This window comes from uncultured Kriegella sp. (genome assembly GCF_963975415.1).
In the GTDB taxonomy this organism is placed as follows: domain Bacteria; phylum Bacteroidota; class Bacteroidia; order Flavobacteriales; family Flavobacteriaceae; genus Kriegella.
Window position 1 is genome coordinate 115343 of the sequence record NZ_CAXBGN010000010.1, and the last position, 57671, is coordinate 173013.

Genomic DNA, 57671 nt, shown 5'->3' on the forward strand with positions numbered 1-57671 from the left:
TCCAAGACCGGTTCTTTTACGTCCAAACGATATTCTAAGTTGCCTTTTGTCTTTAAGATATACGTTTTAAAGACTTTCTGCCGACTTTTTATTTGGGGCACATCAAAATCCTCTGGATATTTGGAAGTTTCCAATAGTTTTTGGTTCTCAATAAGATTTTCGATAACCAATTTCACATCTTCAGAATTTTCCACCGAGTAAAGTGCGTCGAAAGCGGTATCCAACGCCGAAAACTCCGGCCAATCTTTTATTATGTCAGTTGCCTTTGCATTGATCACAGTTTTCTTCGGCCATTGTTCCGTCACAATCGTTGAATCAGCTGTATCTTCGACCACCACAGGCCGCTTGTTCTCTTTACAAGAGAAAAACAAAAGCAAAATGGAGCATGAAATAAATAATTTACCCATAGGGCGAATGTACAAATTTTAATAAACGGTATCTTTGAAGGCTAACGGATTTAACTAGATTTTAATGCAAAAGAATATTCTTATTTTGGGTGCTTGCGGACAAATAGGTACCGAATTGACTTTAGCCTTGCGGCAAGAATATGGTAATGAACAAGTTATTGCCAGTGATATTCGTGAAGGAGGTGAGAACTTAATGAATTCAGGCCCCTTTGAAATTTTAGATGCCACCGATTACGATGCTCTTGAGGAAATTGTGGCCTATTATGAAATAGACGAAGTATATCTTATGGCGGCCATGTTAAGTGCGACTGCTGAAAAGTTTCCTATGAGGGCCTGGAATTTAAATATGAATTCTCTTTTTAATGTATTGAACTTGGCCAAAGACAAGAAGATAAGTTCTATTTTCTGGCCCTCTAGCATCGCTGTGTTTGGTCCGAATACTCCAAAGAAGAACACGCCCCAACATACCATCATGGAACCTAGTACCGTGTACGGCATCAGCAAGCAATCAGGAGAGCGATGGTGCAATTATTACCATCACAAATATGGTGTAGACGTGCGAAGTATTCGTTACCCAGGACTCATAAGCTGGAAGACGATGCCTGGCGGCGGAACCACCGATTACGCCGTTGAAATATATCACAAGGCCCTATCAGATGGCGAATACACCTGCTTTTTAAAGGAGGATACGAATTTACCAATGATGTTTATGGACGATGCTATTCGTGCTACTATGGCCATCATGAAAACCGATATTACCAACATTAAGGAAAGATCATCATATAACTTAGCGGCCATGAGCTTTACCCCGGCCGAAATTGCGCGAAGCATTAAAAAAAGTATTCCTGATTTTATCATTTCGTATGACCCGGATTTTCGACAGCAAATTGCCGATTCTTGGCCCAGTAGTATCGATGATTCAGAGGCGCAGGCAGATTGGGGCTGGAAAGCAGCGTTCGATTTAGGGAAAACGACAAAAGAGATGTTGCAGAACCTAAAATAAATTCAAGGTTCGATTTCTTAATGAACTATAAGCAGATTCTGCTCTAACATTCGTTTGTCAAAAAAAATAGGTAAGTTCGGTCAACTCCTCATCTTACCAGGGGTAATCCCGTATTTTTTTTTAAAAGCCGTGGAAAAATGTTGTGGATTCTTGTATCCTACAATTTCCGAGACCTGCCCTACGGTCAATTGCCTTTCAATAAGCAGATTCTTTGCCCTGTCCATTTTTAAATCGGTGATATATCTGAATACGGTAGTACCGAAAATTGATTTGAACCCTTTTTTTAACGTAAACTCGTTTGTACCTACTTTTTGAGATAAAGATTGAAGAGTCAATGGCCTTTTATAATGTTTTAAGATATATTCTTGGGCCCTATAAATTTTTTCTTCTTCATTTTTGGTAAGTCCCTTTCTAATTTTAGTTTCTGCATCGCTTTTAAATTGGTCCAATTGCAGCAATAATAGTTCCAATACCCTGGCATTGATGTGCATTTTACGATAATGCCCTTGCCAATTTGAATCTATAATTTCATGTATCAAAAAGCCCAATTTAGGGGTAATAGGGCAATTGTATTTCTGAAATTGTCCCATTCTACTCTTTTGCATTAGGGCCACAAAATCAATAAATTCATTTTCATTGGGCAAGAACTGACCAAAAAAATGAGGAGATAGGTTTACAAGAAATATATAAACATCCCCCCTTTCCAATATTGTACGCCCCGATGAATTGGTGTAAAAAAGTATATTATGCTTATTTGGTTCAAAATTATAAGTATGTTCCGCATCCAATATATCAATAACAAAAGAGCCCTTTAGAACAAAAATCATCTCAATGGTTTGACCTTTGAAATTAAAGTTGATTATTGATTGTCGTTTTGCGTTCAAGAATCCGAAACCTACTTTAAAATTTTCAAATATCAGTTCTTTATACCAACCCTGGGCATGTTCCGTATGGAGTTTTGTATGAATCTCCAAAGTACCGCATTCATCTACTGCCCTGCTATTTGAACCACAATCAAATGAGGTTTCATTGCTACCTTCAACAGTTATATTGATTTCTGACATTATTCCGTTTGGCGTAATTTATTCTCCGTTTTACGTATTTGATTTAGCATTTGAAAGGAATAGTTTTGAGCTCAAATATAGTTATTTATAATAAATCTAAATAAAAATAGAAGTCATTTTATTAAAGGATAACCCCATTAGTATAAAATCTCGGTACTAAAATTTGTAACCAAAAAAAAAAGACGAACATGGAATTAATTTATAAAAATGAATATGGTGCGTGCTTCAGAATCTATAATGCGCCTAACCCAATATGTACAATTCAATTAGTAGTCGATACCATAGGCATATTCATGTCAGAAGCCGATTTGGAACACTTGTTGACTATGGTCAGGGAATCAGACACCCCATGTCAGTGTAGGGATTGCGGAGGGGAAAAATGCAATAAAATATGGTGTGCCACTCCTCTAGTAGATATTTGCTTAAAGGTGAACGACAAAATACTTGAACAGATGGAAGATTTAATTATGGGAACACGTTTCCTATTAGAAATCGACAGCACCTTGGAGCAGCACAAAATCAAATAGACAAAACAGGGATAATCAATTTGAAAACAGATGCCCTATTGAAAGCACAATTTTGAACATAAAAGGTAAACTATCCCAGCCCGATAAAATGGGGTTACCCAATACTTTACTGAGTTCGGGCTAAGAAGAAAGAAGCACAAAAGGCATCCCGAAATAAATGCATCGGTGTCCCCTGGAAACGAATTAATATTCCGTTTCACGTATAATTTCCTCCGTTTCACGTAAACCTTTTAAATTCTCCAAACACTACATTCGCACCAAATTTATTATTTAAATTAAGTCTAAATAAATAGAAAAGTAAGGGAACTGTCTTTCTCTACGCCACATACCAATTAAAATCAAAAAATGAAATCTATTAAATACCTATTAATAACCGGCATCTTTCTTGTCAACTGCACGAGCCTTTTTTCCCATGCGCTATTTATTCAAACCAATCTTGGAGGAAAAAAGGGTGTAGCCCATGAAGTATCAATATTTTACTCAGAACCCAACGAGAACCGAGAGCTTATAGCCGATTGGTGGTCAGACACATCTGAATTTAAGCTCTGGCTAACATTGCCCGATGGTACCTCATCGCAACTTGGAGTCACAAAAAACAAAGATCATTTTAACGCTGTATTTACTCCCTTACTCAATGGGGTTTACAAATTATCCATTCACCACAATGTAGCCGCTCTTTATGCGCAGACCCAATATCAATTTAACTCCTCTGCGGTGGTTACCGTAGGCAATGTGAAAAAAGATGAAGTCACCCCCAACAAAACAGGTTTGTTCATGTGTAAAAAGGGAAACGGAAATGTAAAAAAAGATAGTGTGGTTTCTATTTCCCTCACTGATGGCGAGCAACCCCTTTCCGGTATGCATGTGACGGTTTTTGACCCCAAGGGCTGGAGCAAAACCATTTCGACAAACGCCGCCGGTATCGCTACGTTCACCTCACTTCATAGCGGAATTTACCAATTAGAGGCATCACAAGCCGAGGATGTCAGTGGAGAAAAATATAACAAAAGACATAGAATAATCACCACTATTATATCGGTGCGGTAAACCTGTAAATGAAAACATCTTATGATAACAACAGATATTCTCATCATTGGGGCAGGACCAACAGGACTCTTTACTGTTTTTGAAGCAGGACTATTAAAATTAAAAACACATTTAATTGATGCTTTACCTGAACCAGGTGGCCAGTGTTCAGAAATTTATCCTAAAAAGCCAATCTATGATATACCAGCGTTTCCCGAGATTTTGGCCGGAGCTTTGGTCACAAACCTTATCGATCAAATCAGCCCTTTTGAACCTGGGTTTACCCTAGGGGAACGGGCTGACACTCTCGAGCGCCTTGAGGACAATTCGTTTTTGGTCACAACCAATAAGGGAACAAAACACAATGCTCCTGTTGTGGTCATCGCTGGGGGATTAGGTTCATTCGAGCCAAGAAAACCTTTGATTGACAATATTGAATATTTTGAGGATAAAGGGGTCGCCTATATCATAAAAGATCCGGAACGCTATCGAAATAAAAGAGTCATTATCTCCGGAGGCGGGGATTCTGCACTCGACTGGGCAATTTTCTTGGCCGATATAGCCTCAGAAGTAGTACTGGTACACCGTAGAAAGGAATTTAGAGGTGCATTAGACTCCGTTGAGAAAGCAGCAAAATTGGCAAAATCAGGTAAAATCAGATTGTACACAGAAGCTGAAGTCAAAAAATTATATGGTGATGAAAAACTCGAGGCTGTTATCATAAAATATAACCACGATAATAGGGGTGAAATTTATGTAGAGACCGATTGCTTTATTCCCTTGTTTGGACTTTCACCCAAATTGGGACCCATTGGTAATTGGGGGCTAGAGATAGAGAAAAATGCCATCAAAGTAAACAACGCCAAAGACTACTCCACCAATATTAATGGTATCTACGCCATAGGCGACGTCAATACCTATCCCGGAAAACTAAAGCTCATTCTATCTGGTTTTCACGAAGCCGCCGTAATGTGCCAGTTTGCGTACCAAATCATCCATCCCAATAAAAAATATGTAATGAAATATACTACGGTTGGCGGTGTTGAAGGGTTTGATGGGTCAAAAAAAGAAGCTAAAAAGGAAGTAGTCAAAGCCATTTCTTAAAGACCATCTTAAAAAGATTTAAGAATTATTTTAGAACGAGTGTAAAAATGATAACTGTAGCCAGCGCTGTAACATTAATAGGCTTTTATTTTTTGTACAGCACATCGAAACGAGCTGATTTACTTCATAAACTTCAATTGCAAAAATGGATTGCAAAGAAGCCCAAACAAGCGAAAACCATTGGATTCACCCTCTTATTTTTAGGTCTCAGCCTTACCATAATAACTTTAGGTTGGGGTTCCGGAACCTTTTCTTTTTTGGTCATCTTAATGACCATAGGAAGTTTAACCGTGTTGATATCTCCATTACGTTTTTTCTCTATAACCTCTCTGATAGTGATTTTGATTGCAATGCTTTTTATAGAACTTTATTTATACTGAAATGCCAGCCAATAAAAAATATCTGACCAAATCCCCATGGCAACGACTTATAAAAATATCAGCGGGTTTCGTGGGAGGTTACATCCTTACTGAAGCCTTTCATATGGCATTATTACAATGGTGGAACACGCCTGACGCCCTAATTACGCTACGATTCTTCGGATTTATACTTTGGGCTACCCTGATGATTTTCGCTTTTATGGCCAAAAATGGTATAAAGATTTGGGGTGTTTATCTTTTGGCAACTGCAGTGTTGGCCCTCCTGATTTATTTAACCTAAACCGCTCCTCAATATATATCTAATGGCAAATAGAGTTTACAATATTCTTTTTCATACCCATACCATCAGTGGTATTATAATTAGTGCAGCCCTATATGTTATCTTTTTCACAGGATCCATAACCTTTTTAAGGGATGAAATCAACGCGTGGGAACGGAATGAACCCATAAGGGAACATTATTTCAAAGCGATTAATTTCGACAAAGCGCTTGAAGTTTTAGCAAAAGATCGCCGGCTATATGGCCGTGACCTTTCTTTCTCGCACAGGTATTTTGAAAAAAGAGTAGGTGTCTCAATGACACGTTCAAAAGATACCACCATACAAGAACCTTCGGGAAGAGGTAGAAGGGGAAATTTCTTTTATATGAATATGGACACCTTTGAGAAAAAAGATTACGGGTCAAACTACTCCTTGGGAGAATTCTTTTACCGGCTCCACTTCTTTGCTCAATTGAACCTTTTTGGCCGGTCTGGTTATTTTTTGGCCGGTCTGGTGGCATTTTTCTTTCTTTTTGCAGTACTGACCGGGGTTATCGTGCATTGGAAAAAGATTATTTCGAGTTTTTACGTTTTCCGCCCCAAAGCCAAATGGAAAACCATTTGGACAGATGCCCATGTCGCATTGGGTATGATAGGGTTACCCTATCAATTTATGTTCGCTGTAACCGGAGCTTACCTTATCATCGGTTATACGGTAATGCTACCCCCTGTTCAATCGCTCATGTTTGACGACAACCCTAAAAAACTTCAAGAAGCAGCACAGTACGAAGCTCCCGACGACTACCCGTTTAAAGGAGAAAATTTGGAAAAAGAAGTCTCCATCAATCAATTTATGCACCAAACAACTGAAAAATGGCCAGAATTACAGCAACACCAATTACAGATATTCAATTACGGTGATAAAAATATGCATATTAAAGTATCAGGAAGCCCCAGTTTCGATGACAAGTTGTTGGGAACAGGGTATTTGGTCTTTAGAGCAAAAGACGGTACAATAATAAGAGAAAAAGACCCCTACAGCCGCACCTCATATGCAGAAGGAGCAACCGATCTTCTCAAAAGATTGCACTTCGGTGATTTTGGGGGTTATGGCATGAAACTCATTTATTTTGCCTTAGGACTTATAACTTGTTTTGTAATACTCTCAGGTGTTCTTATTTGGCTTGTTGCCCGCGACCGAAAGAACCTTCCTGAACACAAAAGAAATTTTAATACTTGGTTAGTACGCATTTATATGGCCATTTGCTTAAGTCTATACCCTATCACAGCTATAATCTTCGTGGTGGTCAAACTGTTCGCCGATAATTACGGCGATGGTAGAAGGGATTTCATATATAATGTCTTTTTCTGGGGTTGGTTGTTGCTAAGTGCGTTGTTTATTCTAAAACGTAACAATCATTTTACAAATAAATTTTCTTTGTTACTAGGTGCTATTTTGGGGATTTTCGTGCCCATTTCAAATGGTATCGTTACGGGCAATTGGCCATGGGTAGCATGGCAAAAGGGATACTCCCAAATCTTCGTTGTCGATATATTTTGGTTGTTACTTTCAACAATAGCGCTGCTGGTCTTTTTTAAGTTGAGAAAGCCTAAAGAATCATCACGTGCAAAAAAATCTTCAAAAGCTAAACTAGAAATTTCAACGAATTAGGCCTTATTCCGTTTGGCGTATTTTATTCTCCGTATTGCGTATAAACAGCATCAATCATTGCCCGTACTTTCGCAATTATATTTATTAAGTCTAAATTAATATTAAAGAATACATTGAAACAGAACCTTTCATTACGATGAAACCTCTAAAAACTATCACACTTCATTGACACAAACTATTCACATGAGACTCTTAATTCTTTTTTTCGCCCTAATTTCCTTTTCCGCACTTTCACAAGAAGAAAAGACCACCATTACCGGCAAAGTGACCGATGCATCCGGCAATGCCGTGTTTGGTGCTTCGATTGTCATTAAAGAATTAGGAAAAGGAAAGGTTACTGACGAAAAAGGTCATTTTTTGCTATCTGGTGAGTGGGAAGGCACTTTTACCATAGAAAGCTCCTATATCGGCTACAAGACCCATACACAAACCTTGAAATTACAACATGGGGAAACACGCAATCTAGCCATTGGATTACAAGAATCGGCCTATGCACTTGATGAAGTTACCGTATCTGGCAAAAGTGTTGTGCAACAAGTCAAGGAGAAAGCCTTCAACGTTGGAGTAGTAGATGCCAAAAAATTACATCATACGACATTAGACCTAGGCCACGCCTTAGATCGTGTATCAGGTATACGCGTTCGTGAAAGCGGGGGCGTAGGTTCACAGATGAACTTTTCAATCAACGGATTTAGAGGCAAACAAGTGCGTTTTTTTATAGACGGTATTCCGATGGATAACTTTGGTTCTTCATTTCAAATCAATAACATACCCATAAATCTAGCGGAAAGAATTGAAGTGTACAAAGGTGTGGTTCCTATAGGCTTAGGCTCAGATGCCCTGGGCGGAGCCGTAAATATTATTACAAATACCTACGCAAAAAGTCATGTAGATGCCTCTTACTCTTACGGCTCGTTCAATACACATCGCACGGCCATCAACGCTGTCTATGTCTCCGATTCCGGATTCATTACACAAATAAATGCCTTTCAGAATTATTCTAACAACAACTATAAGGTCAACGTAGATGTGGCCGACATCGATACTGGGCAATACTATCCAGATCAAACCGTGGAACGTTTTCACGACACCTACCATAATGAGACTATTATAGTCAATACCGGACTCGTAGACAAGAGCTACGCAGATCAACTATTGATAGGCATCACTTTAGGAAGCAGCTATAAGGAAATTCAGACAGGGGCAAGAATTGTCAGCGTTTTTGGGGGATGGCATAGAAAGGGTAACACGATTATGCCCAGTCTAAAATACAAGAAAGATGATTTTCTAGTAAAAAAATTGAATTTTAGGTTCAATGCGAATTATAATTTTGGAAAAGAAAAAAATATCGATACGCTGAATCGAAGGTACAATTGGTTCGGTGACTTCAAAACTTATGAAAACCCCGGTGGCGAACGCTCTTATTCGCTATATAAATATGGTAATAACAACGCACTTGTTGTCGCTAATTGGGACTACAGATTTAACAAAAATCACAGTCTTGCCTTAAGCAATACGGTCAATTCTTTCAACAGAAAGGGAGAAAACGAACTAGATCCTGCCAACGCTATTTATGAACACCCAAAAAAGACGCTAAAAAATATTACCGGTCTGGGGTATAATTATGAAAGGGAAAATTGGAACGCTTCGCTTTTTCTAAAACAATATTTTCAACAAAATAAATTCTCACAATCGTATAATCCTTCGGGCAATTACGGCGATGTCGCTTATAGAAACCAAATAAACAAATTCAATCATCTGGGATATGGAATTGCCGTAACTCATTTTATAAATGACAACCTACAGCTAAAGGTGTCTTATGAAAAAAGCTATCGCTTGCCCGAGACTGAAGAATTGTATGGTGATTTGATAAATCTACAAGGCAATATCGAGCTGAAACCCGAACGTAGCAACAACTACAATTTGGGAGTCAGTTATTGGCATACCATAAAAAAGAAGCATCGATTAAATATAAATTCAAGCGGATTTTACAGGGATGCGGCCGACTTTATTCGACCACGCCTTAATAGTAACCAGACCATGCAAGTAATGGACAATCTTGGAAACGTTACCAACCTAGGTGTAGAAGCCGAGATACGCTATAGCTACAACGACCGCCTATCCATCGGAGCAAACATGACATATCAAGACCTTAGGAACAATACCCAATATGAAGAAGGACAAACTATTGAAAGTGTCGTATACCGCGACCGAATTCCTAATATGCCCTATTTATACGGGAATGCAGATGCCAGTTATACCTTTAATAACTTATGGAACAAGGGCCACCAATTAAACATAGGTTACAATGCATTATACGTTCATGCATTTTATCTCTATTGGCCAAGCCTTGGCAGTAATAAACTTGATATACCTGAACAAATTTCACATGATATCAACTTGACCTACTCTTTCAAAAAGAGTTTACAAATTACTTTGGAATGCCGAAACCTTGGCAACAAAAACCTATACGACAATTTTAGCCTACAAAAACCAGGTAGAAGTTTTACCGGTAAAATCAAATACACTTTTTTTTAAACCCTCAAAAAACAACCTCATGAGCAGACAAAATACATTCACTTAAATCGAACGATAGCTGATATTGTCGATTCCAACATAGCCGTAACACAATACAAGCCCAAGGTTTAAAACAAAATGTCACCACAAGTCTTTGTAATAACCCAAGGTGTCTAATTAATATCTCCAATTTAAAATAACAATCACTAACACAATTTTTACACGTATAATATGAAAAAGCATCATTTTTATTTAAGTCTATTTGCATCAACTGTATTTCTTATGTCCTGCAGTAGTGACGACAACAATTCCACCCAAAAAGAAGAGGAAGAAGAAACACCGACAGCCGTATCAAAATACATAATTACGGCAACCCCTACAGCTTCGGAAGGAGTCGCAGATTACATCCTTACAGCTGACGAACTTAACCAAGGCATTATAAGTACCGAGGGAAATGGGGTCGAACAAGACGGAACTTATCGGTACTACGTAACCAACAACAACAAATTTTTCAGCCTTTTATACGGTCAAGGGAATCCAGGGGCTGTAACCACTTATGAATTGAACGAAGAAGGAACCTTAGATAAATTATCAGACTTTCAATCAGAAACGGTACAGGCATTTGCAGCTGTCGATAACGACATTCTATTAATAAAGATTTCTAGAAATACAGAGTCTCCATATGCCTATTGGTATCGCTTAGATACCGAAACCTCCCAATTCGTAGCTGAAGGTCAAATTAACACCCAGGAATTGGCAAATAAGGAAAATGGGGAACTTGCTTTCTTTTCTTGGATCACCCAAGTTGGTGATAAAATTTACTTGCCATATTTCACGGTTAAGGCTTGCTGTAATGATACTTTTGGAACAGATTATCCCGATGAAGCCAATATTGCAGTCTATTCCTATCCCGAAATGGAATTGGAAACCGTCATACACGATGACCGCACCAGTTCTATTGGAAGATATTTCGTTAATGGCCTTACCGTTGACGAAAAAGGGGATGCCTACGCTTTTTCATCAGGTGTGGCTACAACCAATGGTGAACTAAGTACAACAAAACCATCATCAATTACTAGAATTAACCAGGGCGAAACAACATTTGATGAATCCTATTTATTCAATGTTGAAGAAGCGATCGGCGGTAAGTATGTTACAACGCACATGTACTTAGGAAGTGGAAAATTTTTGGTACATCTTGGTTTGTCCGAAGAAAAGGGGGCATACACTACTGGAAAAGAATTCGCAATTATAGATGTCTATAGCGAAACGGTTACCGAGGTATCAGGAACTCCCGCCGTAGAAGATATTGTGCTTGTCACGGCAAGAAACAACTACGTATCAGAAGATGGGGCAACAGCATATGTCGGTATTACTACCGAGACAGGTAGTTATGTTTACAATATAGACGTTGCAACTGCCACAGCAACCCAAGGACTGGAAGTTCAAGGAGGTGTAATAACGGCTATAAGCGAACTTGAATATGTCGAATAATAATTAAGGGCTTTTGTTTGTCTTTGTCTAGTTTTTAAGTGCCCATCGAGCAATACCACAGATGCTCGATGGGTTTTTTTGACCCTATTTAACTAAACTTAAGTTTCTTTTCTATGGCCATGATCATGGAATTGGCTATATCTTTTCCCGTAGCATTTTCAATGCCTTCAAGACCTGGGGAAGAATTCACCTCTAACAAAAGTGGCCCCTTGTTCGACCGTATAATATCTACCCCTGCTACGGCAAGATTCAATACTTTAGCAGCTTTTATAGCTAATTTTTTTTCTTCTGGGGTTATTCGTATTATAGAAGCCTTACCCCCTTGGTGTATGTTCGCCCTGAATTCACCCTTCGCCGCCTGGCGTTGCATCGAAGCGACTACTTTGCCATTAACAACGAAACAGCGAATATCCTGTCCGTTGGCTTCTTTAATAAATTCTTGCACCAAGATATTGGTCTGAACACTTTTAAAAGCATTGATAACACTTTCCGCCGCTTTATTGGTCTCTGCCAATACCACGCCCTTACCTTGGGTACTTTCCAATAGTTTTATAATCAAAGGTGCTCCGTTGACCATTTTGATAAGGTCTTTAGTGTCCATCGGCGATTTAGCAAAACCAGTAATTGGAATATGTATATCGTTATTCGAAAATAATTGTGAGGCAAACAGCTTATCACGGGACTGAGTGATGGCCTCGGCAGAGTTTTGACAGTATGCACCTAGGTTATCGAATTGCCGAATGAGAGCACAGCCATAAAAGGTAACGGATGGCTTGATTCTCGGTATTACGGCATCAAACTCCTTTAAGATATTCCCTCCCCTATAACGAATTTCGGGGGAGTGCGCATCGAGTTTCATATAGGCCAATTCTACATTCAAAAACACAATTTCGTGTCCACGGGCCACGGCCGCTTCCATTAATCTTTTGTTGCTGTATAATTCAGGATTACTTGCCAACAACGCTATTTTCAGTCCTGTTTTCTCCTTAAAATAAGGGGCATACTTTTTATTGATTTGCGCCTCACTGAAATCCTGAATTTTATAGGTTTCCGCCGGATTGACAAGGTAACGTCCATTAATCGCCTCTCGACCCAACAGCATACGGAACTCCATGGTATCTCTGTTTGCCAATGTCAATTCAATATCGAAAACAGAATCGCCCAAGGTAACAGGGGTCTTTATGACCAAACGTTCTTCCGATATACCCGAAGAACTTTTGACCATCCTTCTATCGACCAATTTTGCCTCACATGGAATGGCGATGCTTCGGTTTTCCTGTAATGGATTGACATCAAATTTCACCCATTCTTGGGCATTTTTCGAATGTATTTTAATATTTGTTGCTTGTATCGACGAGGTTTTGGCCCCTGAATCTATTCGGGCCTTTATAGCAGGAACTCCTAAGTCTTTAAACACACACCATTCTTCGCTTCCTATCAGTTCAAGTTCTTTCAATTCTTATTTTTTCTTTAATTCAAAAATATCTTTTCTTCTATCATTCAAGTTTCTCACTGCCCCAAATTTATTGAGCTCACGAAGTAAGTCAATATCAACATCGGCAATCAATATCATTTCTGCGTTCGCCGTGGCTTCTGCTTTAATTCCGTTAGTAGGGAATGAAAAATCGCAAGGGGTAAACACCACCGATTGAGCAAATTGAATATCCATATTCTGCACGTTCGGCAGGTTACCAACGCTACCTGCAATAGCCACATAGCATTCATTTTCTATTGCTCTTGCCTGTGCACAGTTACGCACCCTTGAATATCCGTTTTGGGTATCGGTCAAAAAGGGAATAAAAAGAATATCCATACCTTCATCGGCCAAAATTCGACTCAATTCAGGAAACTCGGAATCGTAACAGATCAACACCCCTATTTTTCCACAATCGGTATCAAAAGCCTTTAATTGCGTACCGCCCTGCATACCCCAGACTTTAGCTTCATCAGGAGTCACATGTAATTTTTCATAGCGCTCCATACTGCCATCTCGACGGCATAAATATCCTACATTATATAATCGTCCATCCCTAATTTCAGGCATACTTCCCGTAATGATATTGATATTATACGAAATGGAAAACTCCGAAAATTTTTGGACGATGGCCTCGGTATGCTTCGCCAGCTCTCGAATAGCGTCAGGAGTAGACAAATGATTATCCTTGGCCATCAACGGCGCATTAAAAAACTCAGGGAAAAGAGCGAAATCGGAGCGATATCCAGAAACGGCATCTATAAAATACTCGGCTTGCTGTAACAATTCCTCCAAATCTTTATAAGGCCGCATTTGCCATTGTATAAGCCCCAAACGAATTATCTTCTTTTTGACGGTGGCTTTTTTCGAGGGTTTTTGGTAATAAATATTGTCCCATTCCATTAAAATGGCAAACTCATTTGATGCCTCGTCACCTTCCAAATAACCCTTCATTACTTTAGCGGGATGGAAATCGTTGCTTATCTGAAAATTTAACACGGGATCTTGAATTTCCTTTCTGCGAACCTTCGCTATGTATTCCTTGGGCGTCAATTCATTTGAATACAAATGGTAACTGGGCATTCTACCGCCGAAAACAATACTTTTAAGGTTCAGTTTTTCACACAGTTCTTTTCTATAGTCATATAATCTTCGACCCAAGCGCAAGCCCCTAAATTGAGGCTTTATAAAGACCTCTATACCATACAATACGTCTCCCTCGTTATTATGGGTACTAAAAGAATAATTTCCTGTGATATCTTGATAGGTATGGTTATCGTCGACAGTATTGTAATCTACAATAATAGAAAGTGCCACCCCGGCCAATTGGCCATTGATTTTTATGACCACCTGCCCTTCAGGAAACTTATCGATCAACGATTTGATATGCGCTTCTTTCCAATAGGCACCAGGCATATTTGTATATGCCGAAATCATCGCCGTTTTCAACTCTTGATAATCATCAAGATCCAAAAATTTCAGCTCAATATTTTCAATATCTTCAATTTTCATTTGAAAAGGATTAATTGACCATTCATTTGAAGGAACATCAAAGTCCCCCCACATTATTCATGTCAGCTTTGCGAAAAATATAAAAGTCGGTCAACCTTTACATAAGAACTAAAAAGTTGAAGGGAAATGGATTAGTCCTCATCGTCATCTTCAGACATATCGGGATCTGGAACAGCTTCTGGATCATCATCTTCAAAATCTTCATAATCATCTTCATCGTAATTTTCCATGGTATATTCCAACTTGGCGCTTATTTTCACCAAATACTTGGTATCTTCAGTCAATACCTCAACAGCTTCAACGCGCTCTCCTTGGGCATTTTTAAAGGTAATGATATTGCGGTCATCATACCCATCAGGGTAACGTTCGACCAGTAGTTTGAGTACTTCTGGTGTCAGTTTTTTAAAATCAACGATTACACGTTTTAGATTGTCCATAGGGCATTTATTGGTTTAAAAGATAAGCAAAAATAAGAGGTGCAACAATAGTTGCATCACTTTCTATAATAAATTTAGGGGTGTCGATATCTAGCTTTCCCCATGTGATTTTCTCATTGGGAACTGCACCAGAGTACGACCCGTAACTTGTGGTACTATCGCTAATTTGACAAAAATAGCTCCAGAAAGGGGTGTCGGTACGCTCCATATCTTGATAAAGCATAGGTACTACACAAATCGGAAAATCACCGGCTATACCTCCTCCTATTTGAAAGAATCCTATGCCGTTTTGTGAGTTGGCAGTATACCAATCGGCCAAAAAGGTCATATATTCAATTCCTGATTTCATGGTACTTGCCTTTAGTTCACCTTTTAGAACATAGCTAGCAAAAATATTACCCATGGTACTGTCTTCCCATCCAGGGCAGACAATAGGCAGGTTTTTTTCTGCTGCAGCATACATCCAAGAATCTTTTAGTTCAATTTCATAATGTTCTTCCAAAACCCCAGAAAGTAACATCTTGTACATAAACTCATGCGGAAAATAGCGTTCACCAGCATCTTCGGCATCCTTCCAAATTTTAAAAATATGTTCTTGTAACCTTCGAAAAGCCTCCTCTTCGGGTATACAAGTATCTGTCACCCGATTTAGACCCTTTTCCAACAGCTCCCATTCATCTTGCGGGGTCAGATCCCGGTAATTCGGCACTCTTTTATAATGACTATGCGCTACAAGGTTCATAATATCCTCCTCAAGGTTGGCACCCGTACAAGAAACTATCTGAACCTTATCTTCCCGTATGATATCGGCGAATATTTTGCCCAATTCGGCCGTACTCATAGCACCCGCTAAAGAAACCAGCATCTTGGCACCTGCCTCTAATTGGGCCTCATACCCCTTTGCGGCATCGACCAAAGCAGCTGCATTGAAATGCAAATAATACTTTTCTATAAAATTGGAAATCGCTCCCTTATTCGTCGTCATTCTTGAATTTTAAATTGTTGCCTCCCGATTTATAATCGATGTCATAGGTATTGTCATAGTCATCATCTACAGCTTCATCACTAAATTTATAACTTAACATTTTGTAAAACAATTTGGCTGCCAAAAAATCGGAAGACTTATCGGTTGCAATAGGGCATAGTTCGACCATATCGAAACCTACGACGTTTCGCTCTTCAAAAACCCTTTTTAAGAACTCCAATGTCTCGTACCAGAACAGCCCACCCGGCTCGGGAGTACCCGTCGAGGGCATTATAGAGGGGTCAAGAGCATCTAAATCAAACGTTATCAATACATTGTCGGTCATTGCCTCGATAACCTTATCTATCCAATATTCATCGTTGACCATATCATGGGCAAAGAACATTTTTTCTTCGTCCATAAAAGTCTTTTCAATGGCATCCATACTTCGTATACCTACTTGAATGAGATTGGTATTCTGGCTTGCCTCATGAACCGCACAAGCGTGATTGTATTTACTGCCTTCGTACGACTGCCTTAAATCGGCATGTGCATCGATCTGCAAAACGGTCAGGTTATCGAAACACTCGTTGAAAGCCCGAATTGTTCCGATAGAAATTGAATGTTCACCACCAAAGAGCGTTACAAACTTATTTCGTTTAATATACTCCTTGGTAATTTTGTGTACAGCATTTACCACTGCCTCTGGCGAACTATTTTCTAGAATAGCATCAGCCAAGTAGATACCTTGCTCATAAACCTCAGAATCGGTTTCAATGTCATAGAGCTCCATATTCTCGGAAGCTTCGAGAAAAGCTTTCGGGCCTTTGTCTGCGCCCTTGCCCCATGTACTGGTGCCGTCGTAGGGTACGGGAATCAAGACAATTTTAGCCTCTTCTAGTTGTGCGAACTCGTCGGGTATACCGGCGTAATTCTTTTTTGTGCTCATGGTCTAATAAGTTTGTAATTATATTGTTTTAGATAAACTGTTTATTTGTTTGAAGTTACACATTCCGAAGAATATGCCATCAAAACCGCTTGAGAAAAGAATATAAATAATTCTTTTTTAATTTTTATCACCCTTTTAATCATTTTCATGAAGGAATCATTTACTTCTCCTACTATGAATATCCCAAGATTTCGAGCATTCTTTCCGATTTCTGTTGCTCGCTGAAAAGTTCGTAGGTCAGGTTACCACCTTCATCCCTATCGATTAAAACATGTTTTGGCTGCGGAATCAGACAATGCTGCAATCCTCCATAACCTCCTATATTTTCTTGATACGCGCCTGTGTTGAAAAAACCAATATAGAGCGGTTTTTCCTTTTTGTATTTTGGAAGATATATTGCGTTTCTATTTTGCTCACTATTGTAATAATCATCACTATCACAAGTCAACCCTCCCAAGAGTACCCTTTCATATTCATCGTTCCATCGGTTTATCGGCAATAATATAAACCGCTTGTTAATTGCCCAAGTATCAGGTAACGTGGTGATAAAGGAAGAGTCTATCATGTTCCATTTTTCACGGTCGTTCTGTTGTTTTTGGTAAAGCACTTCGTAGATAGCACCACCACTCTCGCCTACCGTAAAAGTACCAAACTCAGTAAAAATATGGGGTACGGGAACATCTGCTTCTGAACAGGTCAAAACAATTTGATTGATGATTTCATCGACCATGTACTGGTAGTCGTATTCGAAAACAAGCGAATTTTTAATGGGGAAACCTCCTCCGATATTTAAACTGTCCAGTGATGGACAAATTTTCTTTAACCGCACATATACTTTAAGGCACTTGACCAATTCGTTCCAGTAATAGGCATTATCACGAATGCCCGTATTGATGAAAAAATGGAGCATTTTAAGCTCTATCTGTTCATTGTTCTTGATTTGGTCTTCATAGAAAGGGACAATATTTTTGTATCCGATACCCAGTCTCGAGGTATAAAACTCAAACTTGGGTTCTTCTTCAGACGCGATTCTAATACCTACTTTAAACGAATCATCTATTGCATCACAAAGCAGATTGATTTCTTCATAGTTGTCGACTACAGGTATACAGTTTTGATGTCCTTCATTAATCAGCCTTGCAATGTTCTCGATGTATTGTGCCCTTTTGAATCCATTGCAGATTACAAAGGTGTCTTCTTTTATTTTTCCATCTCGCTTTAGTCGTTCTACGATGTCTATATCGAATGCAGACGATGTTTCTATATGAATATCGTTTTTTAAAGCTTCGTGTAAAATATGCTGAAAATGAGAACTTTTGGTGCAATAACAGTATTGATAATTGCCTCTATAGTTATGCTTTTTCAATGCATTAGCAAACCAATTTTTTGCCCTGGCCACATTTTCAGAAATTTTGGGCAAATAAGTAAACTTCAACGGACTGCCATACTTGGCCGTTAGCTCTGCAAGGGGAATACCGTGAAACTCTAGGTTCCCTTCGTTCAAATTGAACTCCTCTTGTGGAAAAAAATAGGTCTGATCTATTAAATCAATGTATTTGGTGTTCATTAAAATGGATTTATGAAAGATATACAAACGAGACGCAAAAACGCAATGCACCTTATACGTTCACGGAAAGGGTGTTGGATTTCAAAATTCAAATCAAAATTTTCTTCTCCGTGTTCGGGACAAAAAAATTCATGCGCTGGCTTCGCTTAATAGCGGAAGCTACCGCAGTAGGCCAGAAATTTTGGCCCCCGATCAGGTAAGTAGCTGCAGAAAAAATAGAACTAAAGTTCCACTGCGCAAACACAGAAACAAATTGCATGTTGTTCAACTAAAAACTATGACAAATGAAAAGAAAAAAAGTGAAAAAAAAAGGATTTATAAAAAAATTTAAAAAAGCTTAATATACTGCACCAAGAAACCAGTGATTTCAACACTAAGTTTTAGCACAAACTATTGATTATAACTTATTTAATCCCTATTTTGGAAGGATAAAATCTTAGTTATGAAATCTATAAAATCAGTATCCCGTTTTCTTTTTGTTTGCCTTCTTACTTCGGCAGTGAGCGTAAAGGCACAGATTTCACCAGGTGTCTATCACACTGAACAAGAAAGCGATGGTCAAATGATTCACCATGAAATAAAATTGAATAGTAATTATTTTGTGTACACCTCCTACACCACCAGTCCCCCCAATTTCATCAAAACCGTCGGGGGGTTTTATACAGTCAAGAATGATATTTTAAAAGTAAATTTAGAATTCAATTCAGATTATGAGACGAATGGCGCTACCCAATTGGCATTACCATATGCTATGAAAGGGCGTAATCTGGTATTACAAACAGCCGACGAACTAACCTTCGAGCTATCTGCGAAAATTGAACAAGATTTGGACGGGCAGTGGCTTTTTGCAACACGAGGCCCTGACAAGGGTCAAGAACGAAGGGGGGAAGAAAATTCTAGAAAAACTTTAAAATTTCTAATGGACGGCCATTTTCAGTGGATAGCCTATGATACCAAGACCTTTAAATTTTCCGGTACCGGCGGTGGCAGCTTCACCTCTAAAAATGGCGTATACACTGAAACCATATCCTATTTTTCTAAAGATAACTCACGGGTCGGCGCATCACTAAAATTCAACTATAGAATTAAAAATGGGGATTGGCACCACACAGGCAAAAACAGCAAAGGCGAACCCATGTACGAGATTTGGGCGAAAAGGCAGTGACGACTGTACTGCTGACAAAATTAAAACATCTGTTCTGAAGGTAGCGCCTTGACTTGAAAAAGTGACCCCGGCAAGAATCGAACTTGCATCTAAAGTTTAGGAAACTTCTATTCTATCCATTGAACTACGGGGCCAAAAGAAGATGGCAAAAATAAAGTTTTTTTTGACAGTCTTAAAAGACAATCACAAGTTATTTCGGCAAGAATAAAAAGTTGTAGCAACAACTTTGAAAATCAATATTCGAAATAATTATTATTTAGATTTAATATAAATAATTTGGAAAAGAGTTTTTCGCAAAATACATTTGCCGAAACTTATTATTTATATCAAGTCTAAATAAATATACATGAAAAACCAACTTCCAATCCTACTGCTGTTTTTATTAAGCAACTTGGTATTTGGCCAAAGAGGCACTATAAACGGAACCATTACCGACAATCAACAAAACCCACTGTTTGGAGTAAATGTTTCGGTTAAAAACACTGCAAAGGGAACTCAAACCGATGAAAACGGAAAATTTACAATCACCAATCTTGAAAACGGAAACTATACGCTCTCCATATCCTATTTAGGTTTCAGAACTCGGGAGATTCCTGCTTCCATATCAAACAATCGTTCGCTCAATTTAGAGGCTATCGTTCTTTACGAAGGAAACGAAATCTTAAATGAAGTCGTAGTAGAAGGTGAGCGAACGAACAAATTTTCAAGAAAGAGAACAGCCTACGTTTCCAAATTACCTTTAAAAGACATTGAGAACACACAAGTATACAGCACGATTACGAACGAATTATTACAATCACAAGTAATTACCAATTTCGATGATGCACTAAAAAATGCAACAGGTGTAGAACAGCTATGGGCATCTACCGGTAGAGGAGGCGATGGCGCTGGGTATTATGGTCTGCGTGGCTTTTCGGTTCAACCACAATTGGTCAACGGCCTACCAGGTTTGACAAACGGCACAATAAACCCTGCGAATATTGAACGTATCGAAGTGTTAAAAGGTCCGTCGGCCACCTTGTTCGGCAATGCAGTAAGCTCTTATGGCGGTCTTATAAATGTAGTCACCAAGAAACCGTATGTAGGCACAGGAGGCGAACTCTCCTTTGTCTCTGGAACATACGGTCTGAATCAAATCATAGGAGATTTCAATACTGCCTTAAGCAAAAACGACAACTTATATTTTCGTATAAATACAGCTTATACGACAGAACAGAGTTTTCAAGATGCCGGTTTTAGAAAATCCTTTTTTATCGCCCCTTCTCTTTCCTATAAAGTAACTAATAAACTTTCGTTCTCCTTTTATGGTGAAATAACGCAAGCGGAACAAACGAACCCGACCTTTTTATTTTTGAATAGAAGTGCACCAACAGAATCGAATAATCTCGATGAATTGAGATACAACAACAAATTGTCTTTCACCAGTAATGATTTGACGCTCCAAAACCCGAATCAGAACTACAGAATAGAAATGGATTATAAATTATCAGATGCCTGGCAGTCCCAGACGCTACTTTCTAAAAGCACTACCTCAACAAAAGGCTATTATTCCTATTTGTTCGACTATGGTATTTTAGGCAACGACACCTTTACCCGATTTATCAGCAAGCAAAATGCGAATACCCAGACTACCGATATTCAACAGAACTTTATTGGTGACTTTAAAATCGCATCTTTAAGAAATAGAGTCGTTATTGGATTGGATTATTTCAACGCAACCGAAACTAGCAACAATAGTGGCTATGCCTTCTACGGAAATATTACTCCTGAAGGCGGTGCAAATGGAGACAACCCTTTCACGCCGGACGTTGAAACGGATTCATACCCATTATCCGCTACTGGGGTTGATGGGGTTCTAGCATCACAACCGATCGGCAATATCAAATCAAAATATCACATTTATAGCATTTACGCTTCCGATGTACTGAACATTACAGACAACCTTTCTGCATTAGTAGGTTTACGCCTAGATAGATTTGACAATGAAGGGGATTTGACAAGCCCCGATGACGATTTCGACCAAACTACGGTATCACCAAAATTCGGACTATTATATCAACCCATCCTCGATAGATTATCCCTCTTTGCCAATTACCAAAACGGCTTTACCAATGTTGCGCCACAATTGGTTGGAGACCCTGACAACGGTGCACAAACCCTCAAAACTTTCAAACCGGAACAGGCCAATCAATTGGAATTCGGAATAAAAACCAACCTGTTCAACAATAGACTCAACGCTACCGTAAGTTACTACGATATCACCGTGACCGATCGCGTCATCACAGACCCCTCTTCTCCTTTTAATAAAATTCAAGGAGGTGAAGTCGTTAGCAAGGGGTTTGAAATTGAATTAAATGCCAACCCATTCAGGGGCATGAATATTAGAGCGGGTTATAGCAATAACGATAGTGAAACCACAAAATCTGACAATACCGAAATACTGAATCGGAGACCGCTAGAGGCCGGGCCGGAAACACTTTATAATTTTTGGGCAAATTATGAGTTTCAAAATGGAAAATTAGATGGTTTCGGACTAGGCCTTGGTTTTAATGGTGCAAGTGAGCGTTTTGCGATTAACTACGCCTCGACCGGAGAATTTATTCTACCCAGCTATACCGTTGCCAATGCTTCTGTTTTTTATAGCGCACATAAATATAGATTCGGACTAAAGCTGAACAATGCCTTTAACAAAGAGTATTACAAAGGTTGGTCCACCATAAACCCACAAATGCCGAGAGCGTTGTTAGCGAATATTTCGTATAAGTTTTAATCAAAAGATGAGGGTTGTTATGCCGTTAAAGGTTGCAGCCCCAAAAAGACACCAATGACAGTTAAGAAATTCATATTTCAGCTTCACAAAATATTAGGCCTTATTACCGGCACAGTAGTTTTTGTCGTGGCAATTACAGGCTGCTGCTGGGCGTTTAGGGCAGAAATAGAAAGTTTTTACGATGACTATAAAAAAGTGGCACCCCAAAACCTACCTATTTTAACGCCGACAGTCGCAAAAAAACTTGCAGAAGAGGTATTTCCCGAAAACACTGTTCATGGTACGGCCTTTAAGGGAGCTGACGATGCCATCGAGGTTATCTTTTATGACCCCGATCCAGAATTTTATCGGAGTGTTTTTTTAAACCCGTATTCGGGCGAAGTTATTCAGGTCGACGACCACCTCTCCGGTTTTTTTGCCTTCATCCTAAAAGGTCATATGCGAATTTGGCTTCCCAAGGAAATAGGTGAACAAGTAGTTGGCGCCTGTATTCTGACCTTTATTCTGATAATCATTTCAGGCTTTATTTTATGGTTTCCCAAAAAACGCAAAAATATAAAGCAACGCTTAAAATTCGATTGGAAACCCAATACCCGATGGAAACGCAAAAACTTCGACCTACACACCGTAACCGGGTTTTATATTTGTTCACTAGCTCTGGTGCTCGCATTTACGGGGTCGGTCATTTCTTATAATTGGCTTAAATATGTGGTATACAAATCGGTTGGCGGCGAAAAAGTCCCAGCTTTTATCATTCCTGAAAATACGGGGAAACCACAAGACGCCGATGGCACAATTCCTATGGATTTTTTAATTGTAAAACTTCAAAAGGAATCACCCAACGCCGTGGGGTTCGAATTACACTATCCCAAAACAGCGGACGAAAGTATTTATGTTGAAGTTACGAACAGTGAAGGACTGTACTACGATGCCGATTACCGTTTTTTTGACCAAAATACTCTGGAAGAACTAGAAACAAAGGCCATTTATGGAAAATATGAAAATGCAAAAGTAGCCGACAAAATTTTGCGAATGAACTACGACATTCATATAGGGGCAATCGGAGGCATCGCCGGTAAAATTATTGCTTTCCTAGCAAGCCTACTTACCGCAAGCCTGCCCGTTACGGGGGCGCTTTTATGGTATGGAAGAAAGTACAAAAAGAAGCGTACTCTTATAAACGTTGAAGATTAATTCAGCACTGAAATTATTTTGATTTTGTTGTATAACCTCGGTCAACAAGACGAGTATATCAAACATCCATTATTAGTGCATTCCCTGCGACCTAAGAAGACCCTTTGCCTCAGCAAAACACTTAAAATCTACTGGGCATTTTGTAACTTAACCCTATTTTTAATCCAATTGAATTGTGGGAAAAAGAAATTTATTAGTGCTGCTCAGCCTTTTGTGGCTTGTTTTACTTCAAGCACAGAGTCAAGTTGATGTCTTAATTATTGGGGGTGGCGCCGGGGGAACTTCGGCTGGTATACAGGCAGCACGAATGGGGGTAAAAGTACAAATCTTGGAATCCACACCATGGTTAGGTGGTATGCTCACATCTGCCGGGGTTTCAGCAATCGATGGCAATCACGAAATGCCCTCGGGCATCTGGGGCGAGTTCAGGGATTCGTTGTATGCCCATTATGGTGGCCCCAAAGAAGTCGCAACCGGTTGGGTAAGCCACACGCTTTTCGAACCATCGGTCGGCAATAACATTCTACGTCAGATGGCCGACATCACAAATTTGAACCTTGTTTTCAATGCCGTTTATACCGATATCCAAAAAGAGGGCGAAAGATGGAAAGTTTTCTACCGGCAAAATGGGAAGTCATATTACGTTATTGCCAAAATTCTCATCGACGCCACGGAAATTGGGGAATTATTACCATTAGTAAATGCAGATTTCCGTGTAGGCATGGATGCAAAAAGCGAAACGGGCGAAAAGCAAGCCCCGGAAAAAGGAAACTCTACCGTACAAGATTTGACTTATTGTGTGATTTTAGAGGATGTTTCGAAGGATTCCCACCTCCGTGGGAATAAAAAGGGATTGGTCAAAAAACCAAAAAACTATAATGCCGCTGAATTTGAATGTGCTTGCAAACGTGAAGCTGGACAAATGTTCGGGGGCGTCTCGGGTTGTGAGCAGATGATCCGTTATGGCAAGCTTCCCAACCATAAATACATGATCAACTGGCCCAATTGCGGCAATGATTTCTATGTCAATTGGCCCGAATTAACCTCACTGCAACGCCAAGAAAAATTAAAGGACGCCAAAAGCTTTACCCAAGGTTTTGTCTATTACATTCAAAATGAACTGGGATTTCAACACCTTCGTGTTGCTGACGAATTTCCGACAAAAGATAATTTCCCGATGATTCCGTATGATCGGGAAGCCCGTCGGGTCAAAGGCAAAGTATTTTTGACCGTTGACCATTTGGAACGCCCCTATGACTACAACTTTTATAAAACGGGGATTGCAGTCGGTGATTACCCCATTGATCATCATCGGGACAAAAATCCGAAAGGCACACCCGAAATCGATTTTATTAATATTCGAGTACCCAGTTACAATGTTCCGCTGGGTAGTTTGATTCCTGAATCGGTAGAAAATTTTATCGTAGCGGAGAAGAATATAAGCGTTTCGAACATCGTTAACGGCGCGACCCGTTTGCAACCTGTCGTATTGGGCATCGGGCAGGCGGCCGGTGCTTTGGCGGCAACTGCCATCAGCGAAAACAAAAAACCTTCCGCGATTTCTATTCGAAATGTTCAAAATGCTTTATTAACAAATAAGGCGTATTTGATGCCTTTTATTGATGTTAAAAAAGATGACGAGGCATTCGAGGCCATACAGCGCATCGGAACATCTGGTGTGTTAAAGGGATATGGTGTACCCTACAAATGGGCTAATCAAACGTGGTTCTACCCCGATAGAATCGTTTCTGAAAATGAATGGATCTCAGGATTGATTCCCTATTATCCCGAAATGGAAAAAATAGCCGCCTCTGGGGCCGGAATCACTTTAAAATTTATGAATGAGGTAATTTTTAGTCTTGGAAAAAATCGTTCGGCATCAGCTATCCAAAAAAAATGGGCCTCGTTTTATTCCTTGCAAGACTTTGGCAAACTAGCACCCCTAAACCGTAGACAAATCAGTATTATTACCGATGACATTTTCGATCCATTTGCTGTGGAAATCGATTTTGAAGGCAATATGATTGCGAACTAGTTCTGTTTTTGCGTTTGCCCAGCCGTTTTACGTTTGACAAAATCCAACAACAACGGAACCGCAGGGTATACCATATTATGCCCGTACCCATCCAACTCCATCAATTCAATATCAGGGTGATCGACCACTTTCATCATTCTATAGAAATAGGCATTCTCTTCATACCTACCCAACATTTCCAATTCGCGATTACCGGTTATCAATAACATGGGTGGAGCATCTTTGCGCACATGATAAAGTGGTGCGAATTTATCGATTATGGGTTGTGTACCTTCGATTCCCATTTCTTTTCTGATGGTAAAATGGGTAATGGTATGGCCGCTAAAAGGAGCCAATGCGGCTATGTCGTCGGCGTCAATATCAAATTTCTTTAAATAACTTTTATCCAACCCGACCATGCTAGCCAAATAGCCCCCGGCTGAATGTCCGGTTACAATTATTTTTTTCGGATCTCCGTTGTATTTGGCAACATTCTTAAACGTCCATGCAACCGCAGCAGCGGCATCTTCGATATATACCGGATGTTTCACTTTCGGATGCATCCGATAATTCACCGTTACAACAATCACATTCTTATTCTTTAAGCCGTCAGGAATATGCTTTTCACCACTTTCCAATCCACCGCCATGAAACCAAACAACCGTTGCCAGACCTTCAGCGTCTTTAGGGTAATAGACATCTAACTTACAGCGTTCTTTGATATACGCATCAGAATTACGAACATCGGCCGGATAATACGGGATGTCTTCCTCTAGAACATAGGTATCACTTTGGGCGTTTATACCAGCAGTTCCAAAAACGAAAAGGAAAAGAACTAGGCTAATAATCTTATTCATAGCATTTTGTTTGTTTAATGGGTGTTCTCTATTGATAAATTTTGGTTGTTCGCCCTGTTCTAATCGATAAATAGGTTTGGCAAGACTAGTGAAAACCATGGGAAAAGGGTCACTAGGATCAATACCACGAAACTGACCAGCAAAAAGGGCAGACCGGCCTTACTTACCTCCCCGATCGATATCTTTCCAATACTGGAGGCGACAAAAAGGCAAACCCCAACAGGTGGAGTGGTCAGGCCAATGATCAAATTCAAAACCGCAATTACCGCAAAATGAATGGGGTCGACATCGACGGCAAGGGCTACCTTCAATAAAATAGGAAACAAAATAAGCAGGGCCGCAATGGTTTCCATAAATGTGCCTACGACGATCAACAACAAATTGATGAGTAGCAAGACGACGTATTTATTGTCAGTAAAACCTAAAATTTCGTTAGATATGCTTTGTGGAATTTGTTCCGTAATCAGAATGTAGCCAAAAAGGTTTGCAAAACCGACGAGGACCATAAGGCTTGCGGAAGTCTTCATACTGTCAAGTAAAATGACCTGAATGTTTTTAAAATTCAGTTTTTTGTAAACAAATTTGCCGATAACCAAAGCATAAACCACCGCTATGATAGACGCTTCCGTTGGTGTAAAAATACCTCCTATAATTCCGTAAAGGATGATAAAGGTCATCAATAATGACCAAAAGGTGTCGACAAAACCCCGAGCCACTTCTTTTAAACTGCTGCGCTTATGTTTGGGATATTTCTTCTTCTTCGAAATAAAATAGGCCGTGAACAAAAGGCCGACCCCCAATAACAACCCGGGAAGCGCACCGGCCAAGAACAACTTCCCTACGGATAGGCCACTCAAGGTTGCAGCGATAATCATAGGCACACTTGGAGGTATTATCGGTCCAATGGTAGAACTGGCCGCGGTAACCGCACAGGAAAAACCAGTGTCATAGCCTTCTTTTTTCATCGCAGGAATCATAATCGACCCCATACTTGCCGTATCGGAAATAGCCGTTCCCGAAATTCCTGCAAAGAGCATCGAGGCTCCAATATTCACTAATGAAAGTCCTCCACGAATGTGGCCCAACAAGTGGTTGCAGAATTTGATAATTTTTTCGGTAAGTCCACCCCGGTTCATCAAATTGCCCGCCATAATAAACCCTGGTACACTCAACAGCACGAATACATCAATACCCGAGTACATCTTCATCGGAACAATAATAAGCGGGACTCCCTTTACCAACAAATAACTCAAACAAGACAATCCCAAGGCGAAAGCAATAGGAAATCGGAGTATCAGACTTAGCACAAAAACGATAACCAGTATCCAAATCATAGTTTTGTGGTTTTGTATATCTTTCGGATTTTCCTCCACAGATAGTAACTGATAGACGTTGCCATAATAAACATACTAATGAACGCCAAGCCCATATTAAAGCCCATACTCGGAGATTTTTCAGGAATTCCCAAGATTATGAATTGTATGGAATAAAAGGCCATAACCAGAAAAAGAAGCAACGTAACTATAGGAATGGCTACGTTCAAAATTTTCTTCAATCGCGCAGAAAAACGGTTATAGAACATATCGAGGTGTACGTAAAACTCATTCTTCATGGCCAGACCTGCAGCAAACGACATGGCATAAATAAAGAATAGTCGGGATGCTTCTTCCGTCCATGATGGCGTATCAAAAGGCGAAAAACGACAAAAAATCTGAAGTAATACCGTTGCCATTAACCCCCAGGTACTCAAGAGGGTCCCAATTTTGAGCAGACGCCCTATTGTTTTATATAGCATCACCTTTTTCTTGTTTCAGTTCGTCATAGATTTTCTGCATTTCTGGGGAAAGGCTTTCGTAAATGGCCTGTTCACATTTTTTTGAGAAGGCTTCCTTATCCACTTCGATAAATTGCATACCATCAGCCTTTAATTCTTTTTGTACACTTTTTTCATTTTCAAGAAAAAGACGGTGCTCGTAAGCCTGCATTTCTTTACCGGCCTGCAGAAAAATTTCTTGAAGGTCAGGGGGTAATTTTTGAAACTGTTTTTCTCCTACAACCGGATATACCCAACTTATGACGTGGCCTGTCAAATTCAAGTATTTTTGCACTTCAGAAAACCCTGCGTTGTTGATCATGGCAAACGGATTTTCCTGTGCCTCAATGGTACCCTGTTGTAACGACGTGAATACTTCGGAAAATGCCATGGGAGTCGGTTTTGCGCCCAAAGCGCTCCATGTGGTTACAAAGGCCGGCACGTTGGGCACTCTTATAATCAATCCCTTTAAATCATCGGGATGCCGTATTGGTCTGTTGGAAGTCAAATGTCTTGGCCCTCGTTCAAAATGCCCCAGGGCCCGAAGTCCTGCTTTTTTAATCATTTCATCTTCCATCAATTTTCCGACCGGACCTTGAATATAACGGTTCATATCGGTTGAGTCTTGCATCAAAAAGGGAAGCTCACAAAAGGTAGCCGCCTCAAACCAATTGGTTAACGTAGATCCCGTGGTCGTCATATCGATTACTTCCGCCTGTATCAAACGAATGGCTTCGATTTCTTTGGCCAACTGTTCCGAGGGATAGAGTTCGACCTTGATACGTCCTTCAGAGCGTTCTTCTAGAATTTCACCGAAATAGGCAAAGGCCTTGAACCAGGTATGTTCTTCATTGACAAGCAGTGCCGTTCGCAGTAAAAATTCGGGTTCTTCCTTAGGGCTGCAACCGCTCAGGACCAAGAAAAGAAAAATTAGATGGCAGCATCGTCTTGCGGTATGTTTGGTCTTTATACTGATACTCATGGTGGTTAACAGCGCATTTCTAGCGTGAAAACCAAATATAATCAATTTCCGTAGACCTCGACAATCATCTCAATTTCTACGGCAATATCCCCGGGCAACGAGCCCATACCTACCGCTGCCCTGGCATGTTTTCCATTTTCGCCAAAGACATCCACCATAGTATCCGAAAAACCGTTTATGACCTTTGGATGGTCCGTAAAGTCAGAGGTTGCGTTGACCATACCCAATACCTTTACAACACGTTTAACTTTATTTAAATTACCCAATTCGACCTTTAATACCGATAGCTGATTGATGGCCGTCACCTTTGCTGCCTCGTACCCTTGTTCTATGGTCAGCTCAGTACCGACTTTTCCCGTGATGTTTTCGCCATTGGCCTGCAATGGCCCCTTGCCCGATAGAAAAATCAGGTTTCCCGTTCGAACTGCATTCACATAATTCGCTACCGGCGCCGAAGGTGTACGGAGCGTTATACCCAACTGCTGCAGGTTTGCCTCGGGATCATAATTTATATCGGCAGACTCAATAGGCGTGGTTATGCTTTTTGTCTGCTCGGTATGTTCCGGTTCTGTTTTACAGGAAATAAAAGCAATACACAGTAATCCTAAAAAAGAAATCCTCATAAAAAAGTTATTTTATCATTGGTGTTATTAAGCATTCGACAGTACTTCTTTTACCCGTTGGGCCACCGTACGTTCCTGACCCGGCTCCATCATCCAGGTGGTAATACCCACCTCTTCCTTACCTCCTACCGTTTCTATCGACGGATGCCCATCACGTAACCGTTTCCGCATTTCATCTTTTGTAATCTTTACCACACTTTCGTCCCATTTAATACGTAAACTAGGAACATGGTTCGCGTGCGGAGGAACATGAATTTCTGTTTCCACGCCTTTCACGGTCAGTGCGCTATCGCTAATCAATTTAATTTGATTTTCCCAGAGCTCCCATTCCTTTTTATGGTCTTTCGCCAAGTACACTTCCAAAGCGGCCAACATGCCCAATACTTCCTCTTTGTTCACTTTCATTCCACGGGCAATGGTGGTTCCCCGGGGTGGGGTATGCAGGCGCGCGGCCTCGATATATTTTCGTTTGCCCAAAAGGAGTCCTGCGCTTTGAGGCCCCCTAATACCCTTACCACCCGAAAAAGCAACAAGATCAAAGCCCATTTTGGTGAATTTAAAAAGGTTTTCTACGGGTGGAACGTCGGCCGCACAATCAATAAATGTCGGAATTCCATGTTTTCTTCCCAGAGCCACAAACCCTTCACGATCTATTTCTCCCAAATCGGTATTAGCATTTAGAAACCAGAGCATGGCCGTGTTCTTATTGATTGCCCTTTCAAGGTCTTTAGCCGATTTTACCTGTACCAATTTAGCACCGGTATTGATTAAGGCATGGGTGTACCCAATATCGTGGGCCTCTTGCACGATGACCTCATCTTTAAGCCCAGTTGTATCGGGGAGTTGTGCCACCTTTTCTGTATCCATACCACACATAACCCCTGCAAGTCCGATTGTCATGGCCCCAAAGGCACCCGAAGATACGGTCGCGTACTCACACTCTAAAAGTTGGGCGATACGATCACCAACCTTGTCGTGTAATTCGTCTAGGTTCACATATTCTGTAGCCCCATAGTTAATCGCATCGGTTACTTCCTTTCGCATTAAGGATCCTGTCATGGAAGTGTAGGTACCCGCAGCATTAATAAACGTACGAAGACCAAGCTCTTTAAAAAAATCACGGGCAATCGGTTTGACAATCGCTTCTTCGACGGTATTTGCCGTTAACATACCCGGACCTAGTATTCCCCCAACAAAGGGAAGGGCCGATAGCGTTTTAAGTACTTTTCTTCTACTACTCATAATTTCCGATTTTAGCCATTACTAATCCAATGAAGCAATACAATCCATTTCTACCAACGAACTACCAGGCACACCGCCATAGGTTGCCACCGTAGTTCGCACGGGCGGATTCTTTCCGAATCTCCCCCGAAACACTTCGTTCATGCCTTTGTAATCGGCCAAGTCGGCCAAGTAGACATTTACCTTCATCACTTTTTCCATGGAAGAGCCATTGCGCTCCAATTCCTTTTGAAGTTCTTGCAGCACAATTTCAGTATGTGCTTTTATCTCATAAGGTTCTACATGTGCCCCTTTTCCTGCAATATAAAGGGTATTCCCATGTTTGACAGCCCCCGAAAACAATGGGATATCTTGATCCATTACGATGTCACCCACCACTTCTTTTTTGGGTCTTTTTTCATTTTTACCCATTGCACTGGCCGTACCGATACCGAACAATGCTGCTAGACCCATTCCTATTTGTTTGAATGATGCTCTTCTTGTAGTTGTTTTGTTTTTCATCTTCGTGTTCCTTTTAAATTAAATTATTTTGATTCAATATATACAAAATTCGACCTGGTTTATTCGTTCCAATTTGAGGCGGCCAAGCCATTCAGGTCATAGACCACCTTACCATCACGAATGGTCATTTCACATTCCAATCTTCTATCTCCTTTCATTTTCTTGCCTTGGGTATCAATAAAACCAAAATCGCCTTCCCTCAAATTTAAAAGGGTAACATCGGCAACGGCGCCGACCGAAAGATGTCCCAGATCGGTACGCTTTATGATCTGTGCCGGGTTCCAGGTGACGGTGGCGATGATTTCATGCACCGGCATATTCATATTTACAAATTTCGACATGATATTGATGATGTCTTTCATACCCCCGTTCATACTTCCCGTGTGTAGATCAGTACTGATCGAGTTCGGCTTAAAACCTTGTTGTAGCGCCGGTACGGCCTGTTCAAACACAAAGCTGCCACCGCCATGGCCTACGTCGAATATAATGCCCCTTTTTTGTGCGGCAAAAACAAAATCGCGAACCTTCCCCCGCTCATCTACCACCGGAATCCGACCATTTACATGAGCATAGGCATGGGTAAAAATATCGCCTGGTCGCAGTTTTTCCATAAACAATTTTTCGATAGATAGTTCGGGATCACTTCCTCCAAAGTCAATCATTACTGGAATGTCGGCCAACCGACCCGCTTCTACCGCCCGTTCGGTCGGTGTCCAATCAAATCCGCTATAATGCGCCAGTTTTACGCCGACGATAATCCCGGGGTGCTGCTTAGCTACCAGAGCCGTAAGTTTGGGACTCATATCATCAATGTTCTGTTCTATGGCCCCCCCTTTCATGCCAGACCCTACAATATTTAAAAAGGAAAGCACCCTGGTCTTCGACCGGTCGATAGTCTGTTCCTTAAAAATTCTAAAATTACGCCACCCTGCACCCCCGACATCTACGATAGTGGTAACGCCGCTTCGAAAACTAAAACCATCGGGTGGTAAAGCCGTAAAACTGTTACTGAGATAGGCATCGGGTTCCGTACCATGAAAATTATGGCTGTGGATGTCGATTAATCCCGGGCTCACCAAAAGTCCGTTTGCATCAATCACCTTCGTCGCTTGACTTTGAGGAATATTGGCGTCGACTTTTGCAATCTTTCCGTCTTTTATGGCAACATCCATCATTTTATCAATGCCGTTCTTGGCGTCAACAACTTTGCCTCCCTTAATCAAGATATCGAAATTTTGAGCCCACAGGGTAGCTGAACCAATACACAAAAACAGCATGGTTGCCAGACAATGTTTTGTAAATGCTTTCATAGTATATTCTTTGTTGGATAAGGGTTATTTTTTCACTACTTCACTTTAATTGGTCTTTTCTCTAATCGAATTTCTTATTTTACTGATTTCATGTACTTCTATGGCACTCGCATCATTTCCAAAATTGGAACGAATATATGTAAGTACGCCACTGATTTCTTTATCACTCAAAAAGCTGTGTTGCGGCATTACCCCATTATATGCTTCCCCATTGATTTCAATACTTCCTTCCATACCTTCCAGTATTATTTTGATCAACCGTTCTTTATCCCCCGAGACCCAATCAGTATTGGCAAGTGGCGGAAACCTCCCTGGCGCCCCTCGCCCATCTTTTTGATGACAAGTACTGCAATAGGTGTAATAGGTGGCCTCCCCTTGGGAAGAAGCATTTCTACCAAGATTGTCATTAACCTTATCCGGAGTGCGTATGTGCGTCGCTGTTTTTCTTTTTTCCATTTTTGCGAGTTCCTCCTTACCGAAAGCAGCCTTGTCGCCATCAAAGGTTATTTTCCAAATCCTTCCTTTTACCGAATCGGAAAGGTACATCGCACCATCTTTATCAAATGCAATCCCCATAGGTCTGAAATGCGCATCTTTTACGCTTTCGATAGGATCAACCCCCGCAAATCCATCGGCAAAAACTTCCCAATCGCCATTGGGTGCCCCATCCTTAAAGGGCACAAAAGCGACAAAATAACCCGATTGGGGATAAGGTGCTCGGTTCGTTGACCCATGAAAGGCAATAAAGGCCCCATTTTTATATCGTTCTGGGAATTGATCCCCTTGATAAAAAACAAGGTCATTAGGCGCCCAATGCCCAGGAAACCCAATAATGGGGTCGTCAAACTCAGCACATCTACCTATAATCTCTCCATCTCCGCCATATTCGGGACCCAACACTTTTTTTCCTTGCATTTGGTCATAGTAGCAATAAGGCCAGCCAAAATTTGATCCCTCGGTCACTCTAATAAACTCTTCTGAAGGCAACAAGGCACTTTCCCATGGGGTATATTTATTGGGAAACAACCGCAATAAATCATCTCTGCCATGCATGACAATATATAGGTTTTCATCAGCAGAATTCCAATCCATCGCCACTACACTTCTGATTCCCGATGCATATTTATAGCCATCTTTTTGAGTCTGACCCAATTTATTCGCATCGAACCGCCACACCCCTCCATGATGTTCTAGCTGCGGACAAGGATCCAGACCTGGAGCTCCAGGAGTTCTTTTGGGTTCTTGACAAGCATTCGAAGGAGCCCCAAAAGGAACATATAAATGACCTTCATTATCGAAAGCGATCGGTTTTCCAATGTGTTCGTGTTTGCCATGCTCGTGGTCATCGGTCACAACAACCTCCATTTCACCCTCTGGAACCATTGTTCCAGGAGTCAGTTTATACCGATACACCACCAATTCGGAGCTAAAATAAATATACCCGTTATAAATTCGCATCGCTGTCGAATAGCTCCAGCTTTGACGGGACCTATACCCCCCGAACTTTTCTATAATGTCGGCCTCACCATCATTATCGGTATCTGCAACAGCAATAACGCCAGCCTTTTCGTCTGAATTTCGAAGATTTCCGTATAAAATACCAGCATCGGAAACAGCCATATGCCGTATTCGCTCAGGGACGCTATCTATCGCAATAACGGATTTAAAACCGTCAGGAAGTAGTAGCGTACCGTTCGAGGGTTGCTCTGCACAACGTGATAATCCTAGGACTGCGAAAAAACATATTATCCAGACCTTTGAAAATTGGGCGAACTTCATTTCATACCGATCTTACAAATTAAAGCTACGGTAACGTATCAAACCACGCTTCGGGCATCTTCCGAGCAGAAGTCGCTCAAGCCTGCTTATTACCGTATCTGGAGGGAACTGGGATACAATGGTTAAGATAACTTACTTTCCTAATATAAACAAGGAACGAGCCTAAAAATGTGTTCGAACACACCCATTTGTCAGCTATTATTTACAAAATTTTATGAAAGCCAATATTTATTCAAAAACGACCGTTCCGAAATATTCAGGGCGGTGAAAATCAGGACGTTCCGTCTTAACCTGATTCCAGCTGAGATAATGTGCTTCCGCAGTTTTATTGCCACATTTATAGAAATTGGCTTTGGCGTGAAGCCCCTTTAATTGTAGTCCTTCATCATGTATCAGGGTTTCCGCGGGAATAACCAGAGTAATCTCCCAAGTAAACTCACCTGTACGCTCTTTAAAAGAAGTGGTTCCTAAAGTTGATTTTACCTGAATTTGTTCTTGTATCGAATGTTCATCAACAAATTGTCGGTCGCTTCTTGTCGGGCCATAGGCCAAAAGAGGTGTTCCGATACAGTTGAATTCGAAATTATAGTAATTGCCATCGGCTAGGGGGTCAAAGAAAAACTCAACGCAGCTGTCGTTCGACACGGCACCATTGACATCAACGACTTCGGCCAAGACACTCTTCTCCTGAATATAATATTTAAGCCAAATCTGGTTGTTGCTATGTGCAATTCTGAACTGTGTCTTCGGACGATAGGGAAATGCATCCCAATTGACCAAGTCAATATCATGAAGTTCTGTTTGACTTTCGAGCAAATCAGAGACCTCTTGAAAACTGGCGACACCCGTATGTTCAATTTCTTTTACCTTCAAGATTTTGTCGTCTTGGTTCGTGAAACCACATGCAATGCCCGTTACCCAAACACAATATACTAGTATGAACGGTTTTAAATTCATTTTGCTGTAGCTGAAAGTACAAAAAAATCAGCTAATTCGACCTGTTGCCATGCTTTGATCAACTGATTTTCAACATTGTCTTAAAAACGTCCTTTGAACAATTACTCCCTTTCCGAAATTATTTTTAAACCGGAATTTTCCCTTCTTAATTTCGAAATACCCTCCGGAGAAATATCTGTCTGCCACAGGTATACTTTTTGAAGTGCTTTCATATTCGAAATTACGGGCAAGACCCCGTCTGAAACGCGGGTATCGAATAAATTAAGCGATTCCAAGTTTTTAAGTTCGACCAAATGATTGACGCCAACATTGGTAATCGCATTTCCGCTTACATCTAATCGTACCAAATTTTCAAGCTGGCCAAGTGTGCCCAAGTGTGTATCATGAACGTTGGAATTGCTGATATCAAGCCAAATCAATTGCTCTTTTAATTGCACCAACAGTTCAACATCGGAAGATTCTAGGCTCCTTTCACTTAAACTAAAGTTGGCATCCATAAAATAATTGTCTTTCATCAATCGATTCAAAACAAAGCCCCTACTTTCCAGTGAGTCAACCAGTGCCTTATCCGGTGCTTCAACAGCTCTGCCATATAATTGATTCTCCCGATCTAACCCGAAGAAATTTTCTGCCATGGCCACAAATTCCTGCTCGGGATCAAATTGCGTAAAATAGCCATCTGGCGGCGCACCCACATTGATCCACCATTCAATAAGACTTACCTCATTATCGGTTAATGGCCTTTTTCCTTCGGATGGCATAAAATCATCATGGTCTTCCGGCAGGGTAATCCGTTTAAAAAGTTCACTATTCAAAGCGTCTCCCGGAATCACGACATCCCCTCCTTCTCCACCGCTCATAATTTCATTGTAGGTGGTTAATTCAAGTTTGCCCTTCTTTTTTCCATCGTTATGACAACTAGTGCACTTGCTATCGAGCATGGGGGAAATCAAGTCTAAAAAGACATCTGCCGAATCTAATTCGGTTATTTTTTTTCGAGGTTCTACTTTTGGGGGCATACCGGCCAACCCTCGAATCGCGTTAGGGGCAAATTCCAACAAATAGGTCGATCCATGGGTCAAATTACCCCCTAAATGTCCTGTAATAAATACAGAAACTACAGTGAGTCCCACAAAAAACCATTTGGTATAAACAAAAGATGTTGTGATTTTTTTGGTTGCATAATAGCACCCAATTGAAAATAAGAGTACGCCGACTCCCATCCATTTATGCCAAAATAGGGTGTCGGAATCATAATCTCCAGAGAGCGAAAGCAAATAGCCAAAAACTATGGCAAAAAATGCGCTGATCGCCCCGAGGGCCCATACATAAGAAATAAGGGGTGTGATGGCCTGAAACTTCGATTTTCTCGCAGCTAGTTGGGCCAATGCCCCCAATAACAAAAATCCGATAGGGAGATGCACCACCAAAGGATGCAGTCTTCCTAAAAAGATCAAAATATCGGCAGGGTCGTTTAAAAACCCTATACTACTCGCTATACCCAGCATACATTTATTTAAGCGGAACGCCCCTCAAAGGTTTGCCATTGGTAGTCAATATCTGAAAATGATGCACATTATGCCCAGTATAGCTCCAAACCATATTTTTATCGGCATCAACTTCTAAAAGCTTAATCGGACCTTTAGCCGCATAGCTGGCGATTACAGTGTTGCCATTGGGCAGCCTTTGAGCACCGCAAGGATCCGCTAAAGGTTCGCCCTCTAAATCTTCATTGGTAAGCTTCCAAACTACTTGCCCTTTCGAATCGAATTCCACCACCGTATTTCCATGCGTCAATGTGACTACGGTATTCCCGTTTTTAAGTCGGATGGCGGTGAAAGGCCAAGTTTCGGCTTTTCGACCTTCTTGGCTAATATCATCAGTCTTAAAAACGTTCACTACCGAACCATCAGGCTGGTATTCCTTAACAGCAAAAGCCAGCAGATGGGGAACCAGATAGTTTCCATTTTTAAGTTTCCGCGCCATACGGGTCTGCATATGCACATTATCTGTTTCGGGTTTTAAAGGTACACTTGTAATTACATTCCCGTTCTTGTCGACTTCAATAAGTCTGGGGCTTGTTCCTGATTCGGTAATCAAGGTACGGCCACCGGGAAGGCGCACTGCCGTGCCCAACTCCATAGATTCTTCGGCTCTTTTATAGGAAAAAATAACCTCTTTTCTTTTATTATATTCACGCACCTCATCGGCCCAACAAATCAGAACATTTCCATTTTTCAGTACATAACCATCCCTGGCATGTGGCTTTTTACTATCCCAAACAACTTCCCCCGACTCTCCAATAATACCGGTAAACTTATGCCCGGCCATAAAAAAGGAATGTGCTATCCCAGATGATGGTTCTTGGGCCATCGCAACCAATGGAAGTAGTAGCCAAGCTAATATCGTTCCTTTTTTAAACAAGCTTTTAATTTGCATTTATTCTATTTTGTGTTACGCTAATATATCTTTGATTACATGGCCATGTACATCGGTCAATCGCATGTCGCGACCACCAAAACGAAAGGTAAGCTGTTCGTGGTTGATTCCCAATAAGTGCATGATGGTGGCATGCAAATCATGAATCGTAACGGGATTTTCCACGACTCTATATCCATAATCATCGGTTTTTCCGAAAATGGTTCCGCCCTTAATGCCGGCCCCCGCCATCCACATACTAAATGCCGATGGGTTATGATCACGGCCGTTCGTACCCTGTGCAAACGGCGTTCTACCGAATTCACCCGTCCACACGACCAAAGTTTCCTCTAAAAGGCCTCTCGATTTTAAATCTTTCAAAAGCCCTGCAATCGGCTGATCAACGGCATGGGCGTTGCGTTCATGACCTTGTTTCAAATTGCTGTGCTGATCCCAACGATCTGTTCCTATATTTGGGCATGTCAATTCTATAAAACGAACACCGCGCTCCACCAATCTGCGGGCCAATAAACATTGTGATGCATACCCTTTGGTATGCGGGTCATCGGAATCAAGACCATATAATTTTTTAGTCGCTTCAGATTCAGCCGTAAACTCGGTCAATTCGGGAATGGAAGACTGCATTTTATACGCCAACTCATAATTTGATATAGCGGATTCTACGGCATCAACCTCACCCATTTTCCCCAGTAGGCTTTCATCCAACTGCTTTATAAACCCTAACTTTTGCTCTTGTAAATTTTGAACGGATTCTTGGGGTCGAATATTGGCCACCGGTTCTGCCCCCGCCCTTAATACCGACGCTTGGTACGAAGCCGGTAAAAAACCATTTTTAAAATTGTCCAAACCACCTGGAGGAATCAATCCACCGTCGAGCACCACATAACCCGGTATGTTTTTATTTTCACTTCCTAAACCATAAGTCATCCATGAACCCATGCTCGGGCGCCCTTGAATACCACTTCCTGTATGTAGAAAATAATTGGCATTGGTATGTTCGGGAAAATTAGATGTCATCGACCGTATGAGCGCAATATCGTCAACACAGGTAGCAATATGTGGAAACAACGCACTGACCGGCATGCCGCATTCACCGTATTGTTCAAAATCCCACGGGCTCTTCAATATTTTGCCCACATTGTCAAACTGGGTATTGTCAACCTTGAATTTTTTTCGGGGATCTTCGCCATTCTCTCTAGCAAGACGGGGTTTGGGATCAAAAGAATCTACTTGAGAGACCCCTCCATCCATATACAGGAAAATAACATTCTTCGCCTTGGGTAAATAATGCGGGCCCAAATATAGGTCTGAACTTGCCGCCATACCTTTCTTTGGCCGTTCACAACCCAGTAACGGAAAACCTCCGAACAAACTTGCAAAAGCCAACGTTCCAAAACCACCTTTGCATATGCCCAACATCTCACGGCGTGAGAGGGGTCGTTGCATAAAATTATCATACTTGCCCATTATATCAGGTATATAAATTCTTTTAAGTTAAAAATACTGTGGCAGTAGTCTTTCCAAATACTTGTTTCTTTATCCAAATCACCTTCTTCCGCTTGATTTTCCATTCCACCTAAAACTTCAATAAAACTTGCGGCTTTTGACAGTTCTTCAGCACTCGGTTTGCGTGAAAAAGTACGCATATAAATCCATGCTATTTTCTCGTCAAAGGTCAAATCTTTCTGACTCAACAGCTGTTTGGCCATACGTTCGGCCTGTTGTGCCACAAAGGGATCATTCATAATAATCAACGATTGGGAAGGCACATTGGTCACATTACGCCTTCCGAATGTACTGAACGGTATAGGACGGTCGAAAGTGACCATCATAGGTTCTAAAAAATTACGTCGCACCTCTTGATAGATACTTCTTCGACCGGCACCATCTAAAGGCCCTGATTTCCCTGGTCTACCCCGGCCTTGCATAAACTCGGTCAGATGTGTTTTGACCGGCGGCCCGTACAACGTGGAATCCATACTTCCCGAAACAACCAAAAGTGCATCACGGATAGCTTCCGATTCCAACCGACGTACCGGAAAAGAGGCCAAATATTTATTTGTGGGATCTTTCTCCGTCAATGCATCACTTCTCACCGCACTCCTTTTGAAAACTTCCGAGGTAACGATATGTCGAATCATTTTCTTGATCGACCACCCGTCTTCCTGAAATTTAACGGCGAGGTAGTCCAGCAATTTCGGGTGTGAAGGAAGTTTCCCTTGCAGCCCAAAATTATCAACGGTTTCTACAATTCCCTTCCCAAAAAGGTGGTGCCAAATGCGATTGACCATAACACGCGAAGTGAGCGGATTGTCTTCGTTCAGCATGGCCTCTGCCAGTTCAAGACGCCCGCTTCCTTTTGATTTAAAGGGTACATCACCCAAGGGTAGAGCCGACAGAAATCGTCGTGGTACCTTTTCTTCGGACAGTTCTTGGTAACTTCCCCTATTAAATATAGGACTATTGATACCAATGCCTTCATTTACACCATAGAAAAAAGAAGTGTTCACCAATGATCTCTGAAGATTTAGACTACTATCCAACGCTGTTTTCAATTCCGGAATCCGAGCTGACAATTGTCCTTTTTTAAGTTTTCCGTTTAGTGACTCAATTCGTTTGGGTGAAAAAGCCAAAAGTCTGCTGCTTTTCGGCGACAATTGACTGACTGGTAGCCTATGCTCTATCTCCTTGGGCCACAAGGAATCGTAGGCGATGGCATATTCCGTTTCGACATAGGCATCCGAAGGCAAAGCATAATCATGTCTGTTGTACTCCCCCGGCAATATTTCGATGTAGGCTTTATGACCTTTCCAAGGGCCTACGTTAAACACGTAATTGTTCCATTTCGATTCACCCACCTTTTGCGCCATATTTCCGTAAATGGGATTTTGAATCAGCTGAAAGTTGTCGATCACGATACGAACCGTACTGTTTATTCCGCGGGCTTTCACACCGATAAAATCAGTATCCAACACAAGATTGGGAGAGCGTAACACCCCAAAAACTCCTGTACCAAAAGTTTTACTACTTGCACGGCCCTGCTCCAATTCCATTAACTTTCCAGTAGCTCTATCCACTATTGGGTCTCCTAAGGTAGTCGTTTGCCCAAAGGCAATTCCATCGCTGATCCACCCGTCTAAATCCGTGTTTCTAAAATCGCCAAGCACTTTATACTCATTGGTATTCAATTCCTTTGATTCCCCGTTTTGCTTCACTTCTTCAATTTGGGAAGACTTCAAACCGTCGGCCCATTCATCGGCAACCAATTGGCGCATGTATGTTTTTAAGTCGCTAACTGCTTTCACATTTTTTTCATCATCTAGAGACAAATCTGCAGGAACCGGGGAGAAACGCGTACTCTCCATGATACCATAAAAAGCATAATAATCGGCCGCCGAAATCGGATCAAATTTATGATCGTGGCATTTGGCACAGGAAACGGTCAACCCTTGAAAGGTCTTTGACGTAACATCGATCATATTGTCAATGCGATCTGCTTCGTCTTGACGGATATCGACCGGACTATGTGTGCCCTCTCCCATAGCATAAAATGCTGTACCTAAAGGCGATTCTGCATTTCCTGATGCGGAATCGTACCGTTTTTTTTCTATGAGATCGCCTGCCAGATGTTCTTTTAGTAATTGATTATACGCTATGTCTTCATTAAATGCCCGAATCAAATAATCTCTATATTTCCAAGCTCCGGTAATGGTGTAGTCAAATTCGTGTCCTTTGGTTTCGGCATAGCGCACCAAATCCATCCAATGTCGTGCCCACCGCTCACCATAAGCAGGGGAATTCAAATAGCGATCGACCATTTTTTCATAGGCGTCCTGACTATCATCGGCAGTGAATGATTCAACATCGGCCGGCGAAGGTGGCAAGCCTGTAATCAGATAGGCTACCCTACGAATCAGTGCATTTTTATCGGCAACCGGCGATTTCTCCAGTCCCTTTTGTGCCAACTGTTTATCGATAAAATTATCGATGGCATCGGGATCGGTCGTCGCTTTTTCCGTAATCGGTTTTATAAAGGCCCAATGTTCTTTCCATTCAGCCCCCTGATCGATCCACTTCTCTAAAAGTGCTTTTTCCCGCTCGGTAAGTTTCAAGTTAGAATCCGGTGGAGGCATCATCATATCCTCTTCGGCATTATTTATTCTGGCTACAAGCAAACTCCTTGAGGGTTTACCTGGCACAACAGCATGCCCGCCATCTTCCAATTCAGCGGTGGCGCCTTCCAAAATATCCAATCGTAAATTGGCCTTTCGGCTGCTTACATCGGGACCATGGCACAAATAGCAGTTCTGTACCAAAATAGGCTTGATATGAAAATTGAAATCGACGGTTTCCGGTAATGGCTCGGCATACTGTTTCGAATCACCACAGGAGAACTGTAATGCCATAACCGACAAAACCAATCCTATTAAAAAAAACCTTTTGCCGTGAGATAGCATGCGTATACGTTATGAATGGTTTCAAATATACATATTTAAACAGTTATATTCCAAAACCCATTTTTACCTTATATGATATTAATTTTACTTTTTGTAAATATTTAATCGGTATGAATGTCCGTATAAAAGTTTAAATTGCCCAGTTATGGCGGAGCATTCCAATATTAACCAATGAAAATGGATTTACGCCCAAAAATCACTAATTTTATACTGATGTCTTTGCCATAGCACAGCATAGAACCGAATACGAACAACATAAGAAAAAATCCAATTTTTAACGTGGAATATATTGATTACTACAAAGTATTGGGAGTTTCAAAGAACGCTTCCGAGAAAGACATAAAAAAGGCCTATCGGAAGATGGCTCGAAAATACCACCCCGACGTAAACCCAAATGATGCAACGGCCGAAAAAAAATTTAAAGAAGCCAATGAAGCCAATGAGGTGTTGGGGGATCCCGAAAAAAGGAAAAAGTATGACAAGTATGGCAAAGATTGGGAGCATGCGGAAGCATTTGAACAAGCTAGACAGTCGCGACAACACTCTCGGCCTAGCGGAGGCCAACAGTATTCCGGAGATTTTGGAGGCCATGATTTTTCAGACTTCTTCGAATCGATGTTCGGTGGCGCTGGAGGCGGTGGGTTTTCACAAGGTGGGCAAGTAAAATTCAGAGGGCAAGATTTTAATGCCGAACTCCGACTATCGCTTCGCGATGCCTATCAAACCCAAAAACAGACGCTTACCGTTAACGGAAAGAATATTCGTATCACCATTCCAGCAGGAATAGAGAACGGACAAACCATAAAAATAAAGGGGCACGGCGGACCGGGTAGAAACGGCGGCCCGAAAGGAGACCTCTATATCACCTTTTCGATAGAAAACAATACCCCATTTAAAAGAGATGGGAGCAACCTATACAAGAACATCGACCTTGATATTTATACGGCCGTGCTGGGAGGCGAAATAACCGTAGACACCTTTGACGGAAAAGCCAAGCTCAAGGTTAAACCCGAGACCCAAAACGGCACAACGGTAAAATTGAAGGGTAAAGGATTCCCATTCTATAAAAAAGAAGGACAATTCGGGGATCTGCTTATCACCTATACCCTAAAAACCCCAACGAACCTGAGCGCTCGGGAGAAAGAACTTTTTAAAGAATTAGCGGCCATTAAAAAATAACAGTATATGGTACTTCGAAATCTTATTAGTGTAACCGATTTTTGTACAAGTCATGATATATCACAAACCTTGGTGGTAAAACTCAAATCGTATGGACTTGTAGAAATCGTAGAGGAAAATAACGTTCAGTATATTCCTGAAGAGGAGCTGCCCAAAGTGGAAAAAGTCGTACGATTGTATTTCGATTTGGATATCAATTTAGAAGGTATCGAGGTGATTACCCAGCTGTTGAACCGTATGGAAACCATGCAGCAAGAAATGACCCGCCTCAGAAACCGCCTACGCTTGTATGAATAGTTTATTGGGCCTAAAATCATTCCCGTATTTAAATAAAACCATGATAAAACGTAACCTAGTGCCGCTTTTTTGCCTTGTCCTCATCTTTTTGGGCTGTAAGGGGACGGAAAAAGAAAAAGAAAAAGCAACCGAAAGACCGAACATATTATTTGCCATCATGGACGATGCCACCTATATGCATATGAGCGCCTATGGCTGTTCTTGGGTAGATACGCCCAACTTTGATCGGGTAGCGGCAAACGGCTTACTTTTTAACCGGGCGTATACGGCCAATGCGAAATGCGCGCCCTCCCGCTCCAATATTTTAACCGGTAGAAATTCTTGGCAGCTGGAAGAGGCCGCGAACCACTGGCCCGTTTTCCCAACCAAATTCAAGGTGTTTACAGAGACTTTGGCGGAAAACGGATATAACGTAGGCTATACCGGTAAAGGTTGGGCCCCGGGTATCGCAAAACACGAAGACGGAAGCAAAAGGGAACTGCTGATAAAAGCCTTTAGCGAAATAAAGACCACCCCGCCCACACCAAAAATCAGCAACGTCGATTATGCCGCCAATTTTGATGCCTTCTTGCAGCAAAAGGAAGACAAACCCTTTTTCTTTTGGTATGGCGGAATCGAGCCGCACCGGGCCTATGAATACGGTTCAGGCATCGCCAAAGGCGGCAAGTCGCTCAGTGATATTCCCGATACGGACGTTTATGATTTCTGGCCCACCGTTGATTCGGTAAAGACCGATTTGCTCGATTATGCCTTTGAAATCGAATATTTTGACCAGCAATTGGGGAAAATGCTCCAAAATTTGGAAGCGCGGGGCGAACTGAACAATACCCTCATCGTCGTTACCTCTGATAACGGAATGCCCTTCCCGCGAATAAAGGGTCAGGAATACGAATATTCGAACCATTTGCCTTTAGCCGTAATGTGGGCCGATGGTATTGAACACCCCGGCAGAACAATCGATGACTTTATCAGTTTTATCGACTTTGCCCCTACCTTTTTGGAAGTTGCCAAAGTACCCATGGAAAAAAATGACATGCAGCCCATTACCGGCCGTAGCTTTGCCGATATTTTGTATTCGGAAAAGGATGGCATTGTCAATTCGAAGCGAGACCATGTACTTATCGGCAAGGAACGCCATGATGTGGGGCGGCCCCATGATCAGGGCTACCCTATTCGAGGTATCGTGCGTGACAGCATGCTCTATCTTCAAAACTTTGAAACGGACCGTTGGCCGGTTGGAAACCCGGAACGAGGCTACCCCAATACCGACGGTAGCCCGACCAAAACCGTATTACTACCTAACGTCTATGCCAAAAATGATGATTTTAACTACTGGAAATGGTCTTTTGGGAAACGACCGGGCCAAGAACTTTATAATATTGTACGCGACCCCGATTGTTTAAACAATCTGGCCCTAAGTGCCGATCACCAAACAATTTTAACTGATTTACATGAACATTTGTTCGATGCCCTACGTAAACAAGAAGACCCCCGTGTCTTGGGCAACGGTGACCTATTCGACAGTTATGAATATGCCGATAAAGGAGGTGTCAATTTTTACGAACGCTACGGGCAAGACGAACAGTTACGCTGGGGCTGGTTTAATGATACTGATTTTCAAGACCTTTCTAATGTAAAACGGGTGCAGGAAAGCTTAGAGCCTTGATATCCACATTTTAGTACAGACTAATGCATTGGCATTGATCAACTTCCTAGCAATTTAGTCTGGCCCTGTTTTGCCAAACCATTTTTAACAGGCTTTATATACATTTAAAAGAACAACTAGGCAATTAACTAAGTTCTATTAAGTCAGGACAGCAATAGACCTTTTTAACCTAAATTTTATAAGGTCAAGTTTAGCTAAAGCTATTTGAACAATAGATTTATTTTGATAATATACTTATATTACTAGTAATTAATTTGGCTAATAAATATGAATATTAAAAATAGACATGTTCTTGGTTCCTGGGAAACATTGGATATAAAAAAATTGAATGTGAATTTCATTGGGGGAAAAGCAATGGGACTTTTTAGTATTCCGAAAAAATGGACATTACCCTTTCTTGTTTTTACAAAAAATTTTTATAAGTCATGGACAAAGAATCCTGATGTTGAAAATATAATCAATGATTTTTCAAATATTGACAAAGAAATTCTCATCTATTTCTTACGTAATATTATTTCAAATAATTCGCGAATATTTATACGCTCAAATTCTCCTTTTGAGGATATTTCATTAAGAGGTAAATATCAATCTATAATTGTCAGTAATTCTATAGAAAACATTTCAGAAAAAATATCTGAATTACTTAATTCTACTAATTCTGATCCTATGTTTCTTATTCTTCAAGAATGTATAAGTCCTGGATTGCCGGGCCATATGTCAAATGAAAGGAGGATTTCTGAAAAGGCAAACCGGTGGATGGTAGAAATTAGCGATCAAAACCAAGAGTTTATTGTTTCAAAGCCTTTATTTTTTGACGGTAATTTAACAGCAAAAAAAGAAAAAGATATTTTTTCTGCTTTGAGAAAAGTTGGAGGTAGTTTGAATTCAATTTCAAAAAATGGGGATAGATTTCATTGTGAATGGGTCTGGGATAGTAAAATGGTTTGGGTTGTCCAAGTTGATAAATCTATAAAAAAAGAAATAAAAAATTCTGCAACATCAAAAATCGAAAGAAAAGAAAAACCTGTTCCTAGGAAGAAAAAGTTCAAAGTTCTTACTCATTTTACTGATACTAATGCTGAAAACTGGAAAAAATTAAGATCTCCAATCAATTTTGTACGAGCAAATTTACCCGTATCCGACGTATATCTGCTCAAGGGAGAAGATTTGAATAATCAAAACCAAAAAATACAAAAAAATATCAAAGAGGATTTAGAAAAAATGTGTGATAATCATCCTATTGTTATTAGGTGCGATATTGCAAAAACCTTAGAAAGGGATGATCTTTTATTACCAACTAGTGGTTCGCTAATTAATATTGATGATATATTATTATTTTTAAATAAAGTAAATCGTAAATTTTCTGAAGATGGATTGAAATCTTCTCAATGGACTTTTTTAATATCGTACCTTTTTTCTACTAAAGCTAGTGCTCTTATTCATGCATTCCCAAATGCTCAACGTATTCAAATTGATGCTCTTTGGGGTTATCCAGATGGACTACTTTATTACCCTCATGACACTTGGTATTACTATACAGAAAGCGACAAAACAAAGCAAAAAAAAGATTATAAAAGTGTTTGTCTTTTTCCAGACGACGAAGGTTGGAAACCATATAAAATTGTAGAACCGTATGACTGGAATAGTGTTTTAAACAAAAAAGAAGCCGTCACTTTAGGAAGATGGGCTATAAATTTGGCTAATTTAATTGGACATGAAATTCAATTAATGGCTTTTGTGAAATTAGAGGATAGTAATGCCGTAAATGGTTGCTTACCTTGGCACTATACTAATTTACCCGTTAAACAATATTCAAATTCTTTAAGGGTTTTACCCGATTCAAATACCATAAGAACTATTGACTCTTGGTCAAACCTTATGAGTCTCAAAAATATTAGTTCAGATAGAATCAAAGGCTTATTAATAATGCCATCTCATGATTTGTTAAGAGCTGACGATTTTTTGACTGAATGCTCACAATACGCTTTCGAAAACAGTATTCCCTTATATTTTCAAGGAAGTTTGCTCGGACATGCATATTACATAATGACCAAAACAGGAGCAAATGTTATTCCAATTGCTAAGTCAGAGCCTAAAGAAAATAAAATCACATATAACAAGCTTGTTAGAGATAAGATACCCATTATCATTAAGGAAGCAGGTGGATTAGCTAGAGTTAGACGACTATCAAAAGAAGAAGCAATTAAACTGCTATCTCAAAAACTTATTGAAGAAGCACTTGAAGTATGGAACGCTAAAAACGAGCAGGAACGTTTAAATGAAATAGCAGACATTAGCGAAGTTATGGATTCATTAATAAAGTTTAGTAAATTTAATAATGAAGATGTAGAAAAAATAAAAAATAAAAAAATAAAAAAACGCGGTGGATTTGAGGATTTAATATTTCTTGAAGAAACGGCTATTAGACCTTTAAAAAATATCGATAATCTTGAAGGTAGATTACCTCTTTTTAACGAAGAGAGCACTTCCGTTAAGTCTACGTCAAAAAAGAAAAATAAATCAATTAAATTTATAACGGATAATGTCAATAAAAATATCATTCATTTTGAAGTCCCCTTAATACCTCAAATTGACAAATTATTGAAACCGAAAATTATTGAAGAAGTTAATTCTGACCTTAGAGTTATTATACAATATCATGGTAGTAACCTTAAAGTTGAAATCTCGAGGTCTGCGAGCTTTGATACTCGAAAAAAACCAGAAATAAATGAAGAAGGTTATCAATTTTCACTTCTTCTCAAATAATTCCATTTAAAAATGAAAGTAGATTATTACATTAATGATAAATCCCATCGAATAGTCAATGCATCTATTAATGCCATGATTAATTTATGGAGTAGTGATAAAAAAACTTTTTGGCGTTCAACCACCCATAAATCTAGGGCTACTGAAGAAGATAAGTTTTATCCAACTGTAAGTCTAAGATGTACGGAATCACTTATAGCAACTTTTATAAGGTCGCCAGAAATAATTTCGAATAATGCTAAAAGCAAATTATTTGAGGAGATAATTCCAAAACTATTAACTATAGACCTTGGTGATTTAGATTCCTCATTGGACACAGGTAATGAAGACGATGAATTAAATGAATTTACCTTAAGCATCTACATACAAACCTTTTGTCGTATTATAAAAATTTCAAAAAAAAAGCTTGCGCAAAAAAATGCTTCAAATAAGTTGACTATTGCTGTAAAAAATTTGTTAAATCATTCTTTCGTCAAAGAAGGTTTTGAAAACGAACATCCATTTATACTATTTCATGCAGTTAGAGCATTAAAATTATCTTTGGAGTGTATTGACGATAATCGATTAATAAAAAAAATTGATTCCACAATTAATACAATTTCCAAAAGTATTTTATCCGTAACAGAAACTCTTCTTTCTAAGTCCGTTAGAGGAGCATTGAGTCCAAGCGATAATGTTGCTTTAGCTTTTTGTTCTGCTTCATTATCTCAAAGTCAAATTGCAAAAAATATACAGCACCTAATCTCTTCTTTGGAAATATCAATAAATTCACAAGATTTTTCCGGTTGTTGGCCGATGGGTAGAGTCATTCATGAAAATAAGGACATTAATTCACAAAGACTTGAGATATCTACACATGAAATTGCTTGGGCTTTAACGCTTACTTGTAATGAATTGATTGATAATAAATTGTTTGACAATGAAAATATTGATACCGGCCAAATTTTTGAAAAATTAAATAAAAGTCTAGATTATGTCAAAATATCTACTGAATATATGACATATAAGGATACCTTATTATCAGGTTGGTGCAGTTCTCAACCTTATAATTTTAAAATTATTGAATCTTGGACTTCAGCCAATGTTCTTCAATTTACTAGTTCTTTAAATTATTTACAGGAACGACTAAATGTTTATATGGTTCTAGACTCCTTTTCAGTCGTTCATCCAGAAGATAATGATTGGCCAGATTGGCTAAGGTGGGATGATTATAAAATTAATTCTGAGACAAATCACGATTACCCAATATTAAAGTATTTGGACGATAATCTCATAAATATAATTAGTAATCATCCTCAAAATCTACCTTCTGCAGAAAACAGATCAGTTTCAGCTCTTTTATTTGGTCCTCCTGGAACCTCGAAAACAACAATTGTCAAAGCAGTTGCAGACGGTTTAAAATGGCCCATTGTATTATTAAATCCTGGGCAGTTTATTGAAGGGGGCCTGGAAAGTATAGAAAGAATGGCTCGTGATGTTTTTGATAGACTCATGCAATTGAATAGAACTGTAGTTATTTTCGATGAATGTGATGAGTTATTTCGTGACAGAGTTCCTTCTGAAGCATCTGAGCAAACGAGAGGTATAACGGCTTTTGTAACAGCCTGTATGCTTCCAAAGTTGCAAGAATTGCACGATCGAGGTAAAATTGTTTTTTTTATTTGCACAAATAATTTTGAAACTATTGATTCTGCTATAAAAAGAGGTGGAAGGATTGACCATATTTTAGGTGTCGGTCCACCTGATCTATTGGCTAGAAAAAAAGTAATTGATTTTACAAAAAAACAATTATTATCAAGAAACAATAATGGTCAAAAACCTAATTTTTTGGACAAAGCATGCGAAAAATTGTCTCAAGAAACTGAGGGGTTTATTAGATCTGAGATATTAAGAGCAGTAAATTTATTGTTTAAATCCGCATCATGGGAGAATGAGGAAGAAGCAATAAAATCCACTAGGAAAATTGTAAACTTATTTGAAAGTTCACTTACTATAACTAAAAAAGAGCTGTCAAATTTTAAACAATTAAATAAAAAATTTAGTCATAATCTATTAGAAACTTAATTATGAAAACTTATAATAAAAGATGTTGTATTTGTAGTCAGATACAGGGAGAACAGGAAAACGATTTAATAAGTACACTTTTAAATGAGAAGCTGTATACTAGAAGAATAATTTTGGAAAATGAATCGTTTGCTGTAATACCTAGCCTCGGAGCAATAACTCCAGGGCATTTAATTATCTGTCCTAAAAAACATATAAAGAGCTTTGCACAATTAGACGAGGGGCTAGAAGTAGATTATTATGAAATAAAAGAAAAAATCAGCACTATTCTTAGAAAGGCTTATGAATCTGATATTCATTATTTCGAACATGGAACAGCGCGAAATAGTTCTAAAGTTTTTTGTACAGTAGATCATGCACATATGCATATAATCCCTTGTAATGTCTTCATAGATTCCTTTCTTTTTAAAGATTTTTTATGGGTGAAAGCAAATAATACAATAAGTAGCTTACGGAATGTCGTAGATAATGATGAATATATTTATTATGAGTCACCAGAAGAAAAAATATTTGTTGCAAAAAGTACCAATGAAGAATTCGAATCACAATATATGCGAAAAGTATTTAGGCTTGCTTTGAAACAAAATTCTGACTGGAATTGGAGAGAAACTCCTAATGCAGAAGAGGCTAATGAAGTTTACAATTTGTTAAAACAGAATTAGATTTAATTCTCGGGTTAATAGTATAACTTATATTTTTGGAAAAAAAATTTTAGATTTTTTTTAAGTTTTTGTAATATTCACTTTTAGTGTTTAAACCAATTCCAAGCGCGTTTATTCAAGGCTAGCTATTCTATGATAAGAAAATCACGAGCTCGATATTCAGTAACCCGTTCAATGACCTAGAAGACCTACTTTGTTAAAACCTTCGATCAGGAGAAAAGGGTGTCAAATCGAGTTCTGTCTTCTTATCGGAGATAAGCTGCGTAATCAGTTTCCCCGTTGCGGGGCCCAAACTCCAACCCATCATGGCATGGCCCGTAGCAAAAGTCAGATTGGTATATTTCTTTGATTTTCCGATATAGGGTAGGCCATCGGGGCTTACCGGGCGAAGTCCGCTTTTCGCAGCGGCCATTTCTTCCGCAGTAATTTTGATATCGGGGTAAAAATCAGCAACAGCTTTTGCAATGGCTTGTACCCTTGCAGCCCGAATCGTATCGTTGATTCCAGAAAATTCCATGGTGCCTGCAAATCGGGTAAACCCTTTCATTGGTGTTACCGCTACTTTGGCTTCCATCAATATGGCGGGCATTGAAATACCGGTTGGCCGTGCGACATCGATACGGTAGCCCTTCCCCGCTTGAATAGGCAGTTTTATATTCAATTTTTTGGCGACGCCCTCACTCCATGAACCTGTTGCGATAACAATCTCATCACAGGTATAGCTACCCTTTGTAGTGATCACTGCTTTTACCGCGCCCTGATCTAACGAGAAATCGAGGACGGCTTCGTCTGTGCTGATATTGACGCCGGCATCGGTCAAATACTGCTTCAGTCGCGGCATGACCTCCGTTGGGGTGGTATGCCCGTCACATTTATAGTGAATGGCCGCCTTGGCATTGATAGCCGCATCGGGTTCGATCGTGTGGAGTTGGTCTTGGTTTAAAAAATCTACCTCCAATGCCAGCGCCTTGGCCTTTTCGGCTACGGGCATTTCATGCTGTTCTTCCGTATCCGTTTGATATAACATCAACAACCCTTTCCGTTCCCACTGAAAATCACCGAGATCGCCCGATTGCAGGATATCGGTATACAGCTGATGGCTCATCAGGTTGATATCTTTAATTACGGGAATGGCCTTCGCCACTTTCTCGGGCGTCGAAGATTTATGAAAGTACCATGCCCATTTAAAAAAATCAACATCCCAACGGGGTTTCATATAAAAGGGACTCGCAGGACTGAACATCCATTTCATTCCTTTTACAATCATACCCGGGGCGGCCAAGGGAATGATATGACTCGGGGTAATATAGCCGGCATTCACAAAAGAGGCTCCGGCCGTAATATCCGATTTATCGATTACGGTAACCTTATGGCCTTCCTTTTGTAAATAATAGGCCGTGCAGAGGCCAATAATACCACCTCCCACAACAATAACGTTCTTCCCCATGTTAAGAGACTATTTTGAAATCTGTCACTAAATCACCTGAAACCCGTGGGCATATCGATCTTCATCGTCAATGGTAATCGTATTGTGCCCAAACACATGTGCAGCACCCTGAACGGTGGGCACAATAGCGGAAATTTCCCCAATCGTAGCCTCTTCCAAGACCCGACCTACGAATTGCGAGCCGATAAAACTTTCATGAACAAAATCCTCCCCTTTTTTAAGTCGGCCCTTGGCATACCATTGGGCCAAACGCGCAGAAGTACCTGTACCACATGGGGAACGATCGATGGCCTTATCGCCATAAAAAACGGCATTCCGGCCTGTTGCCAAAGGGGAAATGGTATCGCCCGTCCAAAGCATATGGCTGACATTTCGAATAGTATCATCCAACGGATGCACAAAAGCATCGGGGTATTTCCGGTTTATTTTCTCCCGTAATTCTTGACTAAACTGTACCAATTGCCCTGCTGAAAAGTCTTGTATGCCCTGAAAATTTGGTTGTGGGTCGACAATCGCATAAAAATTGCCTCCGTAGGCCACATCAAAAACCAATGTGCCCAGTTGGGAGCTTTCGATAATCAGTTCAGACGCTGCCAAGTACGATTTCACATTGGTCAAACGCACCCAGTCGACCTTATCCCCCGTTTTTTGATATTCGATCTCAATGAGTCCGGCAGGGGCTTCCATACGTACTTTACCGGGAGTTTTTGGCGATAAGAGTCCTTCTTCCAAAGCAATCGTAATGCTGCCAATAGTGCCATGACCGCACATGGGAAGACAACCACTTGTTTCAATAAAGAGGATGCCCACATCATTTTGAGGGTCGCTGGGCGGAAACAAAATACTACCACTCATCATATCGTGGCCTCGGGGCTCGAACATGAGTCCTTTTCGGATCCAGTCATATTCCCTAAGAAAATGCTGTCGCTTTTCACTCATGTTACGGCCCATCAATTCAGGGCCGCCATGAGCCACCAACCGTACAGGATTACCCGCGGTATGGGCATCGATACAGGTAAACGTATGCTTCGCCATTAGTTAAAAAATCATAGGACCACTATGCTTGTGTCAAAGACAAATTTTTATACGCCGGCAATTCCGGTCTCGTGGCCAAGCCGTGGGCAATAATATTCAATACGCGTTCGCGCTCGTCACCGATCAAAGGCAATCTTGGCGCCCGAACATGTTCAGTACCAATTTTCGTCGCCAATTCGGCCAACTTGATATTCTGAACCAATTGCGGACTGATGTCAAGTTCCAATAGCGGAAGGAACCAGCGATAAATGGCAAGGGCCTCTTTAATTCTTCCGGCCTTGACCAGTTCGTAAATAGCAACGGTCTCGGCAGGAAATGCACAAACGAGTCCGGCTACCCAACCATCGGCTTCCATCAAAAGGCTTTCCATCCCTAAGGTATCAACACCGGTAAAGGTTTTTAAGCGATCCCCAAACCTATTCTTGATGCGGGTAATATTGGAGATATCGCGCGTCGACTCTTTGACCGCCGCAATATTATCATGTTTTAAGAGCACTTCTAACATATCAAGGGTAACCTCGATACCATAGTCAATAGGGTTGTTGTAGATCATTATCGGCAAATCGGTGTTTTTCGCCACCTCACTGAAATAAATCACTGTTTCATGCTCGTTCGCTTTGTAGCGCATCGGCGGTAACATCATTAAACCACTAGCACCTTGTTCTTCTGCCCGATGGGCCGCAGCGATGGCTCCCTTGGTGGTCTGCTCGGCAATATTGATGATTACAGGCACCTTGCCAGCAACAAAATCAACCGTTTCAAGCACGAGTGTTTTCTTTTCATCGTCGGTAAGCGTACTGGCTTCGCCCAAGGTACCCCCTAAAATAAGGCCGTGTACCCCTGCATCAAGTTGGGCCTTAATATTCACCTTGAACATATCCATGTCAAGTTCGTCCTCAGCTGTAAATTTTGTAGTAACTGCGGGCATAACGCCCCTCCATTCGATTTTCATAAGCCTATTGTATTGAATTATATATTTTAACAAGCCCGATTTTCATGGGCCAATTCCTATAAATGCTATTAACGCAAACTAGATCACACTCTGGTTTAGCACAAAATTAAAACAGGTCACAGCATTTTTGTTAATAATATTTTACCTGAAAACAGTACTATGTTACCAAATATAGCATAGTAAAATAGTATTTTCGGCATATATACACGCAGTAATGAAAGTTTTTCCGTTTCAAATTCCGAAATCTCCCGCAGAGAACCTGATTGTTCAAATTGATCAGGAAACGGGGTTTTATGGAAAATTACACCAGCATGAGGAAATTCAAATCAGCTATATCGTTCAAGGACGGGGAAAGCTGGTCGTGGCAGATAGCGTTCACTCGTATGGCATTGGCGATTTTTTTGTTATTGGTTCCAATATGCCGCATGTATTTCAAAGTGTTGAAAAGGAAGAATCGCATATGGTATCCCTTTTCTTTTCAAAACGTTCTTTCGGGGAAGATTTTTTCAACCTTCCCGATCTCGTAGAAATCAAAAGTTTTTTCGACCACTCGGACGTTGGGTTTCGCTTGACCGAAAGAGATCCGGAAATCGAAAAGTTGATGTTAGGATTCCCCAGTTTGGATAAATTCTCAAGATTCTTAAAATTTTTAGAACTTTTGCGAACATTATGCCATGCCGAAAGACAATCCTTGGCCGGCTTTATCTATCAAAAAAAAATCACCAACGATGATGGGGAACGGCTACGGGCCATCTTTGAGTATACCATGAAAAACTTTCACAAAGAAATCACTTTAAAAAAAATAGCGAAACTCGCCTTTATGACCCCCAATGCCTTTTGCCGCTTTTTTAAACAACGAACCAACAAAACTTTTTTTGAATTTCTTATCGAGGTACGTATCGCCCATGCCTGTCAGCTCTTAATCGAAGACAGCGACCTCACTGTTGCAACGATTGCCGAAGCATCGGGGTTTTCTTCACTATCCAATTTTAACCGGAAGTTTAAAAAATTGAAAACCGTTACCCCTTCGCAATTTGTAAAAAAGAACAGGGAGCTCAAACAGGTTTAGCCTAGTTCGATTCAAAAATGGATTCGGGCACCTTGCCTGTCCATGATTCGGGAAGGCTATCGCGACCGAACAAACGCGCTAAGACCAATGCCGTATTTTTATTGCTATTGTAGTCTTTAAATGCACTCGATTTTTTGATTCCCGGCCCTTTGATACCCCACGGCACATTCATTTCTCCCGGGCTCATCCCTCCATGACCGGTTCCTTTTCCACCGTGATCCGTGATAAGTAAGAAATGTGTATCGTCGTAAAGTCCGTCTTTCTTTAACGCATTGATCAGCGTCCCTACTTTAACATCGGCTTCCTCAATGGATGTAATATACTCTGGTGACATCCATTCATGATTATGCCCTGCATGGTCTACGTGCACACTATATAAAAAGATAAGTGTGGGGTCGTCTTTGTGTTTTAAGGCAAAGGCGTTTGCCTTTTTATAATTTTCCTCGTATGCATCGTCTTCCAGAAAGTTTACTTCGTCAAGATACTTTTGATTGATAGGATTTATAAGATTGCCCCAATTATAGTAATATGCCGTTTTAATATTTGGCATTTGATCTTTAAGCACTTTAAAAATGGACGGAAAATACCCATCGGAATCTTTTTCCAACCCTGGTAATTGATGGTCTATCAAGGTCCAACCATTATTGTCGACACCATGCTCTTCGGGGCCGCTTCCCGTAAGATGGCTCGTCCAGTTCGGCAAAGTTACCGATGGCATTACCGGTCGTGTGGTAAATGAAATTGTTCCGTCTGCAAACAATGCATCCAAGTTCGGATGTTTCGCGGTTTTAAAACCATCGACACTTAAGCCATCAAGACCGAGTACAATGACCCGTTTGGCTAATTTGGAATCATTGGGTTCCTTCGTTTCTTTGACCTGATCTTGACAACTCGTCAACTGCATCAACAAAATTAAAACCCCTATCCGAATACACTTCATCATATTATTTATTATGTAATTGTTAAACAAACTTTACTATCACACCTCTCCTTTAGATGGTATCGGCGTAGCTTGCGGCGCCTTGCTTCGGCTAAAGTAGAGCAAAACAAGAAATACCAATATCATGATCGGCACGGCTGCCTTGATGTTGATATCGATAAAAAAGTCGACCCACGAGGTGTTATATCCCACAACTTCTTTAAGCAATAAAACACTTACACTGCCCAAATAGCCCATAGCATCGGCCGTATAAAAAAGAAAACCAACATTTCCGTTGTATTTAAGCAAGGCAATCAAGCGTTCGAAGATCAGGCAATGGTATAAAATATAGGGCAAGTACACACCCACCCCTGTACTGATCATCCACATCACCGGGCTAATAAGGGATTGCTTAAAAAGCAAGGTCGACAACAAAATGACCAAAGCCCCAAACCCTATCATATACATGCCAAGGTTAAAGGCCAACCGATTTTTACGGATCAATATGCCGAAGGCCGCGATTACAAGCACGATTATGGCGACAGGAATTTCGGTAAGCGTAATCAATTCCGGCTCCCCGCCATACCCCAGTTCTTCCCAGAACTCTACAATGAAATTATCCCTAAAATCGCGTATGATGGTGAGTAGAATGTAAATGACCACCAAGCCGGCAAAGCCAGCGCCGTGCCTTTTGAGAAAATCTTTTCGCTTGGCCACATCCATTGTCGTGCGTTCAGTACGCTCTTGCCTATCAAATTCATCAGGCGCCTTTGACCTGTTCAGCATCCATACGGAAAGTATAAATATGGGAAGGAAAAGCAACCCGGTGGCAAATGGCATGGTATATTCGCCGACCCCATAATTCTGTATCAACAGCACCCCAACGGTCTTTACCAGTCCTGTAGAGAAAATAAAAGTAGCACTCAGGGCGGCGGCCAAGAGTTCCGTATTTCTTCTGCCTTCCAGATAGGAAAACACAACCCCAAAAACCATACCCAAGGGCAATCCATTGAAAAAAAGCGTGACCATTTTCCAGTTGGGAGGCACGATGGCAAAAAGGCCTAACATGCCCAATCCGAGACCGACTAGCCCCAATAACCAGTAGACCCTTCTTTGAGGCGGCATTTCCGATATGATCTTGATACCAACGAACTTC

Annotated in this window: 46 protein-coding genes and 1 tRNA gene (2 of these 47 running past the window's edge); 19 read left to right on the forward strand and 28 right to left on the reverse strand. The window is 40.5% G+C overall.

Features of this window, described 5'->3' with window-relative positions; translation table 11 throughout:
- Positions 1-407, reverse strand: the 5' portion of a protein-coding gene (locus AACZ88_RS18860; protein ID WP_339713708.1) for a hypothetical protein. 88 nt of this gene lie to the left of the window's left edge; only the first 407 of its 495 coding nucleotides appear in the window; it begins with the start codon at positions 405-407; its stop codon lies off the left edge, out of view.
- A gap of 64 nt (positions 408-471) precedes the next feature.
- Between AACZ88_RS18860 and AACZ88_RS18865 the strand changes: the two genes are divergently transcribed.
- Positions 472-1410 carry an NAD-dependent epimerase/dehydratase family protein gene (locus AACZ88_RS18865; RefSeq protein WP_339713711.1) on the forward strand — a complete coding sequence of 313 codons (939 nt, stop codon included), beginning with the start codon at positions 472-474 and terminating at the stop codon, positions 1408-1410.
- An 80-nt stretch (positions 1411-1490) separates the two neighbouring features.
- On the opposite strand, the gene AACZ88_RS18870 is transcribed toward AACZ88_RS18865, so the two are convergent.
- Positions 1491-2474 carry an AraC family transcriptional regulator gene (locus AACZ88_RS18870; protein WP_339713714.1) on the reverse strand — a complete coding sequence of 328 codons (984 nt, stop codon included), beginning with the start codon at positions 2472-2474 and terminating at the stop codon, positions 1491-1493.
- Positions 2475-2662: 188 nt separating this feature from the next.
- Here AACZ88_RS18870 and AACZ88_RS18875 point away from each other — a divergent pair, with 188 nt between their 5' ends.
- From AACZ88_RS18875 to AACZ88_RS18905, 7 genes are all read left to right on the forward strand, one after another.
- Positions 2663-3001, forward strand: coding sequence for a hypothetical protein (locus tag AACZ88_RS18875; protein WP_339713717.1), 339 nt, complete (start codon positions 2663-2665; stop codon positions 2999-3001).
- 345 nt (positions 3002-3346) lie between these two features.
- On the forward strand, positions 3347-4048 hold the full coding sequence (locus AACZ88_RS18880; protein WP_339713720.1) for a hypothetical protein: 702 nt from the start codon (positions 3347-3349) through the stop codon (positions 4046-4048).
- 21 nt (positions 4049-4069) lie between these two features.
- Positions 4070-5131: an NAD(P)/FAD-dependent oxidoreductase gene (locus AACZ88_RS18885; protein WP_339713723.1), complete on the forward strand. Its 1062-nt coding sequence runs from the start codon at positions 4070-4072 to the stop codon at positions 5129-5131.
- A 381-nt stretch (positions 5132-5512) separates the two neighbouring features.
- Entirely contained in the window at positions 5513-5791 is a 279-nt protein-coding gene (locus tag AACZ88_RS18890) for a hypothetical protein (protein WP_339713726.1), read from the forward strand.
- A gap of 22 nt (positions 5792-5813) precedes the next feature.
- Positions 5814-7442: a PepSY-associated TM helix domain-containing protein gene (locus tag AACZ88_RS18895; protein ID WP_339713728.1), complete on the forward strand. Its 1629-nt coding sequence runs from the start codon at positions 5814-5816 to the stop codon at positions 7440-7442.
- Positions 7443-7625: 183 nt separating this feature from the next.
- Entirely contained in the window at positions 7626-9980 is a 2355-nt protein-coding gene (locus tag AACZ88_RS18900) for a TonB-dependent receptor (RefSeq protein WP_339713731.1), read from the forward strand.
- A gap of 261 nt (positions 9981-10241) precedes the next feature.
- A complete protein-coding gene (locus AACZ88_RS18905) occupies positions 10242-11453 on the forward strand; it encodes a DUF4374 domain-containing protein (RefSeq protein ID WP_339713734.1) in 1212 nt (403 codons plus the stop codon).
- Positions 11454-11541: 88 nt separating this feature from the next.
- On the opposite strand, the gene rimK is transcribed toward AACZ88_RS18905, so the two are convergent.
- From rimK to AACZ88_RS18935, 6 genes are all read right to left on the reverse strand, one after another.
- Positions 11542-12909, reverse strand: a complete 1368-nt coding sequence (rimK, locus tag AACZ88_RS18910; protein ID WP_339713737.1) for a 30S ribosomal protein S6--L-glutamate ligase — start codon at positions 12907-12909, stop codon at positions 11542-11544.
- A 3-nt stretch (positions 12910-12912) separates the two neighbouring features.
- The gene (locus AACZ88_RS18915; protein ID WP_339713740.1) at positions 12913-14439 is read right to left on the reverse strand and encodes a carbon-nitrogen hydrolase family protein; all 1527 of its coding nucleotides are present in this window, start codon (positions 14437-14439) and stop codon (positions 12913-12915) included.
- A 131-nt stretch (positions 14440-14570) separates the two neighbouring features.
- A complete protein-coding gene (locus AACZ88_RS18920; RefSeq protein ID WP_339713743.1) occupies positions 14571-14876 on the reverse strand; it encodes a hypothetical protein in 306 nt (101 codons plus the stop codon).
- Positions 14877-14883: 7 nt separating this feature from the next.
- A complete protein-coding gene (locus tag AACZ88_RS18925) occupies positions 14884-15861 on the reverse strand; it encodes a deoxyhypusine synthase family protein (protein WP_339713746.1) in 978 nt (325 codons plus the stop codon).
- Positions 15848-16789, reverse strand: a complete 942-nt coding sequence (gene speB, locus AACZ88_RS18930) for an agmatinase (protein WP_339713749.1) — start codon at positions 16787-16789, stop codon at positions 15848-15850. The genes AACZ88_RS18925 and speB overlap by 14 nt, the downstream gene beginning before the upstream one ends.
- Positions 16790-16961: 172 nt before the next feature.
- The gene (locus AACZ88_RS18935; RefSeq protein WP_339713752.1) at positions 16962-18356 is read right to left on the reverse strand and encodes an arginine decarboxylase; all 1395 of its coding nucleotides are present in this window, start codon (positions 18354-18356) and stop codon (positions 16962-16964) included.
- A gap of 442 nt (positions 18357-18798) precedes the next feature.
- Here AACZ88_RS18935 and AACZ88_RS18940 point away from each other — a divergent pair, with 442 nt between their 5' ends.
- Positions 18799-19521, forward strand: a complete 723-nt coding sequence (locus tag AACZ88_RS18940; protein WP_339713755.1) for a hypothetical protein — start codon at positions 18799-18801, stop codon at positions 19519-19521.
- A 62-nt stretch (positions 19522-19583) separates the two neighbouring features.
- On the opposite strand, the gene AACZ88_RS18945 is transcribed toward AACZ88_RS18940, so the two are convergent.
- A tRNA-Arg gene (locus AACZ88_RS18945) sits at positions 19584-19655 on the reverse strand.
- Between the two features lie 212 nt (positions 19656-19867).
- On the opposite strand from AACZ88_RS18945, the gene AACZ88_RS18950 reads away from it, so the two are divergent.
- From AACZ88_RS18950 to AACZ88_RS18960, 3 genes are all read left to right on the forward strand, one after another.
- Positions 19868-22291, forward strand: coding sequence for a TonB-dependent receptor (locus AACZ88_RS18950; RefSeq protein WP_339713758.1), 2424 nt, complete (start codon positions 19868-19870; stop codon positions 22289-22291).
- A 54-nt stretch (positions 22292-22345) separates the two neighbouring features.
- On the forward strand, positions 22346-23485 hold the full coding sequence (locus tag AACZ88_RS18955) for a PepSY-associated TM helix domain-containing protein (RefSeq protein WP_339713761.1): 1140 nt from the start codon (positions 22346-22348) through the stop codon (positions 23483-23485).
- A gap of 175 nt (positions 23486-23660) precedes the next feature.
- Entirely contained in the window at positions 23661-25520 is a 1860-nt protein-coding gene (locus AACZ88_RS18960; protein ID WP_339713763.1) for an FAD-dependent oxidoreductase, read from the forward strand.
- Here the strand turns inward: AACZ88_RS18960 and AACZ88_RS18965 are convergent.
- The 14 genes from AACZ88_RS18965 to AACZ88_RS19030 all read right to left on the reverse strand — a co-directional run bounded on the left by AACZ88_RS18965 (position 25517) and on the right by AACZ88_RS19030 (position 42459).
- The gene (locus tag AACZ88_RS18965) at positions 25517-26356 is read right to left on the reverse strand and encodes an alpha/beta hydrolase (protein WP_339713766.1); all 840 of its coding nucleotides are present in this window, start codon (positions 26354-26356) and stop codon (positions 25517-25519) included. The genes AACZ88_RS18960 and AACZ88_RS18965 overlap by 4 nt on opposite strands.
- Before the next feature lie 59 nt (positions 26357-26415).
- On the reverse strand, positions 26416-27690 hold the full coding sequence (locus AACZ88_RS18970; protein WP_339713769.1) for a TRAP transporter large permease: 1275 nt from the start codon (positions 27688-27690) through the stop codon (positions 26416-26418).
- Complete coding sequence (locus AACZ88_RS18975) at positions 27687-28151, reverse strand: TRAP transporter small permease subunit (protein ID WP_339713772.1); 465 nt, start codon at positions 28149-28151, stop codon at positions 27687-27689. The genes AACZ88_RS18970 and AACZ88_RS18975 overlap by 4 nt, the downstream gene beginning before the upstream one ends.
- Positions 28141-29151, reverse strand: a complete 1011-nt coding sequence (locus tag AACZ88_RS18980) for a TRAP transporter substrate-binding protein (protein ID WP_339713775.1) — start codon at positions 29149-29151, stop codon at positions 28141-28143. Before AACZ88_RS18980 ends, AACZ88_RS18975 begins: the two co-directional genes overlap by 11 nt.
- Positions 29152-29192: 41 nt before the next feature.
- On the reverse strand, positions 29193-29774 hold the full coding sequence (locus tag AACZ88_RS18985; RefSeq protein ID WP_339713778.1) for a RidA family protein: 582 nt from the start codon (positions 29772-29774) through the stop codon (positions 29193-29195).
- Positions 29775-29801: 27 nt separating this feature from the next.
- The gene (locus AACZ88_RS18990; protein ID WP_339713781.1) at positions 29802-31016 is read right to left on the reverse strand and encodes an aminotransferase class V-fold PLP-dependent enzyme; all 1215 of its coding nucleotides are present in this window, start codon (positions 31014-31016) and stop codon (positions 29802-29804) included.
- A gap of 21 nt (positions 31017-31037) precedes the next feature.
- The gene (locus AACZ88_RS18995) at positions 31038-31517 is read right to left on the reverse strand and encodes a RidA family protein (protein ID WP_339713784.1); all 480 of its coding nucleotides are present in this window, start codon (positions 31515-31517) and stop codon (positions 31038-31040) included.
- A 59-nt stretch (positions 31518-31576) separates the two neighbouring features.
- Positions 31577-32827, reverse strand: coding sequence for an amidohydrolase/deacetylase family metallohydrolase (locus AACZ88_RS19000; RefSeq protein WP_339713787.1), 1251 nt, complete (start codon positions 32825-32827; stop codon positions 31577-31579).
- A gap of 45 nt (positions 32828-32872) precedes the next feature.
- Positions 32873-34606: a PQQ-dependent sugar dehydrogenase gene (locus AACZ88_RS19005; RefSeq protein WP_339713789.1), complete on the reverse strand. Its 1734-nt coding sequence runs from the start codon at positions 34604-34606 to the stop codon at positions 32873-32875.
- Between the two features lie 228 nt (positions 34607-34834).
- Positions 34835-35563, reverse strand: a complete 729-nt coding sequence (locus AACZ88_RS19010; protein WP_339713792.1) for a carbohydrate-binding family 9-like protein — start codon at positions 35561-35563, stop codon at positions 34835-34837.
- A 101-nt stretch (positions 35564-35664) separates the two neighbouring features.
- The gene (locus AACZ88_RS19015; protein WP_339713794.1) at positions 35665-37071 is read right to left on the reverse strand and encodes a c-type cytochrome domain-containing protein; all 1407 of its coding nucleotides are present in this window, start codon (positions 37069-37071) and stop codon (positions 35665-35667) included.
- A gap of 4 nt (positions 37072-37075) precedes the next feature.
- The gene (locus AACZ88_RS19020) at positions 37076-38002 is read right to left on the reverse strand and encodes a hypothetical protein (RefSeq protein WP_339713797.1); all 927 of its coding nucleotides are present in this window, start codon (positions 38000-38002) and stop codon (positions 37076-37078) included.
- 15 nt (positions 38003-38017) lie between these two features.
- The gene (locus tag AACZ88_RS19025) at positions 38018-39469 is read right to left on the reverse strand and encodes a DUF1501 domain-containing protein (protein WP_339713799.1); all 1452 of its coding nucleotides are present in this window, start codon (positions 39467-39469) and stop codon (positions 38018-38020) included.
- Positions 39469-42459 (reverse strand): PSD1 and planctomycete cytochrome C domain-containing protein, encoded by a 2991-nt coding sequence (locus AACZ88_RS19030; protein WP_339713802.1) that lies wholly within the window; start codon positions 42457-42459, stop codon positions 39469-39471. The genes AACZ88_RS19025 and AACZ88_RS19030 overlap by 1 nt, the downstream gene beginning before the upstream one ends.
- Positions 42460-42738: 279 nt before the next feature.
- Between AACZ88_RS19030 and AACZ88_RS19035 the strand changes: the two genes are divergently transcribed.
- The 6 genes from AACZ88_RS19035 (at position 42739) to AACZ88_RS19060 (ending at position 51093) form a co-directional block, all read left to right on the forward strand.
- Entirely contained in the window at positions 42739-43638 is a 900-nt protein-coding gene (locus AACZ88_RS19035; protein ID WP_339713805.1) for a J domain-containing protein, read from the forward strand.
- Positions 43639-43644: 6 nt separating this feature from the next.
- Positions 43645-43935, forward strand: coding sequence for a chaperone modulator CbpM (locus AACZ88_RS19040; protein ID WP_339713808.1), 291 nt, complete (start codon positions 43645-43647; stop codon positions 43933-43935).
- 40 nt (positions 43936-43975) lie between these two features.
- Positions 43976-45601, forward strand: coding sequence for a sulfatase (locus tag AACZ88_RS19045; RefSeq protein WP_339713811.1), 1626 nt, complete (start codon positions 43976-43978; stop codon positions 45599-45601).
- Positions 45602-45868: 267 nt separating this feature from the next.
- The gene (locus tag AACZ88_RS19050; RefSeq protein ID WP_339713814.1) at positions 45869-48367 is read left to right on the forward strand and encodes a nucleoside triphosphate pyrophosphohydrolase; all 2499 of its coding nucleotides are present in this window, start codon (positions 45869-45871) and stop codon (positions 48365-48367) included.
- Positions 48368-48379: 12 nt separating this feature from the next.
- Positions 48380-50431, forward strand: a complete 2052-nt coding sequence (locus AACZ88_RS19055; RefSeq protein WP_339713817.1) for an ATP-binding protein — start codon at positions 48380-48382, stop codon at positions 50429-50431.
- A 2-nt stretch (positions 50432-50433) separates the two neighbouring features.
- Positions 50434-51093: an HIT domain-containing protein gene (locus tag AACZ88_RS19060; protein ID WP_339713820.1), complete on the forward strand. Its 660-nt coding sequence runs from the start codon at positions 50434-50436 to the stop codon at positions 51091-51093.
- Between the two features lie 196 nt (positions 51094-51289).
- Here AACZ88_RS19060 and AACZ88_RS19065 read toward each other — a convergent pair whose 3' ends face one another.
- From AACZ88_RS19065 to AACZ88_RS19075, 3 genes are read right to left on the reverse strand one after another with little or no spacing between them, the layout of a single operon-like run.
- Positions 51290-52540 carry an FAD-dependent oxidoreductase gene (locus AACZ88_RS19065; protein WP_339713823.1) on the reverse strand — a complete coding sequence of 417 codons (1251 nt, stop codon included), beginning with the start codon at positions 52538-52540 and terminating at the stop codon, positions 51290-51292.
- A 27-nt stretch (positions 52541-52567) separates the two neighbouring features.
- On the reverse strand, positions 52568-53575 hold the full coding sequence (locus tag AACZ88_RS19070) for a 4-hydroxyproline epimerase (protein ID WP_339713826.1): 1008 nt from the start codon (positions 53573-53575) through the stop codon (positions 52568-52570).
- Between the two features lie 22 nt (positions 53576-53597).
- Entirely contained in the window at positions 53598-54527 is a 930-nt protein-coding gene (locus AACZ88_RS19075) for a dihydrodipicolinate synthase family protein (RefSeq protein WP_339713829.1), read from the reverse strand.
- Positions 54528-54741: 214 nt separating this feature from the next.
- On the opposite strand from AACZ88_RS19075, the gene AACZ88_RS19080 reads away from it, so the two are divergent.
- Positions 54742-55596 carry an AraC family transcriptional regulator gene (locus AACZ88_RS19080; RefSeq protein ID WP_339713831.1) on the forward strand — a complete coding sequence of 285 codons (855 nt, stop codon included), beginning with the start codon at positions 54742-54744 and terminating at the stop codon, positions 55594-55596.
- A gap of 1 nt (position 55597) precedes the next feature.
- Here the strand turns inward: AACZ88_RS19080 and AACZ88_RS19085 are convergent, their stop codons facing one another.
- On the reverse strand, positions 55598-56539 hold the full coding sequence (locus AACZ88_RS19085; RefSeq protein ID WP_339713833.1) for an alkaline phosphatase family protein: 942 nt from the start codon (positions 56537-56539) through the stop codon (positions 55598-55600).
- A 36-nt stretch (positions 56540-56575) separates the two neighbouring features.
- A protein-coding gene (locus AACZ88_RS19090; protein ID WP_339713836.1) for a DUF5690 family protein crosses the window boundary here: on the reverse strand, positions 56576-57671 show its 3' portion. It continues 233 nt past the right edge of the window; the window shows 1096 of its 1329 coding nt (coding positions 234-1329); its start codon lies beyond the right edge, outside the window; the stop codon is at positions 56576-56578.

What these genes read in the sequence shown, in the direction of transcription:
- AACZ88_RS18865 (WP_339713711.1), top strand. Translation starts at nt 472, where the DNA reads ATGCAAAAGAATATTCTTATTTTGGGTGCTTGCGGACAAATAGGTACC.
- AACZ88_RS18870 (WP_339713714.1), bottom strand. Translation starts at nt 2,474, where the DNA reads ATGTCAGAAATCAATATAACTGTTGAAGGTAGCAATGAAACCTCATTT.
- AACZ88_RS18875 (WP_339713717.1), top strand. Translation starts at nt 2,663, where the DNA reads ATGGAATTAATTTATAAAAATGAATATGGTGCGTGCTTCAGAATCTAT.
- AACZ88_RS18880 (WP_339713720.1), top strand. Translation starts at nt 3,347, where the DNA reads ATGAAATCTATTAAATACCTATTAATAACCGGCATCTTTCTTGTCAAC.
- AACZ88_RS18885 (WP_339713723.1), top strand. Translation starts at nt 4,070, where the DNA reads ATGATAACAACAGATATTCTCATCATTGGGGCAGGACCAACAGGACTC.
- AACZ88_RS18890 (WP_339713726.1), top strand. Translation starts at nt 5,513, where the DNA reads ATGCCAGCCAATAAAAAATATCTGACCAAATCCCCATGGCAACGACTT.
- AACZ88_RS18895 (WP_339713728.1), top strand. Translation starts at nt 5,814, where the DNA reads ATGGCAAATAGAGTTTACAATATTCTTTTTCATACCCATACCATCAGT.
- AACZ88_RS18900 (WP_339713731.1), top strand. Translation starts at nt 7,626, where the DNA reads ATGAGACTCTTAATTCTTTTTTTCGCCCTAATTTCCTTTTCCGCACTT.
- AACZ88_RS18905 (WP_339713734.1), top strand. Translation starts at nt 10,242, where the DNA reads ATGTCCTGCAGTAGTGACGACAACAATTCCACCCAAAAAGAAGAGGAA.
- AACZ88_RS18915 (WP_339713740.1), bottom strand. Translation starts at nt 14,439, where the DNA reads ATGAAAATTGAAGATATTGAAAATATTGAGCTGAAATTTTTGGATCTT.
- AACZ88_RS18920 (WP_339713743.1), bottom strand. Translation starts at nt 14,876, where the DNA reads ATGGACAATCTAAAACGTGTAATCGTTGATTTTAAAAAACTGACACCA.
- AACZ88_RS18925 (WP_339713746.1), bottom strand. Translation starts at nt 15,861, where the DNA reads ATGACGACGAATAAGGGAGCGATTTCCAATTTTATAGAAAAGTATTAT.
- speB (WP_339713749.1), bottom strand. Translation starts at nt 16,789, where the DNA reads ATGAGCACAAAAAAGAATTACGCCGGTATACCCGACGAGTTCGCACAA.
- AACZ88_RS18935 (WP_339713752.1), bottom strand. Translation starts at nt 18,356, where the DNA reads ATGAACACCAAATACATTGATTTAATAGATCAGACCTATTTTTTTCCA.
- AACZ88_RS18940 (WP_339713755.1), top strand. Translation starts at nt 18,799, where the DNA reads ATGAAATCTATAAAATCAGTATCCCGTTTTCTTTTTGTTTGCCTTCTT.
- AACZ88_RS18950 (WP_339713758.1), top strand. Translation starts at nt 19,868, where the DNA reads ATGAAAAACCAACTTCCAATCCTACTGCTGTTTTTATTAAGCAACTTG.
- AACZ88_RS18955 (WP_339713761.1), top strand. Translation starts at nt 22,346, where the DNA reads ATGACAGTTAAGAAATTCATATTTCAGCTTCACAAAATATTAGGCCTT.
- AACZ88_RS18965 (WP_339713766.1), bottom strand. Translation starts at nt 26,356, where the DNA reads ATGAATAAGATTATTAGCCTAGTTCTTTTCCTTTTCGTTTTTGGAACT.
- AACZ88_RS18970 (WP_339713769.1), bottom strand. Translation starts at nt 27,690, where the DNA reads ATGATTTGGATACTGGTTATCGTTTTTGTGCTAAGTCTGATACTCCGA.
- AACZ88_RS18975 (WP_339713772.1), bottom strand. Translation starts at nt 28,151, where the DNA reads ATGCTATATAAAACAATAGGGCGTCTGCTCAAAATTGGGACCCTCTTG.
- AACZ88_RS18980 (WP_339713775.1), bottom strand. Translation starts at nt 29,151, where the DNA reads ATGAGTATCAGTATAAAGACCAAACATACCGCAAGACGATGCTGCCAT.
- AACZ88_RS18985 (WP_339713778.1), bottom strand. Translation starts at nt 29,774, where the DNA reads ATGAGGATTTCTTTTTTAGGATTACTGTGTATTGCTTTTATTTCCTGT.
- AACZ88_RS18990 (WP_339713781.1), bottom strand. Translation starts at nt 31,016, where the DNA reads ATGAGTAGTAGAAGAAAAGTACTTAAAACGCTATCGGCCCTTCCCTTT.
- AACZ88_RS18995 (WP_339713784.1), bottom strand. Translation starts at nt 31,517, where the DNA reads ATGAAAAACAAAACAACTACAAGAAGAGCATCATTCAAACAAATAGGA.
- AACZ88_RS19000 (WP_339713787.1), bottom strand. Translation starts at nt 32,827, where the DNA reads ATGAAAGCATTTACAAAACATTGTCTGGCAACCATGCTGTTTTTGTGT.
- AACZ88_RS19005 (WP_339713789.1), bottom strand. Translation starts at nt 34,606, where the DNA reads ATGAAGTTCGCCCAATTTTCAAAGGTCTGGATAATATGTTTTTTCGCA.
- AACZ88_RS19010 (WP_339713792.1), bottom strand. Translation starts at nt 35,563, where the DNA reads ATGAATTTAAAACCGTTCATACTAGTATATTGTGTTTGGGTAACGGGC.
- AACZ88_RS19015 (WP_339713794.1), bottom strand. Translation starts at nt 37,071, where the DNA reads ATGCTGGGTATAGCGAGTAGTATAGGGTTTTTAAACGACCCTGCCGAT.
- AACZ88_RS19020 (WP_339713797.1), bottom strand. Translation starts at nt 38,002, where the DNA reads ATGCAAATTAAAAGCTTGTTTAAAAAAGGAACGATATTAGCTTGGCTA.
- AACZ88_RS19025 (WP_339713799.1), bottom strand. Translation starts at nt 39,469, where the DNA reads ATGGGCAAGTATGATAATTTTATGCAACGACCCCTCTCACGCCGTGAG.
- AACZ88_RS19030 (WP_339713802.1), bottom strand. Translation starts at nt 42,459, where the DNA reads ATGCTATCTCACGGCAAAAGGTTTTTTTTAATAGGATTGGTTTTGTCG.
- AACZ88_RS19040 (WP_339713808.1), top strand. Translation starts at nt 43,645, where the DNA reads ATGGTACTTCGAAATCTTATTAGTGTAACCGATTTTTGTACAAGTCAT.
- AACZ88_RS19045 (WP_339713811.1), top strand. Translation starts at nt 43,976, where the DNA reads ATGATAAAACGTAACCTAGTGCCGCTTTTTTGCCTTGTCCTCATCTTT.
- AACZ88_RS19050 (WP_339713814.1), top strand. Translation starts at nt 45,869, where the DNA reads ATGAATATTAAAAATAGACATGTTCTTGGTTCCTGGGAAACATTGGAT.
- AACZ88_RS19055 (WP_339713817.1), top strand. Translation starts at nt 48,380, where the DNA reads ATGAAAGTAGATTATTACATTAATGATAAATCCCATCGAATAGTCAAT.
- AACZ88_RS19060 (WP_339713820.1), top strand. Translation starts at nt 50,434, where the DNA reads ATGAAAACTTATAATAAAAGATGTTGTATTTGTAGTCAGATACAGGGA.
- AACZ88_RS19065 (WP_339713823.1), bottom strand. Translation starts at nt 52,540, where the DNA reads ATGGGGAAGAACGTTATTGTTGTGGGAGGTGGTATTATTGGCCTCTGC.
- AACZ88_RS19070 (WP_339713826.1), bottom strand. Translation starts at nt 53,575, where the DNA reads ATGGCGAAGCATACGTTTACCTGTATCGATGCCCATACCGCGGGTAAT.
- AACZ88_RS19075 (WP_339713829.1), bottom strand. Translation starts at nt 54,527, where the DNA reads ATGAAAATCGAATGGAGGGGCGTTATGCCCGCAGTTACTACAAAATTT.
- AACZ88_RS19080 (WP_339713831.1), top strand. Translation starts at nt 54,742, where the DNA reads ATGAAAGTTTTTCCGTTTCAAATTCCGAAATCTCCCGCAGAGAACCTG.
- AACZ88_RS19085 (WP_339713833.1), bottom strand. Translation starts at nt 56,539, where the DNA reads ATGATGAAGTGTATTCGGATAGGGGTTTTAATTTTGTTGATGCAGTTG.